Source organism: Streptomyces sp. NPDC026417 (assembly GCF_055567695.1).
In genome coordinates this window covers 46,688-103,397 of record NZ_JBVHPY010000007.1, presented here as the reverse complement: position 1 = coordinate 103,397, position 56,710 = coordinate 46,688, and the positions used below count along the sequence as shown (strand labels likewise).

Below are 56,710 nucleotides of genomic sequence, written 5' to 3'. Positions count from 1 at the left end.
GGACCAGGGGGCCGAGGGTGCGGGCGACGGTGACGCCGGTGCCGAAGAACCCCTGGTACTCGCCGGTGCGGTCGGCCGGGGCGAGGTCGAAGGCGAGCTGCCAGGAGCCCGCGGACTGCTGCATCTCGGCGGCCACCTGCAGGAGCGCGCCCGCCACCAGGATCCCGGCCGCGAGCCAGGACGCCGTCCCGGCGGAGAGGGCGAACACCGCACACGACGCCAGCATCACGAGGCCGGAGCGCCGTATCGCCCGGGTGGCCGACGCGACGCCCGCCACACCGCGGGCCATCCGCACCTGGAACACCATCACCGCGCCCGTGTTCAGCACGAACAGCGCGGACACCAGCCAGGCGGGAGCCCCGGTCCGCTCGGTGATCCACAGCGGGATGCCGAGGCTGAGCAGCGGCATCCGCAGCAGCAGCACGGTGTTGAGCAGCGTGACGACCGCGTACGGGCGGTCGCGCAGGACGCCGGTGCCGCGGACCCGGCCGGCAGCCGTGGGCGGTACGGACGGCAGCCGCAGCAGCACCGCCGCACAGAGCAGGAAGCTCACCGCGTCCAGCGCGAAGGCACCGAGGTAGGCGGTCCGGCTCCCGGCGTGCAGCGCGAGACCGCCGAGGCATGCACCCACCGCCAGCCCGGCGTTGAGCGTCGACTGCAGATGGGCGAGGAGCGCGGTCCGCTCCGCGGGGGACACCAGGCCGGCCAGCAGGGCCTGCCGGGCCGCGGCGAGCCCCGACTGCGCGGAGGTGTAGGCGCACGCCGTGAGCAGGAACGGGACGAAGCCCCGTACGGCCAGGAAGGCGGCCACGGCCCCCGCGGTCGCCAGCGCCAGCAGCACCGCCGTGCCCCGGGCTCCCCGCCGGTCGGCGAGCCGCCCGAGCGGGACGCCGGCGAGCGAGCCGACCGCCCACGCGACGGTGAGCCCGAGTCCCACCCGCCCGGCAGGCAGGCCGACGACCTGGGTGAAGTAGAGCGCCGAGGTCACGTAGAAGGCGCCGTCCCCGACGGAGTTGCTCAGCTGCGCGGCGGCCAGCACCCTCCGGGGGCCCGCGGGCGGAAGCAGGCGGCTGCCCGTGGCGCGGCCGGGGGCCGGGGGCGAGGGGCGGGCGGCGGAGTGGGTCATGGGCCCGACGCTAGGGGCGGTCCGGACCGCTCGACAGGCCCATTCTGCCGCCCTTTTCTTGGTCCAATCGGCCCTACCGGTCGGCCCCGACCTCGCGCGAGCCGTGCCGTTCGACGCCCGGACGCGGCGAACCCTCGGGGCCGCGCGGCGCGCCTCAGCCCCCCCGCCGCACCCCGCCCAGCACCCTCCCCAGCGCTTCCAGCGCCTCGGTGTACCCCTGTTCCCGGGGCGTTCCGTACCCGACGACCAGGCCCTGCGGCCGGTCCTCGCCCGCGGTGTGCCAGTGGTCCCCGAGTCGGCCGACCGCGAGCTCCTCCCGGGCCGCCCGCTCCAGCACCGCCGCCTCGTCCGGGACCTCCACCAGGGCATGCAGTCCGGCCGCGATCCCCCGGAGCCGCCAGTGCGTCCCGAGCAGGGCGACGAGCTGGTCCCTGCGCCGCCGGTAGCGCAGTCGGCAGGCCCGCACATGGCGGTCGTACGCGTGGCCGGTCAGCATCTCGGCGAGGGCCAACTGGCCGACGGACTCGGTGTGGTGGTCGCTGTGCAGTTTCTCGTCGGCGACCGCGTCGACCAGGTGGGGCGGCAGCACCATCCAGCCCAGCCGCAACGCGGGACCGAGTGTCTTGGACGCCGTGCCCAGGTACACCGCATGGCCGGGCGCCATGCCCTGGAGCGCCCCGACCGGCTGCCGGTCGTAGCGGAACTCCCCGTCGTAGTCGTCCTCGACGATCAGCCCGCCCCGGGTGCGGGCCCAGTCGGTGAGCGCCCGCCGCCGCTCGGGGTGCAGGGTCACACCGGTCGGGTACTGGTGGGCCGGCGTGACCACCACCGCGTCCTCGTCCCCCAAGTCGCCCGCCACGACGCCGCGTTCGTCGACCGAGAGCGGCACCACGCGGCCGCCGCCGCGCCGGACCACGTCCCGGTGGAACGGCAGCCCCGGGTCCTCCATCGCGATCACCGCACCGTCCAGCACCCGGGTGAGGAGCGCGAGCCCCTGCACGTATCCGGACGTGATCACGATCCGCTCGGGCGGCGCGATCACACCCCGGGCCCGTCCCAGGTACGCGGAGAGCGCCGTCCGCAGCTCGACGCGGCCGCGCGGGTCGCCGTAGTCGTACGCCGTCGAGGGTGCCGTCGCGATCGCCCGCCGCAGCGCCCGCAGCCAGGCCGCCGCCGGGAAGGTGCCGACATCCGGACTGCCCGGCCGCAGGTCGAAGCGGGGCGCCCGCACGGGCGGCGTCCCCGCGGGAGCCGGTGCGCCGTCGGTGGGCGGCGCCGCCACCTCGGTGCCCGACCCCTGCCGGGCCCGCAGATAGCCCTCGGCGATCAGCTGGTCGTAGGCGGCCTTCGCGGTGCCCCGGGACAGGCCGAGTTCCGCGGCGAGCCGCCGGGTGGCGGGCAGCCGCGTACCGGGGACCAGCCGTCCCTCGCGCACGGCGTCCCGCAGTGCCCGTTCGAGTCCGGCCCGGCGCCCCTGCGCGGAATCCGGCTCCAGATGCAGGTCCACGCCGACGCCGGACCAGAAGTCCCCCACGAAACCCCCCACGCAGCCAGACGAACGGCCGGGCACCCTCAGGTACCCGGCCGCCTTCTTGTTGCCGTGCCGTCGACGCCGCCGGCTCAGCCCTTCAGGGCCGCCATCCAGGCCTCGACCTCGTCGGAGCGGCGCGGCAGCGCCGCCGACAGGTTCCGGTTGCCGTCCTCGGTGACCAGGATGTCGTCCTCGATGCGCACGCCGATGCCCCGGTACTCCTCCGGCACGGTCAGGTCGTCCGCCTGGAAGTACAGGCCGGGCTCGACGGTCAGGCACATGCCCGGCTCCAGCGTGCCGTCCACATAGGTCTCGGTGCGGGCCGCCGCGCAGTCGTGCACGTCCATGCCGAGCATGTGGCCGGTGCCGTGCAGGGTCCAGCGGCGCTGCAGGCCCAGCTCCAGGACACGCTCGACCGGGCCCTCGACCAGGCCCCACTCGACGAGCTTCTCGGTCAGCACCCGCTGCGAGGCGTCGTGGAAGTCGCGGTACTTGGCGCCCGGCCGGACGGCCGCGATACCGGCCTCCTGCGCCTCGTACACGGCGTCGTAGATCTTCTTCTGGATCTCGCTGTAGCGGCCGTTGATCGGCAGCGTGCGCGTGATGTCGGCGGTGTACAGCGTGTGGGTCTCGACGCCCGCGTCCAGCAGCAGCAGGTCGCCGGAGCGCACCGGGCCGTCGTTGCGCACCCAGTGCAGCGTGCACGCGTGCGGTCCGGCGGCGCAGATGGAGCCGTAGCCGATGTCGTTGCCCTCGACCCGTGCGCGCAGGAAGAAGGTGCCCTCGATGTACCGCTCGCTGGTGGCCTCGGCCTTGTCGAGGACCTTCACGACGTCCTCGAAGCCGCGCACGGTCGAGTCGACGGCCTTCTGCAGCTCGCCGGCCTCGAACTCGTCCTTGACCAGTCGCGCCTCGGAGAGGAAGACCCGCAGCTCCTCGTCCCGCTCGGCGGTCACCTTGTCGGTCAGCGCGGCCTCGATGCCGGCGTCGTGACCGCGCAGGACGCGGACCGGGCCGGTGGCCTCGCGCAGCCGGTCGGCCAGCTCGCGGACGTCGGACGCCGGGATGCCGTACAGCTGCTCGGCCTCGCTCAGCGAGTGCCGCCGGCCGACCCACAGCTCACCCTGCCCGGACAGCCAGAACTCGCCGTTCTCCCGGTCGGAGCGGGGCAGCAGGTAGATCGTCGCCCGGTGCCCGTCCGTGGTCGGCTCCAGCACGAGGACGCCGTCCTCGGTGAGGTTGCCGGTGAGCCAGGCGTACTCGACGGAGGCGCGGAAGGCGTACTCCGTGTCGTTCGAGCGGGTCTTCAGGTTGCCCGCGGGGACGACCAGACGCTCGCCCGGGAAGCGCGCGGAGAGCGCGGCGCGGCGGGCGGCCGTGAAGGCGGCCTGCGCGATCGGCTCCAGGCCCCGCAGTTCCGTGTCGGCCCAGCCCGACTTCATGTTCTCGGCCAGCTCGTCGGACACGCCCGGGTACAGGCCGTTCTTCCGCTGCTTGATCGGCTCTTCTTCGCCCGCTTCGTCAGCGGCATCGTCAAGCACGGCTTCCGGGGTCTCCGGGATGAGCGCCTCCGACACGGTCTGCCTCCTAGTTACGACTCTGGACCACCCCCATCGTACGGTCGTGCGGAAGGGGGCACAGGGCCGTAGGACCTGTTACCGAAGGCGTTACCGAAGGCTCACGCGACGTGCTGCCCGGGCACCTCCCCGAAGCGGTGCCGCGCCCTCACTCGAAGCGGGCCGCCAGCAGGACGACGTCCTCCTCGCTGTCGGCCTCGTCGAGACCGTCCGGCAGCACCGTGCGCAGGACGTGGTCGGCGACCGCGCCCGGATCGCCGCGCAGCGCCCTCGGCACCCCGGCGGCGGCCGCGTGCAGCCGGGCGAAGGCGCGGTCCATGGGGTCACCGGTGCGGTGCAGCAGACCGTCCGTGTAGAGGAGCACCGTCTCGCCGGGCCGGGCGCACATTTCAACGCTCGGTGCCTCCCAGCAGGCGAGCATCCCCAGCGGCGCGGACAGGGACGTCTCCACGAACTCCGTCCGCCGCTCGCCGATGACCAGCGGGGGGCTGTGCCCCGCCCCGGCCAGCGTGATCTTGCGCAGCGCGGGTTCGCAGTACGCGAAGAGGGCGGTGGCGGAACGGGCGGGTTCGGTGAGCCGCAGCAGCAGTTCGAGGTCGGAGAGGACGGCGACGGGATCCTCGCCCTCCATCACGGCGTACGCCCGGAGCGAGGCTCTGAGCCGGCCCATCGCGGCGACGGCGCTGGGCCCCGAGCCGGTGACCGACCCGACGGCGAGTCCGAGCGCGGCGTCCGGCAGCGGCAGTGCGTCGTACCAGTCGCCGCCGCCGCGCGGCCCGGTGCGGTGACGGGCGGCGAGCTGGACGCCGGCGACCCGGGGCAGCCGGGGCGGGAGCAGTTCCTCGGAGATGGTCGCCATGCACGCGCGCGTGCGCTCCAGCTCGACCAGCCGGGCCAGGTGCTCGGTCGCGTAGCGGGCGTACAGGCCGACGAGGTGGCGCTGGCGCTCGGCCGGTTCCGCGGGCTCGTCGTACAGCCACACGGCCGCGCCCAGCCGGACGGCGGCCTCGGTGGACAGCGGCAGTGCGTAGCTCGCGGCGTAGCCGAGCCGGGCGGCCACCTCCCGGTGGCGGGGGTCCAGGCCGTCCTCGGAGAAGAGGTCCGGCTCGGCGATCTCGCCCTCGCCGCCGGGCAGCCCGTCCAGGATCTTCCCGAAGGACATGCTGCTGCGCGGCACGGTCTCGATGTGCCCGAGATCCGCGCGGGCCAGGCCCAGGCCGATCGTGGTGTCCGGGCCGAGTCCGTCGCGCGGCTCCAGGACGACCAGGCCGCGGCGGGCGCCGACGAGGGTGGCTCCGGCGCGCAGCAGCTCCTGGAGTGCGTCGTCGAGCGTCGCCGTCCGCGCCAGGCGCTCGGTCAGTTCGTGCAGGGTCGTGAGGTCGGATACCCAGCCCGCGAGGCGGTCCTGGAGGACGGCTCCGGGGCCGGTGGAGGAAGGGACCGAGGGGGCGTCCGTGGCTGCGGGCGCGGGCGCGACAGTGTGTGCGGGCGCGGGAACCGTGGAGTCGATTCCGGCCACTTTCGGAAGGTGAGGGGCGTTCATGGCATCCGGCTTTCCGACCGGTGCGTTTTGCTCAATAGCATCGCAAACCCCCATGTCATTCTGCGCCGCTAGCAGTGTCTCCACATGTACACGCACTCGTGAGGGGATGTCCAGCATTGTCCTGCTGGGATTCCTGGTGTCCGTGAGACACTTGCGGAAAAGCGAAGTTGGCCTAAAACTGCTTCGGGTAACGGGTTATTGAGGTCGACTGGCCCTGCTCGACGGAGCGTCACAGCGGTCGTGATGGGTACGTACTCGGTGAAGGTCAGGGGTGGATGCGATCCGCCCGGAACCTGACGGCGGACCCGGGCGTCTTAACCACCGACGACCGTGCCCCATCCTCCCGTGGCGGAGGCGGCTGGATATATGCGAGACGCAAAACGCCAGGCGCCGCCACCCCACGCCATGCCCATGCTTTTGCCAGACGCAGTATGGACGCGGATGCAGCCAACGATCGGCCCATAGGGGTTCCCCTTGCTTCGCGCAGGGGTGTGATGCGCCAGCAGGTACGCACAGTGAAGTGATCGACACATGGTGTGATGTGATCCACGGTGTTGCCAGGCGTGCAACGGAAAGGAACGAGCGCTCATGCGCGAGATCCTCGGAAGGCGACGCAGGCTCCTGTCCAGGCGGAACAACGGGAGCCCTGAGATGCTCAGCGCGGCCCTGACCTTCGCGACCGAATGGCAGTGGCCCGTACTCCCGGGTGTGGCGCCGGATCCGCGAGGGCGGGCCGGCTGCGGATGTCCCGACCCGGAGTGCACGGTGCCAGGTGCCCATCCCTTCGACCCCGGCCTCCTCGCCGCCACCACGGACGGGCGCATGGTGCGCTGGTGGTGGGGCAACCGGCCGTCGGCACCGATCGTGCTGGCCACCGGAGGCACGGCCCCCTGCGCGGTGAGCCTGCCCGCCCTGGCGGCCGCCCGCGCACTCGCCGCACTCGACCGCACGGGCATGCGCCTCGGCCCGGTCGTCGCGTCCCCCTCGCGCTGGGCGATCCTCGTGGCGCCGTACTCCCTGGAGCAGCTCGGCGAGCTGCTCTACGCCAAGGACCACGTCCCCGGCTCCCTCCGCTTCCACGGGGACGGCGGCTACATCGCCCTGCCCCCCTCCGTCACCGGCCAGGGCGAGGTGCGCTGGGAACGGGCCCCGCTGCCGGGCTCGGCCGCGCCCTGGGTACCGGATGTGGAGGCCGTCGTGGACGCGATGGTGGATGCCCTCACTCGTACGGGTGTGAGCGCGCCCGAGTTGTAGGGGTGTCGGGCGCGCGGCGGACCGGGCGTCCCCTCGCGGCCGTTATGTTCCCTCGTATGCTGCGTCACTCCGGCGGACGGACCCCGGACCCCCGAAGAGTCCGCCTGTTCGCACTCGTCGGCGCCGTGGCGGCCGTGATCGCCCTTCCGCTCGCCGTGGCCTCCGCGGGACCCGTCGGTGACGGCGGTCCCGCGGTCGCCCGCGCCTCCGTCCACGACGACGGCAGGGCCCCGTCCCCCGAGCCCGAGCCCGCGCGCTCGCCCCTCGTGCTGGGTCTCGGGCTCGCCACCGCGGCCCGCTGCGGACCGGAACTGTCCTCGCCCGACGGCATCGAGGCGCAGACCTGTGTGCTGACGCAGGGGCGGGAGACCTGGGCGCGCACCTACTACCGCAACGCGACCGGCGACGAGCTGAGTGCGGTGCTGACGCTCCTCGCGCCCGGCGGCAGGACCGTGCAGATGCACTGCGCGGTGGACGCCGGGGACGACCCGGAGGCGTGCGAGACGCCCAGGGAGCGCACGACGGGCGAGGCGGCGGCGTACACGGCGGTGGCGGAGTTCGCGAGGAGTGCCGGGCGCGGACCGCTGCTGTTGCGCTCCGGGAGCAACTCGGCCCAGCCGTAGGGCTGTTGGCGTCGAGGGCGGTGCGGGGCGCGGCGGGGACGCGACGGCGTGCGCGACCGCGCCCATGAAAAGACCCGGTTGCTGGCGACGGGGGATGCACCAGCAACCGGGCTACGGGAACGGTAACAAGAGATCGGCAGTTCGCAAATTCGAACTCGGCTATTCAGACACCGATTTCCCTGTCAGGACCGGGAGTTGTGACAGGAGTCACCCTTCGGCGAGCCCCTGACCAGCTGACCGGTCGGTCAGTGCCCGAAACCTGTGTGTCAGCTGAGCGTGACCTGTCGGTTGGTGAGACCGCCACGCGCCCGGCGCTCGTCCGCCGTGAGCGGCGCGTCCGCGGCCAGCGCGGAGGCGAGCCGCTCGGCGAACTCGGCCGCGGGCTTCTCGATGTCGTCGGCCGACACCCCGCTCGGCAGGTCCCAGACCGGCACCGTCAGGCCGTGCGCGCGGAAGGAACCGACCAGGCGCGTGCCCTCGCCGAGGCTCGACCCGCCCGCCGCGTGCAGTCGCGCCAGAGCGTCCAGAAGTTGCTCCTCGGGATGCGGCATGACCCAGCGCAGGTGGTTCTTGTCCGGGGTCTCGCACCAGTACGCCGCGTCGACGCCGGAGAGCTTGACCGTCGGGATGGCGGCGGCGTTGGCCCGCTCCAGGGAGGCGGTCACCTCCGGCGTCGCGTTCTCCGCGTCCGGGACCCAGAACTCGAAGCCTTCGTGCACAACTGGCTCGAACGCGCCTTCGGGGTCGAGTACGTCCTGCAGCCGCGGACCGTCGGCGGGGGCGCGGCGGCCCTCGACCGGCGTGCCGGGCGGGGCCGTCAGGGCGCGCTGGAGGGTGTCGGCGAGGTCGCGGCTGATGTCGCCGGACGCCGTGTCGTTCTGCAGGCCGAGGAGGACCGAGCCGTCGTCGCGGCGCAGGGCCGGCCAGGCCATCGGCAGCACGGTGGCCAGCGTCACCGACGGGACGTCCTCGGGGAGGCCCTCGCGGAGCGTCAGCCCGACGGTCGCCGCGGGCACCAGCTCGCGCAGTGCCACCCAGTCGCCCTCGCCGGGCAGGCCCTCGAAGGGGCGCTGCACCAGCTCGGTCACCGCGTGCGCGGCGGCCCGGCCGTGACAGGCCTTGTAGCGCCGGCCGCTGCCGCAGGGGCAGGGCTCGCGCGCGCCGACCACCGGGACGTGTTCCTCAGCGCCTGCGGCGCGGGCCCCGGTCTTCGTCTGCTGCTGCCGTGACTTCGTCTGGGGTCGCTTCTTGGCCATCTTGGGTGTCTCCCGGTTACGGCTCGTCTCGTACGGGCGCGAGCCTAGCCGCTCGTACGGCGGAGGACGGGACCCTGTGGACAACGCACCGGGTCCGCACGGAAGCCGCTGCTCCGCCCGTCCCGGACCCTGCCTCCGGTGCCGCCCGTGCCCGGCGGCGGCCGCGCCCCTGTGCCTCCCGCCGGCTGTCGGTCCGCCGCTCAGTCCAGCTCTTCGAAGGCGTCCGCGAAGTCCAGGCCGGGAAGGCAGGACACGCTCGGTGACGCGACGCGCGTAGCGAAATCGTCCCGTCGGTGCGCGGCGACGACGTCGTCCTGGACGACGACCCACACCGTGACCTCGCCCCGGATGTCGTCCCGTACGCCCCAGTCCTTGGCGAGCGCCGTGATGATGTTCAGCCCGCGGCCGCCGCGTGCGGTGACCGAGGGCGTGGCGGGAACCGGGCGGGTCGGACCACCGCCGTCCGTCACCTCGACCGTGAGCCGTCCCGCCGGGTCGACGCGCCAGGCGGCGCGCACGTCGCCGTCGCCCGTCGGCGCGTCGCCCAGGGGACGACCGTGCCGGCACGCGTTGCTCAGCAGTTCGGAAAGGATCAGTACGGCGTCGTCGATGACCGATTCGGCCACTCCACCGGAACGCAGCTGGTCCCGCATCCGGTGCCTCGCTTCCCCCACGCCCGCAGGGCCATGGGGTACGGCCATGCTCGACGACGCGGGCACCTCCTGTGCCACCACAAACGCCACCCCCGAGACCTCCCTTGCCCCACGCCACGGTGTGGATGCCCTCTTGGACTGGACCGGAAACCGGCCAACACACGTCTGCTGACGCACTCGTCACGATCGAACACGGAGCGAACGCGCCGGGGCACACCCTGTAGTCGCGTGGCCGGTTCTCGCTGGCCGGTCAGCTCGTTCCGGCCCGCGCCGTCAGCGGCCGAGCCGGTCCAGGACCGCGCGCGGCCGGTTCGTGATGATGGCGTCCACGCCCAGGTCGGCGCAGAGATCGACGTCCTCGGGCGAGTTCACGGTCCACACGTGCACCTGGTGGCCGGCCTTCTTGAGGCGCTCTACATAACCGGGGTTGCTGCGCACGATCCGCAGGGAGGGGCCCGCGATCCGGACACCCGCGGGCAGCCGTCCGTCGCGCAGCCGCGGCGAGACGAACTGCAGCAGATAGACCGTCGGCACATTCGGGGACGCGGCCCGGATCCGGTGCAGCGAGCGCGCGGAGAAGCTCATGACGCGCACCGGGGACTCGGCGGGGGACTCCGGGGCGTCCAGCCCGAACCGCTTCAGCAGGATCAGCAGCCGCTCCTCGACCTGGCCCGCCCAGCGGGTGGGGTGCTTCGTCTCGATGGCCAGTTCCACGCGGCGGCCCGCGTCGGCGACGAGTTCGAGCAGCCGCTCCAGAGTGAGGACGGAGGTGGCCTCCGGGTCCCCCGGACCGTGTTCCCAGTCCGGGGCCTCGTCGCCGTTCTTCCAGGAGCCGAAGTCCAGGGCGGCGAGGTCGGCGAGCTCCAGCGCGGAGACCGCGCCGCGTCCGTTGGACGTGCGGTTGACGCGACGGTCGTGGACGCAGACGAGGTGGCCGTCCGCGGTCAGCCGCACATCGCACTCGAGGGCGTCGGCGCCGTCCTCGATCGCTTTCCGGTACGCGGCCAGCGTGTGCTCCGGGGCCTCCTCGGAGGCGCCTCGGTGAGCGACGACCTGGATCGGGTGCTGTCGTGCGTGGGTCACCGCGTCATGGTGCCACCGCGGAGGGGTAGGCGTGGAGGCGAAGACGTCAGGAATACATTCGTTTTGTCAGAAGGGTCCGTTATAAAGGATGGTCTCGGACCCACAGCCACCGCTTATGGTGCTCTGACGGCCGGTGGGAAAAGCTGACGGCATACACATGCACATGCACAGCTGAATCGCGCCGGTTCGTCGACAAGCGTGAGCGAGCGTGACCGAGTGCGACCGAGAACAACAGCCGTGGACCGAGGAGAAGAGCTGTGAGCACCGAGAACGAGGGCACTGCGGTACCCCCGGCCCCGTCTGCACCTCCCGTGCCGGTGGACACTCCCGCTGCTTCCGCGCAGAGCGGTGCGCCCGGGGACGGCGCGCCGACCGCTCCGCTGCCGCCCGTGCCGCACGGGGAGCCCGCAGCGTCGGAGCGCGGCCCGGCGACCGCCGCGTCGAACGCGCCGTACACGTCCGCAGGGGCGGGCGCCGGTGCCGGTGCCTTCGCCGCGTCCGGCACCGGGCAGGGCGGACCGGGTGCCCAGGGGCAGGGCTTCGGCGAGCACGGGCAGGGTGCGCCCGGTTCCGCGGCCGAGGCCGGCTGGCCGCCGCCCGCGCCCGCGACCCCGGCGTACGCCGACGGCGGCGGCGCGGGACACGGCGGCTGGGGCTCCTCCTACCAGCAGCAGGCGCCCAAGCCGAAGAACGGCCGCGGTGGCCTGGTCGCCGCGATCCTCGTCGCCGCGCTGGTCGCGGGCGGGGTCGGCGGCGGTATCGGCTACTCTCTGGCCAAGGACGACGACGGCGCCACCGACTCGACCACGGTGTCCGCCTCCGACGGCGGCGGCGACTTCAAGCGCGACGCCGGCACGGTCGCGAGCGTGGCCACCTCGGCGCTGCCGAGCACCGTCACCATCGAGGCCGAGAGCAGCAGCGGCGAGGGCGGCACGGGCACCGGCTTCGTCTTCGACAAGCAGGGCCACATCCTGACCAACAACCACGTGGTCGCCGAGGCCGTGGACGGCGGCAAGCTGAGTGCCACCTTCCCGAACGGCAAGAAGTACAACGCCGAGGTGGTCGGGCACGCGCAGGGGTACGACGTCGCGGTCATCAAGCTCAAGAACGCGCCGTCGGACCTGAGGCCGCTGCCCCTCGGCAACTCCGACAAGGTCGCCGTCGGCGACTCGACGATCGCGATCGGCGCGCCCTTCGGCCTGTCGAACACGGTGACCACGGGCATCATCAGCGCCAAGAACCGCCCGGTGGCCTCCAGCGACGGCAGCTCCGGCAGCAAGGCGTCCTACATGAGCGCCCTGCAGACCGACGCGTCCATCAACCCGGGCAACTCCGGTGGCCCGCTGCTGGACGCCAAGGGCGCGGTCATCGGCATCAACTCGGCGATCCAGTCCACGAGCGGGGGCGGCCTCGGCGGCACCAGCCAGTCGGGCTCGATCGGTCTGGGCTTCGCCATCCCGGTCAACCAGGCCAAGTACGTCGCCCAGCAGCTGATCAAGACCGGCAAGCCGGTGTACGCCAAGATCGGCGCGTCGGTCTCCCTCGAGGAGGGCACGGGCGGTGCGAAGATCACCGAGAAGGGCGCGAGCAACTCCGAGGCGGTCGAGTCCGGCGGCCCCGCGGACAAGGCGGGTCTCCAGCCCGGCGATGTGATCACCAAGCTCGACGACATGGTGATCGACAGCGGTCCGACCCTCATCGGCGAGATCTGGACCCACAAGCCCGGCGACACCGTCGAACTCACGTACACGCGCGACGGCAAGACCCGCACGGCGGACGTCACCCTCGGCGAGCGCCGGGGCGACAGCTGACCGGAGCCGCGATCGACGCCGGGGAGGGCGCCGCAGAGCCACGGCGGCCCCGCCCGACCGGTTAGTCTTGTCCCCGCGCGGGCCGGTGATCGCCGCCCGCGCGGGGTGGGTTGCCCGAGCGGCCTAAGGGAACGGTCTTGAAAACCGTCGTGGCAGCGATGTCACCGTGGGTTCAAATCCCACACCCACCGCACGGAACGAGAGCCCCCGACCGGCATGACCGGTCGGGGGCTCTCGCGTTCCCGCCCGCACGGGGCGCTGCGACGGGGGGTCGTCCCCGTGCTCGGCAGGGCGGCGGGGAGCGTACGGCTGGCGGCGGCTGTGAGGGCGGCTCCGTCGGCGTGGTGGTATCGGCGCCTTTTGCCCTGAATCGGCTCTCCGGCTGTCGGGCTATTCCGGTTTGCGTTATTGCGGACACCTCATCGGTACTTTAACGTTGCGCCTGCTCGCCCACGTTTTTGATTACTTCTGATTCGGGGAAAGAGGGATTATTGATGCGTGGAATCCTCAAGGGGCTCGGTATCGCCGCTGCGGCCGTGGGTTCTCTGCTGTTCGCATCCGGTCCGGCATCCGCCGACGTGCTCTGGCAGCCGTGGGTCGCTCCGAGTGACTACACGTGCGCCCGGTCCAAGCCGCACGAGAAGTCGAATTACGTCTTTTTCCAGACCTGCATCATTCACGGGTCCGGCAAGAACATGCAGGCCGTGCTGATCGTTTCCAACACCTCGGACAAGACGATCAACATCTACGGTCAGGTCTTCGCAGGCTGGGACTCCAGCGGGGACTACAGCTACTGCAAGTTCGACTCGCTCGCCCCGGGATCGCGGAAGTCGTGCTTCGGCGCCTCCTCGAACGGGAGGATCGGAGCGAACACCGCGTACAGCATTTTCTACATGAACGGCCAGACGAGCGCCGACGGTACCCAGAGCAACACCGCCACGTATTACCTCTACTGATTACTTCGGATGAGTATTCGGTGATTTCGAGGTGATCGCGTCGTGTCCATTCCGGTTTCTCGGGTTGGGTGCGACGCGCTTTGGAACGAGGTGGTCGACGGGTGTTTCCTGTGCGCCGGTCATGGGAATTCCGGCGTTCGGCTTCCGGTGGGCCGATGGTGACGTTCCAGGACGTGATCAAACGCGGGCGGGCGCCGGGGCGGCCACGGCAGGGAACGCGTCCTCGTCGTCCGGCTCCGCGATTCCTGCCATCATGCAGTCGTTCACGTCCGGGGCGTCGAGGCCGCAGGCGGTCAGGGCCGTGAATCTGTGTGGCATACCCGTCTTCCAGTACGGAGGTCCGACATCCGAAGGCGTCACCGGCAGCCGGGAAGCGGGCGTCGGACGTGAGCGGGACCGGCATCGAGCCGACCCTGCCGGCCGTGCCTCGTCCGGGGCTCGTCTGGTACACGTCGTACGGCTCCAACATGCACCTCGACCGGCTCCGTTGCTACATCCGAGGCGGCCTGGTGCCGGGTACGGACACCGTGTATCCGGGATGCCGGGACCGGCGGATGCCCGTGCGGTCCGTCGCGGTCGAGTTCGCCGGAGCGGTGTACTTCGCCACGGAGTCCCCGGTCTGGGGCGGCGGGCGGGCCTTCTACGACCCGGACGCCGAGGGGCGGGTGCTCGCCAGGGCGCATCTGATCAGCGTGGAGCAGCTCTCCGACATCGCCGCCCAGGAGATGTACCGGACGCCGGGCGCGTCCATCGACCTGGCGGAGGTGCTGGCCGAGGGACGGGCGGTGCTCGGGGACGGGCGCTACGAGACGCTGGTGTCCGCCGGTCGCATCGACGGTCTTCCCGCCCTGACCCTCACCGCTCCGTGGCGCCTGGGCGAGGTGCCCCTGAATGCCCCGTCGGAGGCGTACGTGCGCTACCTGGCCGGGGGCCTGCTGGCGGCGCGCACGTGGGACGCGGACGCTGTCGCCGCGTACGTCTCCGGATGTCCGGGCGCCACGGACCAGTGGCCGGCGCGGAAGGTCAGGGAACTGCTGGACACGGGTCCGGGTCGGCCCTGACACGGGTGCGGCCCGCCCGTCGGCGGTGGGCGTGCCACGCGTCCAGCCCACCCGGGAGCGCCGCGCGCACGGCGCGGGTGGCGTCGTCGGCCGGCACCTCGGACCGGCCCTCGCGCAGCGCCTCCATCGTCTGCTCGGCCACATCGGACCCGAGGATCTTCGGGGAGTCGATGTCGGCGGCCAGGTCGGCGTCGACGTATCCGGGGTATCAGGGTGCCCTGCCTCAGGAGCACCCGACGCGGGCCGTACGAGCGGCGATCGCCGCCGTCGCCAGGGACTTCCGGCAACCGCGCCACCGCCTTCAGGCCGATGGCGCGGCCGCTCCTCCGGACGGCGGGAGCCGCTCCTACGGACCGCGTCGGCCGGTCATGCGGGCCGCCGAGGCGATCGTCGACCGGGCCTCGCGCGGGGTGAGGCCCGTGCGGACCGCGGCCTCGGTGAGGGCCTCGGCCAGATCCGGGCCGAACCCGTTCTCGTAGGCACGGCAGGCGGCCCAGAAGAGACGGGTGTTGCGCTGGCCCTCGTGGGCGGTCAGGACGAACTGGACGAGCCCGTGGCCGTGCCGGTCCGTCGCCCCCGGTGACGTCCGCCGGCCGCGGGGCGGGGGGATGAGCAGGCGCAGGAGGGCGGGCGGGCAGGGCGCGGGCGCCAGGTGGGCGGTGCCCGGGGCCGTGGCGTACACGCCGTGTTCGGTGCGGGAGCCGGGGCCGACGAGATAGCCGCCGGCTCCCCTGATGTCGATGCCGGGGGCGAGCCGGCCGGCCGAGTTGGGGACGACCACCTCGGGCGGGCCGCTCAGCCAGAGGTGGCGGCCTCCGCTGGGGGTCAGCACGACCACCGTCTCGGGGATCGTGAAGAGGTGGCGCAGGGCCAGTTCGCGCAGGGCCGTCGAGGAGTCGGTGCCGGACTTCGTGTCGAGGTCGACGCCGATGAGGTGGTGCGGACGCAGTCCGCAGGCGATGCCGTAGCCGCTGGCCCGGGGGGCGGCGGCGAAGAGTTCGCGGATGCGGCGGGGGTCGGTCGAGGCGTCGTACACGCCGTGTCCGAAGCGGCCGCACTCGCCGTGGCAGGCGGGAGCCGTGGGGTCCGGATCGTCGCGGTGGGGGGATCGGAGGGCCGGGAGCTTGGTCCGGGACAGCGGGATGACCGCGAGCCCGCGCTCGGCGGCGGAGAGGGCGTGTGCCAGGGCCAGTGCGGTGGCCTGCCGGTCGATGGTGGCCATGCCTCCATGTTCGTACGAGTGTTCGAAAAAAGAAAGGGGATTCCCGGCCGTGGCCCCGGTGGCCCCACCCCGCGAGGGTGGAGTCGGGGCGCTCCGAGGGGTCGGGCGGCGGAACGCTTCCGCGGGTGCGGCGCCCCGGGTCCCGACCGTTTCACCAAGGCTGAGCTGCGATTTCGTGCGCCGGGAGGCGTCGGGAAGGTCGCGAAAAAGGGTTTATCGACATGTCATCACGCTTGAGGGCGAATGGACCCTTCAGGGGTGGTTCGCCGGGATCCGCTGGGCAACTCTGGGTGAGCGACGTCGAGAACAGCACCGAGGCGGTCGGCCAACTGCCTCGGAATCAGCGCACTACCCGGTCTCGTGCCGGTGCGTACATCCGGTTCTGGAGGAATTCACATGGCAAGCATCCGTACCGCCCGCGTCGTCGCCGCCGTCGCGGCCCTGCCTCTGGCCGCCGCCCTCCTGTCGGGCGTGGCGACGGCCGACAACGGCGGATTCGCGGACAGCGGATCGAACGCGGCCGTCGCCACGGTCGGCGGCAGCGGGGTCGGGCGCGACAACTCCGGCAACTCGTCCACCTCGCAGCAGCAGGCGGTCGGCTCGGGCGCCTCCAATCAGAGCAACTCGGCGCAGGTGAACGGCTCCGCGTTCACGGCCGTCGACCAGTCCAACGAGACCGTCGCCGTCAACTTCACCCACCTCTGGTGAGCCGGGGGCCGGCGCGCTCGCGTCGGCCCTGAAGCCCCCGGGGGGAAGCTGGGGTGCTCAGGGGGCGGGCGGGGGGTGTGGGGAGGCAACACGTCTGCGCGGCGGCACTTCGGTGGCGCCGCGCAGACGTGTTGCCGGATCGCGAAGCGGCTCCAACTGTGCGGCCCCGTGCGCCGGCGTGGGTGGCCTCGGGCGCGGCGCGGGCGGCCGGGTGCGCGTGACCTTGACAGCCGACCGTATCTGACGGACAGTCAGAAACCCTTGTCCGCCAGGGATCCAGGAGGGACGCGGCCGTGCACCTCGCCCCCACCGAGCGCCAGCGGCGCCTGCGCGCCGACCTCCGCGCGTACTTCCGCGAGCTGATGCCCGAGGGGCCGCCGCCGGCCAACGAACCCGCCGCGCAACGGGAGTTGCTGCGCCGCATCGGGGCCGACGGCCTGCTCGGACTCGGCTGGCCCGTCGAGTACGGCGGCCGGGGACGGGGCCCGGACGAGCAGTTCGTCTTCTTCGACGAGGCCTACCGGGCCGGCGCGCCGGTGTCGATGGTGACGCTGAACACCGTGGGCCCGACACTCATGAGGCACGGCAGTGAGGAGCAGAAGGCCCGCTTCCTGCCCCGCATCCTGAGCGGCGACCTCGTCTTCGCCATCGGCTACAGCGAGCCGTCGGCCGGCACCGATCTGGCCGCTCTGCGGACGCGTGCCGTACGCACCGGCGCGGGAGGAGACGGGGCGGGCGGGGGCGAGGACTGGCTGATCGACGGGCAGAAGATCTTCACCTCGAACGCCCAGCACGCCGACTGGATCTGGCTCGCCTGCCGGACCGACCCTGACGCGCCCCGGCACCGCGGCATCTCGATCCTGCTCGTGCCCACGGACGCGGCCGGCTTCTCGTGGACACCGATCGAGACCGTCGGCGGTGTGGTCACGACGGCCACGTACTACGACGGGATCCGCGTCCCCGCCTCACACCTCGTCGGCGAGGAGAACGGCGGCTGGGGGCTCATCACCGAGCAGCTGAACCATGAGCGGGTCGCGCTCGCCGCCCTCGGCATGCAGGCCGAGGACTTCTGCGCCGCCGCGCTGCGAGCGGCCCGGACGGCCGACCCGGTGACCGGCCGACGGCGGATCGACGAGCCCTGGGTGCGCTCCCAACTGGCCGAGGCGCACGCCCGGCTGGCGGCGTCGCGCCTGCTCAACTGGCGTCTGGTGGCCGATGTGGGGGCCGGGCGCCTGGCTCCCGGCGACGCGAGCGGCGTGAAGGTCGCGGGGACCGAGTCCGCGGTGGAGGTGTACCGCCTGTGCCAGCACGCCGTGGGGGCGGACGCCCTGATCCGTGCCGGGTCGCCGGGGGCGTTCGGGGACGGCGGGCTGGAGCGGATGAACAGGGCCGCCCAGATCAACACCTTCGGAGGCGGGGTGAGCGAGGTGCAGCGGGAGATCGTGGCGACGATGCGGCTCGGGATGCGGAGGGGACGGCGGTGAGCGAGGAGTTCACGGCGCGCCTCAAGGCGTACGAGGGCCGGCCGGCCGCCGTCACCGGGGTGGGCCGGGATCCGGTGAACGGGCCGATGATCCGGCACTGGTGCGAGGCGATGGGCGACGCGAACCCGGCCTACACCGGGCCGGACGCCGTGGCGCCGCCGACCATGCTCCAGGCGTGGACCATGGGCGGCCTGTCCGGCCACCCGGGGCGCTCGGGCGCGTACGACGAGCTGCTGGGGCTGCTCGACGACGCGGGGTGCACCTCGGTGGTCGCCACCGACTGCGAGCAGGAGTACCTGCGTCCGCTGCGGCCCGGCGACGAGATCACCTTCGACGCCGTCATCGAGTCCGTCTCGGCGCGCAAGACCACCAAGCTGGGGGCCGGCCACTTCGTGACGACCCGGATGGACGTGAGGGCGGACGGCGAACTCGCGGGGACGCACCGGTTCCGCATCCTCAAGTACGCGCCCGCGCGCCGCGGTGCCGAGGAGCGCCGGCCACGACCGGTGGTGAACCGGGACAACGCCGGCTTCTGGGAGGGCGTCGCACACCGCCGGCTGCTGATCCAGCGGTGCGGCGGCTGCGGCACCCTGCGCTTCCCGTGGCTGCCCGGGTGCAACGCGTGCGGCTCCCCGGAGTGGGACACGGTGGAGGCGGGCGGCGAGGGGACCGTGTACTCGTACGTCGTCATGCACCACCCGCCCTTCCCCGCCTTCGACCCTCCGTACGCCGTCGGTCTGATCGAACTGGCCGAGGGGGTGAGGATGGTGAGCAACGTCGTGGGAGTGCCGTACGACAAGGTGCGGATCGGGATGCCCGTGCGGCTGCGGTTCGAGCGCTGCGACGAGGAACTGGTGCTGCCGGTCTTCGCCGCGGTCGACGGGGACGGCGGCTGACATGGACTTCACGCCCACCGAGGAACAGGCGGCGGCCCGCGGACTGGCGGGGCGGATCTTCGGCGACCTCGCGACGCACGAGCGGCTCACCGCGGCCGGGACCGGCAGTGATCCCGCCCTGTGGAAGGCGCTGTGCGCGGCCGGGCTGGTGACCGCCGTGCGGGACACGGGGCTGCTCGGTCTGGTGCTCCTGCTGGAGGAGCAGGGCCGGACGACGGCGCAGGCCCCGTTCGCCGCGAGCTGTGTGTACGGGCTGCTGGCGGTGTCCGCGCACGGCTCGGTGGAGCAGCGCGAGCGGCTGCTTCCGGCGATCGGGGACGGTTCGGCGGTGGTGTGCGGGGCGGTGGAGCGAGCGGGTCCGGTACGGGCGGAGACCTCGGCCGCAGGCGGTTCGCTCAGCGGTGTGGTCCCCGCGGTGCCGTGGCTGCGGGACGCCACCCACGTCCTGGTCGCGGACGACCGGCGCCGGCTGTGGCTGGTGCGGACCGCGGACGCCGGGTGCGAGCCGGTGGAGCTGACCGCGCCCTGGGCCGCGGGGCGGCTGGCTCTGGACGGCACCCCGGCCGAGCGCCTCGGCGGACCGGGTCCCCGTGCCACGGACCGCCGCCCGGTGGGCTCGCCCCGCGGCACCGACCAAGCGAGCGGCCGGCGGTCCGCCGTCGACCAGGTGTGCGACGAGCGGCCCGCCGACGACCAGGACCGCACCGACGTCGTGTACGCGGACGTGCTGGCCACCGCCCGTACGGCCTTCGCGGGACTGCAGGCGGGGGTCTGCGCCGGATCGCTGGCGAGGGCGGTGCGGCACACCAACACCCGGGAGCAGTTCGGCCGTCCCCTCGCCGCCAGGCAGGGCGTCCAGTTGCGCGCCGCCGACGCCCACCTCGACACCGAGGCGATCCGGGTGACGGCGTACGAGGCGGCGTGGCGGCGCGACGCGGGGCTGCCGTACGCCACGCACGCCCTGACCGCCGCCTGGTGGGCGTCCGAGGCGGGCCACCGGGTGGTGCACACGGGCCAGCACCTGCACGGCGGCACCGGAGCGGACCTGGAACATCCGGTCCACCGGCACTTCCTGTGGGGGCGCCAGCTGGAGTCGTACCTGGGATGCGGGAGCGAAGTGCTGCAGGACCTGGGGGAGCTGATCGCGCATGAGGAGGGGTGGGCATGAGGGCCGGTGAGCGGCTGCCGCCGCTGGAGATTACGATCACCCGCACGCTGATCGTCGCCGGGGCCATCGCCTCGCGTGACTACCAGGACGTGCACCACGACGCCGAACGGGCACGGGAGAAGGGCTCGCCCGACATCTTCATGAACATCCTGACCACGAACGGGCTGGTCGGCAGGTACATCACCGACCACTTCGGTCCGGGGGCCGTGCTGCGCAAGGTCGCCATCCGGCTCGGGGCGCCCAACCACCCCGGGGACACGATGGTGCTGACCGGCACGGTCGAGGACGTGGACGGCGACACGGCCACGGTGCGCGTCGTCGGCTCGAACGGCATCGGCAGACACGTGACCGGCACCGTGACGGTGACCCGAGCGCGCCGGGATCCCGCGGCGGGCGCCGACCGGACGGCGGGCGGCGCGCCGTGAGCGTACGGACGAAGGACCGCCTCGGCGGCCGGGCGGCGGTCGTCGGGATCGGGGCCACCGCGTTCTCGAAGGACTCGGGACGCAGCGAGCTGCGGTTGGCCGTGGAGGCGGTGCGGGCCGCGCTGGACGACGCGGGGCTGACGCCGGCCGACGTGGACGGACTGGTCACGTTCAGCATGGACACCAGCCCGGAGATCACGGTCGCCCAGGCGGCCGGGATGGGCGAGCTGTCCTTCTTCTCCCGCATCCACTACGGCGGCGGCGCGGCCTGCGCGACCGTCCAGCAGGCCGCGCTCGCCGTGGCGTCCGGAGTCGCAGACGTGGTCGTCTGCTACCGGGCGTTCAACGAAAGGTCGGGACGCCGGTTCGGTTCCGGGGTGCGGCACCGGGAACCCTCGGCGGAGGGCGCGGCGCTGGGCTGGTCGCTGCCGTTCGGGCTGCTCACGCCCGCGTCCTGGGTGGCGATGGCGGCCCAGCGGTACCTCCACGCCTTCGGGCTGTCCGCGGAGGCCTTCGGCCGGGTGGCCGTGCTCGACCGGCGGTACGCGGCGACGAACCCGGCGGCGTACTTCCACGGCCGGCCGATCACGCTCGCCGAGCACGCCGCCTCCCGCTGGATCGTGGAGCCGCTGCGTCTGCTGGACTGCTGCCAGGAGACGGACGGCGGCCAGGCGCTGGTGGTGACGTCCGTGGAGCGGGCGCGCGACCTGCCGCGTCCCCCGGCGGTGATCACCGCGGCGGCCCAGGGCGCGGGGCGGGCGCAGGAGCAGATGACCAGCTTCTACCGGGACGACCTGACGGGGCTGCCGGAGACGGGGGTGGTGGCGCGCCAGCTCTGGCGGACCTCGGGGCTGCGGCCGGCGGACATCGACGTCGGGATCCTGTACGACCACTTCACACCGTTCGTGCTGATGCAGCTGGAGGAGTTCGGGTTCTGCGCTCCGGGGGAGGCCGCGGATCTGGTGGCCGAGGAGCGGCTGCCCCTCAACACTCACGGCGGGCAGCTCGGTGAGGCGTACCTGCACGGCATGAACGGCATCGCGGAGGCGGTGCGCCAGCTGCGGGGCACGGCCGTGAACCAGGTGTCCGGCGCCGGCCGGGTCCTCGTCACGGCGGGCACCGGTGTCCCCACATCGGGCCTGATTCTGGGGTCGGACGGATGAACGAGGCGTGTGGTTGACGCCTGGGGACGGGGGCGGGTCTGTTCACTCGCCGTATGCATCGTCACAGACGTCTTGGGTGTCACAGCGGCCACCGGCGCGGCCCCACGGCCGCCGTCGCCCTGAGCCTGGTCCTGCTCCTGCTGTCCGGGACCCCGGCGGCGGGCGCGGAATCCGCCGGGCCCGAACCGTCCGGCCAGGGTCCCGAGCACTCCGGCGCGTGGGCCGGGCGGACCGGCGCCCGTCCGGAGTCACCCGGTCCCGGCAGCCGCTCCCGCGACCCCGGACCCGGGGAGGTTCAGGTCCCGGCCGACGGGCAGGACGGGGCGGCCGTCGCGGACGGCGCGGACCTCGGGGACGGGCAGGAGGCGGGCCCGGATCGGGACCCCGGGGCGTGGGAGGGCCGGGACTCGTGGCAGAGCCAGGACCCGTGGCAGAGCGGGGGCCCGCGGGAGGGCCAGGACGGTCCGGAGGGCGCGGACCCCGCCCCGGACCCCTGGCGGGAGCCGGAGGCGCGGCCCGTGCGGGACCAGCCGCGTGAGTCCGCGCCGCGACGCGGAGAGCAGGAGCGGCGGGAAGGGCGGCAGCGGCGGGAAGAGGAGCAACGCCGGGAAGCGGCGGCGCGGCGCGACGCGGCGCAGCGGAAGGCCGCGGCACCCCGGTTCAAGGGGTGGGCCTTCGACACCTGCCACACCCAGTCGACGGACACGATGCGCCGCTGGCTGGTCTCCCGCTACCGCGCGGTCGGTGTCTACTTCGGTGGCCGGGGCCGCGCCTGCCCGAACCAGCCGCTGCTGACGCACACCTGGATGAAGACGGTGAAGAAGCAGGGCTGGAAGGTGCTGCCGCTGTACGTGGGATCGCAGTCGCCGTGCGTGTTCGGCAGCTCCAAGCGGCACGTGGGCATCGGGAGCCACCCGTGGAAGCGGGGGACGACGGAGGCCGACGACGCGGTGCGCCGGGCGAAGGCGATCGGCATCCGGGCGGGCAGCCCGCTCTACCTGGACGTCGAGGCGTACGACCACCGGAACAAGAAGTGCGCCGCGACCACCCTGAGGTTCGTGCGCGGATGGAACCGGGAGCTCCGCAAGCGGGGCTATCTGCCCGGGTTCTACAGCAGCGCCGCCACCGGGGTGCAGCACATGGAGACCGCGCGGCGGGCCGGCGTGAAGGACCTGCCGTCGGTGCTGTGGTTCGCCCGCTGGCGGGTGAAGCCGCAACTGGCCAAGGAGCCGGTGCTGGCCCGGGGTGCCTGGCCGAAGGGACGGATCCACCAGTACGCGGGGAACGTGAAGGAGCGCCACGGGGGCCGCACGGTCCTCATCGACCGCAACACGATGGACGCGCCGGTCGCCCGCATCGGCTGAGGCGCGGGTGAGCGGTGGGGGGCGGTCGCGGTGGCACGTCAGGGGTGAACCCTCAGGGGCAGGGCTCCGCTCGTCCACCTTCAGGAGGTGGGGCGGGCCCCACTCCTACAACCTGAGGCGGACATGCCTTCGGGACCTGCGGCCGATCCGCCGAACGGGGGCCCGCTCCTAGCGTGGAGCCATGACCACACCCGTCTGCACCAGCGCTTCGAACGCCGCTACGTCAGCGAGGCAGACCCTTCCGTACCCGTCGTTCTCGTCGTACGTGAAGGCCCGTCAGCCCGTACTGCTGCGTACCGCACGGTCGCTGACCGCGAACCCGTGCGACGCCGAGGACCTGCTGCAGACCGCGCTGGCCAAGACGTACGTGGCCTGGGAGCGGATCGAGGACCACCGGGCGCTCGACGGCTACGTGCGCCGGGCGCTGCTGAACACGCGGACCTTGCAGTGGCGCAAGCGCAAGGTGGACGAGTTCGCCTGCGACGAGCTGCCGGAGCCGGAGGGGCTGCCCGCCGCGGACCCGGCCGAGCAGCAGGCGCTCCACGACGCGATGTGGCGGGCGATCCTGAAGCTGCCGGCCCGGCAGCGGGCCATGGTGGTCCTGCGGTATTACGAGGACCTGAGCGAGGCGCAGACCGCCGAGGTGCTCGGTGTCTCCGTCGGCACGGTCAAGTCGGCCGTGTCGCGTGCGCTGGGCAAGCTGCGCGAGGACCCCGAACTCGGCCCCGTCCGCTAGGGCCCCGGCGGGGTCCGCCTCCGCTCCGGAGGCGGGGCCATGGGCGCCGCCGCACTCCGGAAAAGCGCCGCTCGCCCGGCGACCAGTGCCGATCGCGAGAAAACGCAGCCTGATCGATCACCCGGAACTAGTGACATACCGCGCGGTATGTGCGCAGAATCAGCGCAACCTTTATTACCACCGCGTAGGCAATGACGCCCCGGGAGGACGCCGTGCTGAGCACGATGCAGGACGTACCGCTGCTGATCTCGAGGATCGTGACCCACGGGGCACGCGTCCACGGAACGTCGCAGGTCACCACCTGGACCGGCGAGGGCGCTCCGCAGCGCCGCTCCTACGCGGAGATCGGCGAGCGGACGGCACAGCTCGCCCACGCGCTCCGCGACGACCTGGGCGTCACGGGCGACGACCGCGTGGCGACGCTGATGTGGAACAACGCCGAACACGTCGAGGCGTACTTCGCGATCCCGTCCATGGGCGCCGTCCTCCACACGCTCAACCTCCGCCTCCCCGCGGAGCAGCTGGTCTTCATCGTCAACCACGCCGCCGACCGCGTGATCATCGTCAACGGCTCGCTGCTTCCGCTGCTCGCGCCGCTCCTCCCCCAGCTGCCCACCGTCGAGCACATCGTGGTCTCCGGACCCGGCGACCGCTCACTGCTGTCCGGAACGGCCGCGCAGGTGCACGAGTACGAGGAGCTGATCGCGGACAAGCCGACCGGCTTCGACTGGCCCGAGCTGGACGAGCGCTCGGCCGCGGCCATGTGCTACACCTCGGGGACGACCGGCGACCCCAAGGGTGTCGTCTACTCCCACCGTTCGATCTACCTGCACTCCATGCAGGTCTGCATGGCTCAGTCCATGGGCCTCACCGACGAGGACACCTCCCTGGTGGTGGTCCCGCAGTTCCACGTCAACGCCTGGGGCCTGCCGCACGCCACGTTCATGACGGGCGTCAACATGCTGATGCCGGACCGCTTCCTGCAGCCGGCACCGCTCGCCGAGATGATCGAGAGCGAGCGCCCGACGCACGCCGCGGCCGTCCCCACCATCTGGCAGGGACTCCTCGCCGAACTGCACGCCAAGCCCCGGGACGTCAGCTCCCTCACGCAGGTCACCATCGGCGGCTCCGCGTGTCCGCCCTCCCTCATGCAGGCGTTCGACGAGCTGGGTATGCGGGTCTGTCACGCCTGGGGCATGACGGAGACGTCCCCGCTCGGCACGGTGGCGCGCCCGCCGGCCCATGTCGTGGGCACGGAGGAGGAGTTCGCCTACCGCCTCACGCAGGGCCGTTTCCCGGCCGGCGTCGAGGCACGCCTGACCGGCCCCGGCGGCGAGCGGCTGCCCTGGGACGGCGAGTCCGCGGGCGAGCTGGAAGTGCGCGGGCCGTGGATCGCGGGTGCCTACTACGGCGGACAGGGTGCCGAGGTGCTGCGTCCCGCCGACAAGTTCAGCGAGGACGGCTGGCTCAAGACCGGGGACGTCGGGACGATCAGCGCCGACGGCTTCCTGACCCTCACGGACCGGGCCAAGGACGTCATCAAGTCGGGCGGGGAGTGGATCTCCTCGGTGGACCTGGAGAACGCCCTCATGGCCCACCCGGACGTCACGGAGGCCGCCGTGGTCGCCGTTCCGGACGACAAGTGGGGCGAACGCCCGCTCGCCACGGTCGTGCTGAAGGAGGGCGCCACCGCCGACTTCACCACCCTCCGCGCCTTCCTCGCCGACGAGGGCAAGATCGCCAAGTGGCAGCTGCCGGAGCGCTGGACGATCATCGAGTCGGTGCCCAAGACGAGCGTGGGCAAGTTCGACAAGAAGGTGCTGCGCCGGAAGTACGCGGCCGGCGACCTGGACGTCACCCAGCTCTGACGGCGGGCCGGACCGGCCGCACCGATCGCATGCGGGACCAACCGAGGGTTGGGGCACTGTTTCACGTGAAACAGTGCCCCAACCCTCGTGTGCGTGTGCTCAGTTCGTACCGATGCGGGCCAGCAGGTCGACGATCCGGTCCTGCACCTCGGCGCTGGTCGAGCGCTCCGCGAGGAACAGCACCGTCTCCCCCGCGGCGAGCCGCGGCAGTTCGGTCTGGTCCACGGCCGCGGTGTAGACGACGAGCGGCGTGCGGTTCAGCTGGCCGTTCGCCCGCAGCCAGTCGACGATCCCGGCGCGCCGGCGCCGTACCTGCATCAGGTCCATCACCACGAGGTTCGGCCGCATCTGCGCCGCCAGCGTGACCGCGTCCTCGTCGGACGCCGCCCGCGCGACCTGCATCCCCCGCCGCTCCAGCGTGGCCGTGAGCGCCAGCGCGATCTCCCCGTGCTCCTCGATGAGCAGCACGCGCGGCGGGTGCTGCTCCGAGTCGCGCGGAGCCAGTGCCTTGAGCAGTACGGCGGGATCGGCGCCGTACGCCGCCTCACGCGTCGCCTGACCCAGTCCCGCGGTCACCAGGACGGGCACCTCGGCGGCGACCGCCGCCTGACGCAGCGACTGGAGCGCGGTGCGGGTGATCGGGCCGGTCAGCGGGTCCACGAAGAGCGCGGCCGGGAAGGCGGCGATCTGCGCGTCGACCTCCTCGCGCGAGTGCACGATGACGGGACGGTAGCCGCGGTCGCTGAGCGCCTGCTGGGTCGTCACGTCGGGCGCGGGCCACACGAGCAGGCGCCGCGGGTTGTCCAGCGGCTCCGGGGGCAGCTCGTCGTCCATGGGCCGCGGCTGGGGCTGGTCGGCGACCTCGACGGCGCCGCCCGGACCGTCCAGCGGCTCGGGACCCTCGTCCGCGTTCCGGTCCGGAGCCCCTATGGCGTACGAGCGTCCGGCACCCTCCGTGCCCCCGGTGGGACGCGGCTGGCCGCCCTGCGGGTGGGGGCGGGCCCCGGTCTCCGGGCGCTCACCGGCCGGCTCGGGACGGGTGCCGAGCTTGCGGCGGCGGCCGGAGCCGTTGGTCTGGTGCGGGGGAGGCGTCGGCGTGCCCGAGCCGGGCTGAGCCTGGGCAGGCAGCTGCTGCGGAACGGACGCTTGGGACGCGGCGGCCGGGCGGCCGAAGGGAACGCCCTGGCCGAGTGTCCGCACACTGAACGCGCGTCCCTGGGTCGAGTTCGGGTCCACGGGCGCGGCGGCCTCGGCGGGCAGCGGCTGAGCGGCCCGGGGCTGGACGGGACGCTCGGGCGGGAGCGGGGTGCCGGAGGCGGGCGTCTGTCCCGCCGGCGCCTGGGCATCGGCGGGAACGGGATGACCGGCGCCGGAGGTGTCATCGGCGGCGGGCCAGGGCTGCGGCGCCTCGGAGGCGGTGCCCTGCGCGCGAACGCCGCCGGTGGTCGCGGTCGTTCCGCCCGGCCAGCCGGGCGGTGGCGTCTCGTGCTGCGCCGTCTCGACGGCCGGTTCCGCATCCGCCGGCCATGCCTGCTGCGGTACGCCGGGTCCGCCCTGCGCCGGGGACCCCTGGGCGGGCGTGGCGCCGGCGGGGACGCCGGCCGCGGGTGCGGCGGGAACCGGAGCGCCCGGAGCCGCCTGGCCCGGCGGCATCTGACCGGGCGTGCCGCCGTACGCAGGGACGGGCCCGCCGGACACGGCGGCACCGGGCAGGCCCTGCGCGGGAACCGGCTGCCCCGGGTCGACCGCACCGGGCGCGCCCTGTCCGGCGGCGCCCGGTCCCGGAACGGGCTGACCGGCCGCCGACCCCAGGGCCCTGCGGCCCGCGGGCGCCTGCCCGGCACCGGCCTGCTCCGGAACGGCCGGAGCGGGTACGGAACCGGGCCCGACCTGTGCGGCGGACCCGCCGGCCCGGACGGCCTGCCCGGGCGCCGACTGCGCGGGGACACCCGGGGCGGGAACACCCTGAGCCGGAGCCGGTACGCCCTGGCCGGGAACGCTCTGCGCGGGCACGCCCTGCGCCGGGGCGCCCGGGGCAGTCGCGGCGGGTGCGTCATCCGGAGCCCGGCGGGCGCGGCGGCGGCCCGTCGGAGGCGACACCGGATGCGGCTGCGGAGGGGTGTGGTCGTCGGCCGGGTCGTGCGCCATCACGTCGTGACGGCCGTCGTCCACGGCGACGCCGCCGGGAGCTGCGCCCTCGTACGCACCGGCCTCTCCCGCGGGGGCGGCCGCTTCGGCCGCTTCGTCCCCGGGAGCCCGGTCGGCGTCGGCGGGCGGCAGCGCGAACACCGTACGGGCGCCCGACTCCTGCGCCGCGGCCCGCTCGGCCGCTGCGGCCAGGGCGCGGCGACGGCGGCCGGTCGGCTGCGCGTCGGCGGCCTCGGCCGGGGTTCCGGCGTCCGGGGCGTTCTGGGCCGCGGGCAGCGCGGGCGGCAGCGCGTGCTGCTCGGTCTCGCGGCGCGCACGCCGTCCGGAGGGCGCGGGCACGCCCTGGGGCGGCACGGTGCCGCCGAGTCCCGTACCCACGGCGGCGGTGCCCGCGGAGTGTTCGCCGGCCATGACGACCGCACCTTCGGCGACGCCCCCGGCGTCATCCTCGGCGGGGCTCGGCCGCCCGCGCCGCCGTCCCGTGCCGCCGGGAGCGCCGGCCTTGGCGTCCTCGTCCTCGGATCCCTGCGCCGGGACCGGGACCTCGGCGGGCGCCGCGGCCTCGCCCGCACGGCGTCTGCGCCGCCCGGTGGGCGCGGCGGCACCCGGGGCCGGGTCCGCCGGGCCGGAGCCCGCCGTGGCGTCGGCCGCCGTGTCGGGGGACGCCAGTCCGCTCTCCAGGAAGGAGTCCACGGAGGACCGGCGGGCCCGCCGCCGTCCGCTCCCCTGCTGCGCGGTCCGGTCGGCCTGCTCCGGCAGGGCGATCTCGGTGCCGGGCACCGAGCCCGCCTCGACGGCGCCCGCCCCGCCGCCGATCGGCACTTCGAGGACGTACGCGCTGCCGCTCATCCCCGGCACCTCGTGCGTCTGCAGCACGCCGCCGTGCGCCCGCACGATGCCGCGGACGATCGGCTCGTGCACCGGGTCGCCCCCGGAGTACGGACCCCGCACCTCGATGCGGACGACCTCGCCGCGCTGAGCCGCCGCCACGACGACCGTGTTGTCCAGATAACCGCCCGCCGACACCGGCGCGTTGCCGGTCGCGTCGACCCCCGCCACATCGGCGACGAGGTGGGCGAGCGCGGTGGCGAGCCGCTCGGCGTCGACCTCGGCCTCGATGGGCGGTGCGTGCACGGCGAACTGCACCCGGCCGGGGCCGATCAGTTCCACCGCTCCGTCGACACCGGCCGCGACGACCGCGTCGAGCATGACGTTGGTCCGCGTGATGCTCTCGGCGCCCGCGTCCAGCCGCTGGTGCCGCAGCACGCTGTCGACGAGCGTGGTGATCCGCGAGTAGCCCGCGGCGAGGTGGTGGAGCACCTGGTTGGCCTCGGGCCACAGCTGCCCCGCGTCGTCGGCGGCGAGCTTCGACAGCTCGCCCCGCAGTTGGTCGAGCGGGCCGCGCAGGGAGGTGCCGAGCACGGCGAGCAGCTGTTCGTGGCGCGCGGCCAGTGCCTCGAAGCGGTCCTTCTCGCGCTCGGCGAGCGCCGCGTAGCGGTCGTCGCCCGCGGCCAGCTCCTCCGCGTGCTGCTCGCGCAGCGTCGCGAGTTCCTCCGTGTGCCGCTCGCGCAGCTGCTCCAGCTCGGCGGTGTGCTCGTCGGTGACCCGGCCGAGTTCCTCCGCGTGGCGGGCGGCCTCGGCCTCCTTCTCCTCGGCGAGCGCGTCGTACGGCCGCCGGTCGGTGAAGGTCATCACGGCGCCCACGAGCTGGTCGCCGTCGCGCACGGGAGCGGTCGTGAGGTCGACCGACACCTTGTCCCCGGACTTGGACCACACGACCTGCCCGCGCACGCGGTGCTTGCGCCCGGAGCGCAGGGTGTCGGCGAGCGGCGACTCGGCGAACGCGAACGGCTCGCCGTCGGCACGCGAGTGGAGGATGAGTGCGTGCAGGTCCTGGCCGCCGAGATCGCTGGCCCGGTAGCCGAGTATCTGGGCGGCGGCCGGATTGACGAGGACGACCCGGCCGTCGGTGTCCGTGCCCACCACGCCCTCGGACGCGGCGCGCAGGATCATCTCCGTCTGGCGCTGGGAGCGCGCGAGTTCGGCCTCGGTGTCGACCGTGCCCGAAAGGTCGCGTACGACCAGCATGAGCAGCTCGTCGCCGGTGTAGCCGTAGCCGTCGTAGGCCTGCTGGCCGTTCTCCAGGTTCGCGCTGGTGACCTCGACCGGGAACTCGCTCCCGTCGGTCCGCCGCGCGACCATCCGGGTCGGCTTGGTCCGTCCGCTCTGGTCCATGGACTCGGGCCGTCGCATCGAACCGGGGATCAGCCGGGAGTCGAACTGAGGGAGGAGATCGAGGAGGCCGCGGCCCACCAGAGCCGTCCCCGGGGCCTCGAAGGCCTCCAGGGCGATGGTGTTGGCGTTGACGACCGTCCCGTTGGCGTTGACCAGCACCAACGCATCGGGAAGCGCGTCCAGTATGGCTGCGAGGCGAGCAGCGCCTCGGGATGGCCTGCTGCTCACGAGACGCTTCCTCCCTGTTACCGCACCTTGCTGACCGCGAGGGCCATATTGCCAACCGTCCCGCAGCGTGTCACGCGAGGGAGTCTACGGGCAGAGGCTGCGCTCGCGATGCCGGATGAGAGGGAGGTCGCACGCAGAAGACACGTAGAAGCTGTGACTGCGCATTTCACCCCTCGGAGCCATGACTTGGACATGCCCCGCCCGTGCCCGGAGTGTGCACCCCGGGCGGCGCTGCCTAGCCGCGGACGTCGGGGAGCAGCGGCACGAGCGCGTTCCACCGCCCGATCTCGCAGCCGTCCCTCCGGTCGTACCTCGCGTCGACGGGGCGTCCGGCCCAGGTGCCCGTGACGTGCGCGGTGGCGGGACCGCCGTACTGCATGGTGCAGAGCGTGTTCTCGGGGACGGCGGCGAAGGGGTCCGTGCCCCAGCGGGCTCCCTGGTCCAGCTTGTCGCAGGCGCCGCGCACGTCGGGATGGGTGCCGCCGTCCGGGTGGCAGTCCAGTTCGTACGTGCCGTCGGCGGCGCCCGCGTGGTCGACGGTGACCACGAGGTGGTCGCCGGGGTCCGCGCCGCCCGCCGCGGGCGGCGGCACGAGGGGGGCGGACAGCGGATCCGGCAGGGGCACGGATCCGGCGTGCGCCGAGGGCGCGGCGGACAGGGCGGCGGCGGAGGCGGCCGCCGCGAGGGCGAGCCGGCGCAGGGTGACCCGGGACATGACAGGACTCATGACCGGACTAACGCCGCACGGCTCGCGTGGTTGCGCCACGGAGCCGGGCTTTGCCCTGTGGCCTGCCTGCCTAGTACCGTGGGGGGCGATTGGTGACACCCCGCTCGGCTGTGTCATCATCTGCACGCACCGTTCGCGCTCGCGCGGGTGGTTGTGCTGGAGGCGTCGCCTAGTCCGGTCTATGGCGCCGCACTGCTAATGCGGTTTGGGCCTTAAAGCCCATCGAGGGTTCAAATCCCTCCGCCTCCGCGCTCGGTATCGAAGCCCCGGTCGTCACGACCGGGGCTTCGGTCGTTCTCCGGTCTGTCGGAAGTGAGGCCGGCCGCGGCGGGCGCCCCTTGCGCTCCCGACCCCCGGGAACACCCCGATCCGGCCGTTTGTGCAGGTCAGGCCGGGTGCGACAAACGGATTTCGCCTCACGGCGCCAGTCATGTAATGTTGTTCCCGCAAAGCCGACCGGGCAGAAAAGCCCGGGAGGAAGAGCACCACAACAGAACACACAAGCACTCGTAGCTTAACGGATAGAGCATCTGACTACGGATCAGAAGGTTGCAGGTTCGAATCCTGCCGAGTGCACACAGGTTGAAGGCCCCCGGAGAGATCCGGGGGCCTTTTGCGTCGTCCGGTCCGGCGTCGTCATCGCCGGAGTCGTCGGCGGCGGGGCACACGCGGCTGTTCTCCGCGGAGCTCCAGGGCCGGTGGTGGACAGGGGCGGTGTCGGAGCCGGAGGCGGCCTCGGCCGAGGGGCGGCGGAGCTGGACGGGAAGCGGGCCGGGGCCGAGACCCATCCGTGGAGCGCCGGGCAGGCGCTCCGGGCGGCCGGGCGCTGTCAGTGGGGGTGTTTACGCTCGGGTGATGGGACGGGCGTGGAGTTGTTCGGGGCTGCGGTGGGGGACCGACGGGCCCGTGCTGGTGTGGGGCGGGGGGAGAAGCAGCCCGCTGGTCCGGGGCAGGCGGGTCGCCTTCGGGGTGGTGGAGGACGGGGTGCGGACCTGCGTGGGGGCGCGGGGGAACGCCTGTCCTTTGGCCGCCGTCGTGTCGGGTCGCAGCACCGGGGCGCGGTGCGAGGAGTGCGCGCGGCTGGAGCGGGCCCACTCCGTGGCCGCCGACACGCTCGCCGGCGACCCGCGGCCGTACCACGTGTATCTGGCCTGGTTCGGGCCCGGCCTGCTCAAGGTGGGGATCACCGGCGTCGAGCGGGGATCCGCGCGGTTGTTGGAGCAGGGGGCCGTCACCTTCACCTGGCTGGGACGCGGTCCGCTGATGGCGGCGCGGCGGTCCGAGGAGTTGCTGCGGGCCGCGCTCGGGGTGCCCGACCGGATTCCGTACGGGGAGAAGCGGGCGGTGCGCAGTGCCCTGCCCGGCACCGGCGCCAAGACCGCGGAGCGGGCGCGGCCCGGCGGCGCGGAGACGGCCGGGGCGGACACCGGGGCCGCGCTGCGGGCCGCCGAGATCGCCGAGTTGCATGCCAGGGCCGCACGGCTCGACGGGTGGCCCGAGTCCCTGGAGCGCCTGCCGTTCCGGCCCGTCGACCACACGGGGGTGTTCGGGCTGACAGGGCTGCCGCCCGCCGACGGGGTGGTGAGCGAGCTGGCCGCCGGGTGCGCCGTGAGCGGTGAGCTGCTCGCCGCGGCCGGTCCGGATCTGCATCTCGCCACCGATCGCGGGGTCGTCGTCCTCGACACACGTCTCATGCCCGGCTGGCAGCTGACCGCCGCCGACGCGGAGGGACTCCCGCCCTTTCCCGTACGGGAGCCGAGGCGGCAGGCGGACAGCGTTCAGGACGGGCTGTTCTGACCACGGGGTCTCCCCGGCCCGGTCTGGACGCAGGCCGGTGTCCGGGCCGAGAGTGGCGGTCATGAGCGATCACCGCACCGCGGAGGGGACCGACGGCATGACCACCGCAAGCGGCACGGCCACCGGAACCGGCACGGGGGACGGCGAAGCCCCCGGAACCGGCACGGGGGACCGCACCGTGGCCCCCGGCACCGCCGAAGTGCGCCAATTCTGGGGGCGGCTGGGGCTTCCCGGTCTCGTAGACGTGCATACGCACTTCATGCCCGAGCAGGTCCTGCGCAAGGTCTGGGGCTACTTCGACCGGCTCGGGCCCCTCACCGGCGGCGTCGAGTGGCCGATCACCTACCGCGCCGACGAGGAGGAACGGCTCGCGGTCATCAGGGGGTTCGGCGCCCGCGCCTTCACCGCGATGCTCTACCCGCACAAGCCCGGCATGGCCCGGTGGCTGAACGAGTGGGCCGTCGGCTTCGCGCACCGCACCCCCGACTGTCTGCACACGGCGACCCTGTTCCCCGAGCCGGACGCCGAGGCCTATGTGAAGGAGGCCCTCGACGCGGGCGCCCGGGTCTTCAAGGCGCATGTGCAGGTGGGGGCGTACGACCCGTCGGACCCTCTGCTGGATCCCGTGTGGGGACTGCTCGCCGAGGCGGGTGTGCCGGCGGTCGTGCACTGCGGGTCGGGTCCCGCGCCGGGCCGGCACACCGGGCCGGGACCGATCGGGTCCGTCCTCGCCCGCCATCCGCGGCTGCGGCTCGTCGTCGCCCACCTCGGCATGCCCGAGTACGACGACTTCCTCGGGCTCGCCGAGCGGTACCGGGAGGTGCGGCTGGACACGACCATGGCGTTCACCGACTTCAGCGAGCGGCTCGCGCCGTTTCCCCGGGACGCGCTGCCGCGGCTCGCCGATCTGGGGGACCGGGTCCTGCTCGGCACCGACTTCCCCAACATCCCGTATCCGTACGCCCATCAACTGCACGCCCTGGAAGGCCTCGGGCTCGGCGACGACTGGCTGCGGGCGGTCTGCCACGACAACGGCGCCCGGCTGTTCGGGCTCTCCGGCTGACCGACCCGCGGGCCGTTCGGGCCCGTCGGCCGACAGGAGCCCATGGGCGCCTCCCGGGTGTTCCCAGAGAGGCACCTGTGCGTTTCTCAGGGAAATCACAGGTTCCCGAAAGGATGCTCTCAGCGGCGCCCAGCAGTGTGTCCGCCATGACCACGACCTCGCCCCAGGGGCGCACCGAACTGCTGAGGCCGGACGGGAGCCCCGTGCGGGTGCTGGTGGTGGACGACGAGCTGTCGATCACCGAGCTGCTGTCCATGGCCCTCCGCTACGAGGGCTGGCAGATCCGCAGCGCGGGCGACGGACACGGAGCGGTGCAGGCCGCCCGCGAGTTCCGGCCCGACGCCGTGGTGCTCGACATGATGCTGCCCGACATGGACGGGCTGGCGGTCCTCGGCCGGCTGCGCCGGGACCTGCCCGACGTGCCGGTGCTCTTCCTGACGGCCAAGGACGCCGTGGAGGACCGCATCGCCGGACTCACCGCGGGCGGCGACGACTACGTCACCAAGCCGTTCAGCCTCGAAGAGGTCGTGGCACGGCTGCGCGGGTTGATCCGGCGCTCCGGTGCCGCCGACCGGCGCAGCGACTCCGTGCTCGTGGTCGGGGACCTGACCCTGGACGAGGACAGCCACGAGGTGTCCCGGGGCGGCGAGAACATCCACCTCACGGCCACCGAGTTCGAGCTGCTGCGCTTCCTGATGCGCAACCCGCGCCGGGTCCTCAGCAAGGCGCAGATCCTCGACCGCGTGTGGTCGTACGACTTCGGCGGCCAGGCCAATGTCGTCGAGCTCTACATCTCCTACCTGCGGCGCAAGATCGACGCGGGGCGCGAGCCGATGATCCACACCCGGCGCGGCGCCGGATACCTGATCAAGCCCGCGGTGTCGTGAGCGGACGACGGCGGCCGCGCAAGCCGAGGCGGGCACCTCGGCCGCGGACGCTGCGGACGCGGCTCGTCGTCTCGGCGGTCGCGCTCATCGCGGTGGTGTGCGCCGTCATCGGCACGGTGACGACGATCGCGCTGGACCAGCATCTGTCCGACCAGCTGAACAGCCAGGTCGAAGAGGTCGGCATGCGGGCGACAGGCGGGCCCAGGAAGCCCGCCGGGTCGCAGCCGGACGTCGCCGACCGGGGCCCGGACGGCCAACTCGCCCTTCCGGACGACCCCTTCGACTTCGTGACGCGGGGCGGCACGCAGGTGGACACGGTCGTCGCCGAGGTGGACGACGACGGCGGTGTCTTCAAGGCGGTGGTCACCAAGGAGAACCCGGCGTCCGCGAGCCAGGGCTTCCGGATGACCACCAAGTCGCTCGGCGCGCGGCAGAGGGCGGTGCTCGCCTCCGTCCCGAAGACCGGCCTGCACACCGTGGATCTCCCGGGGCTCGGCGAGTACCGCGTCACGTACATGGACGGCAACCGCGGCAGCTTCTACGTCGCCCTGCCCACCGAGTCCGTGACCAGCACCATCAACACCCTCGTCCTCGTCGAGGTCAGCGTCACCGGCGCCGGTCTCGTCGCCGCCGGCATCGCCGGGTCCGTGCTCGTCGGGGTGGCCCTGCGACCGCTGCGCCGCGTCGCCGCCACCGCCACCCGGGTCTCCGAACTCCCGCTGCACAGCGGCGAGGTGACCCTCTACGAACGGGTCCCCGAGTCCGAGGCCGACCCGCACACCGAGGTCGGCCAGGTCGGCGCCGCGCTCAACCGCATGCTCGACCACATCCACGGCGCCCTGCACGCGAGACAGCAGAGCGAGACGCGCGTACGCCAGTTCGTCGCGGACGCGAGCCACGAGCTGCGGACGCCGCTGGCCTCCATCCGCGGGTACGCCGAGCTGACCCGGCGCGGGCGGGAGGAGACCGGGCCCGACACCCGGCACGCCCTCGGCCGGATCGAGTCCGAGGCGGGCCGCATGACGCTGCTGGTCGAGGACCTGCTGCTGCTCGCCCGTCTGGACGCCGGGCGCCCCCTCCGGAACGAGCAGACCGACCTGGTGCCGCTCGTCGTGGACGCGGTGAGCGACGCCCGGGCGGCCGGACGCGACCACAACTGGCGGCTGGAACTGCCCGACGAACCGGCCCTGGTCGCGGCGGACGCCGCCCGGCTGCAGCAGGTCCTCGTCAACCTGTTCGCGAACGCGCGCACCCACACGCCGCCCGGCACGACGGTCACCGCGCGGGTGCACCGGCACGGCCCGTGGCTGTGCGTGGACGTCCAGGACGACGGGCCGGGCATCCCCGCGGACCTGCTCCCCCGGGTCTTCGAGCGGTTCGCGCGCGGCGACTCCTCCCGCTCCCGTGCCTCGGGGTCGACGGGTCTGGGGCTGGCCATCGTGCAGGCCGTCGTGTCCGCCCACGGCGGCGCCGTGACCGTCGACAGCGTCCCCGGCCGGACCGTGTTCACGGTGCACCTGCCCGCGCTCGCCGTCGGGACGGTGCCGCGGGCGTACTCACAGGCACAGCACAGCGCCACCACACGGGCGTAACAGGGCGGTTGACGAATGTCGTCGTCATGCGAACCGACTCTTCTCCCGGCAGCCTGCCGGCGCGGGAGCACCTCCCGGCCGGAAACGCCGGTACGCCTGTCCTGGACGTAGTGGTCCCCGTCTACAACGAGGAGAAGGACCTCCTGCCGTGCGTGCGGCGTCTGCACGAGCACCTCACGCGCACCTTCCCGTACACGTTCCGCATCACGATCGCGGACAACGCGTCCACCGACACCACACCGCTGGTGGCCGCCCGGCTGGAGTCGGAGATCGCGGAGGTCGGATCCTTCCGGCTGGAGCAGAAGGGCCGCGGCCGGGCGCTGCGCACCGTCTGGTCCGCCTCGGACGCGCCGGTCCTCGCCTACATGGACGTGGACCTGTCCACCGACCTCAACGCCCTGCTGCCGCTGGTGGCGCCGCTGATCTCCGGTCACTCGGACCTGGCGATCGGCTCCCGGCTCGCCCGCTCCTCGCGGGTGGTGCGCGGCGCCAAGCGGGAGTTCATCAGCCGCACCTACAACCTGATCCTGCGCGGCTCGCTGCAGGCCCGCTTCTCCGACGCCCAGTGCGGCTTCAAGGCGATCCGGCGGGACGTCGCCCAGGCACTGCTGCCGCTCGTGGAGGACACCGGCTGGTTCTTCGACACCGAGCTGCTGGTGCTCGCCGAGCGGGCCGGGCTGCGCATCCACGAGGTGCCGGTCGACTGGGTCGACGACCCCGACTCGACGGTGCACATCGTGAAGACGGCCACGGACGACCTGAAGGGCGTGTGGCGGGTGGGCCGGGCGCTCGCCACCGGCTCGCTGCCCCTGGACCGGCTGGCGCGGCCCTTCGGGGACGACCCGCGCGACCGCGAGCTGACCGGAGTGCCGCGCGGCCTGGCCCGCCAGCTGGTCGGCTTCTGCGTGGTGGGCGTTCTGTCCACCCTCTTCTACCTGCTGCTGTACTCCGGTTTCCGGGCCGTCTGCGGACCCCAGGCCGCCAACGCGCTCGCGCTGCTGGTCTCGGCGGTGGCGAACACGGCGGCCAATCGGCGGCTGACCTTCGGCGTCCGCGGCCGGGACCGCGCGATGCGGCATCAGGCGCAGGGGCTGGTGGTGTTCGGCATCGGGCTGATCCTCACCGGCGGGTCGCTCGCCGCCCTGAACGCGGCGACGTCCGAGCCCTCGCACTCCACGGAACTGGCGGTCCTCGTCGCCGCCAACCTCGCGGCCACGGTGCTGCGGTTCCTGCTCTTCCGGGCCTGGCTCTTCCCGGACCGCGACGAGCCCGCCTCCGTGGTGGTGGCCGCGCGCCACCCGGCCCCGCCCACCGGCTCCACGGCGGCGCACCCGTACGCCGAAGCGCCGCTGCCCGTGCGCCCGACGGCGCACCGGTCTCCGTACGACACCACAGAGGTCCGCGCCGGTGACGTCGCGGACCGCCACCGGGGGGACGCGACCGTGCAGCTGCAGACGGTGCGTCCGCACGATCACGATCCGAGGACCGCACGATGACGACTCAGCCCGACACGACCGCGCAGGGGCACCCCGGCACCTCCTGGGACCCGCCCGGCTCCGCCACGACGCACGAACCGGCCCTACGGGCCCCCGGGGCCGCCGGCCCGGGGGTCGGCGAGCCCCGGCAGCCGCTCGCGCGCCGGGTCTGGCGCGGCCGTCCCGAGGACCCGCGATGGGTGCGTCCCGCCCTTCTCGCGCTGCTCCTCGCCACCGGACTGCTCTACCTGTACAACCTGAGCGCGTCCGGCTACGCCAACTCGTTCTACTCCGCGGCGGTCCAGGCGGGCAGCCAGAGCTGGAAGGCGTTCTTCTTCGGTTCGCTGGACGCGGCGAACGCGATCACCGTCGACAAGCCTCCGGCCGCGCTGTGGCCGATGGCCCTGTCCGTGCGCGTCTTCGGTCTCGGCTCGTGGGCGATCCTCGTCCCCGAGGTGCTGATGGGCGTCGCCACGGTCGGCGTCCTCTACGCGGCCGTGCGGCGCCGCTTCTCCCCGGCCGCCGGCCTGATCGCCGGCGCGGTGCTGGCACTGACCCCCGTCGCCGCGCTGATGTTCCGGTTCAACAACCCGGACGCGCTGCTGGCGCTGCTCATGACCGTCACGGTGTACTGCGTGATCCGCGCCCTGGAGGACGGCCGCACCAAGTGGCTGGTCTGGGCGGGCGTCGCGGTCGGCTTCGCCTTCCTGACGAAGACCCTGCAGGCCTTCCTGATCCTGCCGCCGCTGGCGATCCTGTACGGGGTCTGCGGCCCGGTGAGGCCGAGGAAGCGGCTCGGGCAGCTCGCCCTCGCCACGGCGGCGCTGGTCGTCTCGGGCGGCTGGTGGGTCGCGATCGTCGAGCTGTGGCCGGCCTCCTCCCGCCCGTACATCGGCGGCTCGCAGAACAACTCGTTCCTGGAACTGACCTTCGGCTACAACGGCCTGGGCCGGATCAACGGCGAGGAGACCGGCAGCGTCGGCGGCGGTGGCGGTGGCGGTGGCGGTGGCGGCACCGGACAGTGGGGCGAGACCGGCTGGGACCGGATGTTCAACTCCGAGATCGGCAGCCAGATCTCGTGGCTGCTGCCGGCCGCGCTGATCCTGCTGGTCGCCGGTCTCTGGCTCACCCGGAAGGCCGCGCGGACCGATCCGGTCCGCGGTTCCTTCCTCGCCTGGGGCGGCGCGCTGCTGATGACCGTGCTCGTCTTCAGCTACATGGCCGGCATCTTCCACCAGTACTACACGGTGGCCCTCGCCCCCTACATCGCGGCCGTCGTCGGCATGGGCGCCACGGTGCTGTGGGAGGAGCGGGGACGGGTCCAGGCCTCGCTGACGCTCGCCGCCTCGGTCACCGCCGCGGCGGTCTGGGGCTATGTGCTCCTCAACCGCACCCCGGACTACCTGCCGTGGCTGAAGTGGCCGGTGCTCGTCGGCGGACTGCTCGGCGCGCTGGGACTGATCTTCGTGACGCGTCTCGGCCGCCGGGTGGCCCTCGCGGCGGCCGGGCTGAGCCTCGTGGCGGCGTTCGCGGGCCCGACCGCGTACACGCTGAGCACGGTGGACACCGGGCACACGGGCTCGATCGTCACGGCCGGCCCGTCCGGCGCGAGCATGATGGGCGGCCGGGGCGGCGGCCCCGGGGGCGGTGGCCGGCCGGGCGGTCCGCCGGGCGGGAACCAGCAGAACGGCACCGGACAGGGCGGCGGCACGGGGCAACCCCCGACCGGCGGCAACGGCGGCTTCCCCGGTGGCGGCCAGGCCCCGCAGGGCAACGGCCAGGCTCCACAGGGCAACGGCCAGGCTCCACAGGGCGGTACGGGCATGGGCGACGGCGGCGGGGGTGGCGGCATGGGCGGTCTGCTCAACGGTGCCTCCGTCGGCGCCGAGGCGAAGAAGCTGCTCACGGCCGACGCCGACGCGTACACCTGGGTGGCCGCGACCATCGGCTCCCAGAACGGCGCCAGCTACCAGCTCGCCACCGGTGAACCGGTGATGGCGATCGGCGGCTTCAACGGCAGCGACCCGTCCCCGACACTCGCCCAGTTCAAGAAGTACGTGCAGGACGGAAGGATCCACTACTTCATCTCGGGCGGCATGGGCGGCGGTGGCGGCAACTCCGGCTCCGCCTCCGGCATCACCTCGTGGGTCGAGGCCCACTACAAGAAGGTGACGGTCGGCTCGGCCACCTTCTACGACCTCACACAGCCGACGAGCGGCAGCTGACCGAACTCGTCCACCAGGCGGTGGCCCAGGGCGCGAGCGCTCCGGGCCACCGCCTCCGGCATGCTGCCGAAACCCGCCTTGTACGGCGTACGGGGACTGTTCTACGGTGTATGTCGATCACTCCCGTATGCCGTGGAAGGGCTCCGCATGACGGCACAGGCGACCGCCGGCACCGCCCCCTCCTCCCAGGGCCATCCGCAACGCTGGCTGATCCTGGGCGTCATCTGCCTCGCGCAGCTCACCGTGCTGCTCGACAACACCGTCCTGAACGTGGCGATCCCCTCCCTCACCCGGGAGCTGGGGGCCGGCACCTCCGACATCCAGTGGATGATCAACGCGTACTCGCTGGTGCAGTCGGGGCTGCTGCTCACGGCGGGCAGCGCGGCCGACCGCTACGGCCGCAAGAAGATGCTCGTCACGGGCCTGGTGCTGTTCGGCCTCGGCTCCCTGGCGGCCGGACTCGCCGACTCCACCGGCCGGTTGATCGCCGCCCGGGCCGGCATGGGCGTGGGCGGCGCGCTGCTGCTCACCACCACGCTCGCCGTCGCGATGCAGATCTTCACGCCCGAGGAGCACCCGAAGGCCATCGGCGTCTGGAGCGCGGTCAACGCCCTCGGCTTCGCGGTGGGCCCGCTGCTCGGCGGCTTCATGCTGGGCCATTTCCCGTGGGGCGCGATCTTCCTGCTCAACCTGCCCGTGGCGGCGCTGGCGCTCGCCGCCGTCGTCGCGCTCGTACCGGAGTCGAAGAACCCGCAGGGGGACCGCCCGGACCTGCTCGGCGCGCTGCTCTCCACCGTCGGCATGACCGCGCTCGTGTACGCGATCATCTCCGGCCCCGGGCACGGCTGGACCTCGGGCCGGGTCCTCGTCACGGCGGCCGTCGCGGTGCTGGTGCTGGCCCTCTTCGGCCACTGGGAGAGCCGGATCCCGCATCCGATGCTGGATCTGCGCTTCTTCCGCGACCGCCGCCTCACCGGTGCGGTCGCCGGTGCCGTCCTGATCACCTTCGGGATGGGCGGCGCGCTCTTCCTGCTCACCCAGCACCTGCAGTTCGTCCTCGGCTACGGCCCGCTGGAGGCGGGACTGCGCACGGCTCCGCTGGCGCTGGCGGTCGTGGCGCTCAACTTCTCCGGTCTGTCGGCGCGGTGGACCGCGCGGCTCGGGACACCGGTCTCGATCGCGCTGGGCATGGTGCTGATGTCCGGCGGGCTGGTGTCGATCGCGACGCTCGCGGGACACGGCTACGCCGGAACCCTGCTCGGACTGCTGCTGATCGGCGCGGGCTGCGCCGTCGCCAACCCCGCCATGGCGCACGCCATCATGAGCGCCATCCCGCCGGCCAGGGCGGGCGTGGGCGCGGGCATCAACGGCACCCTCGCCGAGTTCGGCAACGGCCTCGGCGTGGCGGTGCTCGGCGCGGTCCTCAACTCCCGTTTCGCGGCGCTGGTCCCGGTCGCCGCGGCCTCCCTCCCGGCGGCGCTCGCCTCGGCGGACTCGGAGCGGGAACGGGCCGGGATCACCGACGCGTTCTCCTCGGGGCTGGAGACCAGCCAGCTGGTGGGCGCGGTGGCCGTCCTCCTCGGCGGACTGCTCGCGGCGGCGTTGCTGCACCGGGCCGAGAGGGCAGACTCCGCGGTGGCGGTGTCCGCGTGACGCCTTCCGGCGGAAGGACGGGCGGACCGGGCATCGGGGCCGGGACCCCGGGAATCCGTCACAGCCTCAGGTTCCGCAGATCCGAGAAAGGTGGGCCATGGTGAGGGCAGCCGACCGGGCCGGGCGTCCGGCCCGGACCAGCGTCTGGTTGGAGGGCAAGGCCCCCAGGGGCCGTACGGGACGCGGCGGCGGCCAGCCGTCCGGGCTCGACCGCGACCGCATCACCGCGGCCACCGTGCGGCTGCTCGACGCGGAGGGGCTGGCCAGGTTCTCCATGCGCCGTCTCGCCGCGGAGCTGAACGTCACCGCGATGTCCGTGTACTGGTACGTCGACACCAAGGACGACCTGCTCGAACTCGCCCTGGACGCGGCCTTCGGCGAACTGCGGCCGCCCGATCCCGACTCGGGTGAGGACTGGCGCGACCAGCTGCGTGCCGTGGCCGCCGGGTACCGGGCCCTGCTCGTGCGCCATCCGTGGGTCTCCCCGCTCGTCGGCAGCTTCCTGAACATCGGCCCGCACTCCATGGCCTTCTCGCACTGCGTGCAGCGGATCGTCGGCAACACCGGGCTGCCCAGGCGCGGCCACACGGGTGCCCTTTCGGCCGTTTTCCAGTTCGTCTACGGCTTCGGCACGATCGAGGGCCACTTCGTGCAGCGCTGCGCCACGGCGGGCATGACCCAGGACGAGTACTTCCGCCACGCCATGGGCACGATCCGCGACCAGCCCGAGTTCGCGACGCAGTTCGCGGGCGCCGCGGACCTCATGGAGGCCCGCGGCGGCGACACGGTGGAGGAGATGCGCGAGCGCGACTTCGGCTTCGCCCTGGAGACGCTGATCGCGGGAATCGAGACGATGGTCGCCAGAGGCTGACCGGCGAAGTCCGCGCGTCCTGGCGGGCCCGCACCGCCCGCTCGGGCCCGGCCGGCACCGCCCGACCGTGTCCGGCCGACACCGCCCAACTGGGTCTGGCATGCACGCTCGACTGGGTCCGGCCGGCGCCGCCCAGCCGGGCTCGGCGGAGGCCGCGTGTCCGGGCCGGGTGAGCCGCGTGTCCGGGCGGGGTGGTGGCCGCAGGCCCGAGTCCGGCGAGCGCGGACCCGACCGGGACCGGCCGGTACCGCCCGACCGGGTCTCGCCTGCATCGCCCAACCGGGTCTGGCCAGCACCGCCCGTCCGGGTCCGGCCGGCACCGCCCGACTGAGTCTGGCCGGCCCCGCCCAGCCCGGGCTCGGCGGAGGCCGCGTGTCCGGGCCGGGGGAGGGCCGCGCCTCCGGGCGGGGTGGTGGCCGCAGGCTCGGGTCGGGCGACCACGGCCCCGACCGGGTCCCGCCTGCACCGCCCAACCGGGTCTGGCGTGCACGCTCGTGCGGGTCCGGACGGCACCGCGGCACCGCTCCCGCTGGTTCGGCGGCGGTGGCCGCCCGGGCGGGGCTGGAGGGGCCCTCTCGCATCCGGCGGAGAGAAGCCCGGGTCAGTCCTGCGAGGCGACCCGCGCCGGGAAACCCCCCGTCGCCACCGGCCCCCAGCGCTCGGGGGTGACCCGGATGATCGACTTGCCCTGCTTGCGCATGGCCTCCCGGTACTCGTCCCAGTCCGGGTGCTCGCCCGCGATGTTGCGGTAGTACTCGACGAGCGGCTCGACGGACTCCGGTGCGTCGAGGACCTCGGCGGTGCCGTCGATCTGGACCCAGGGCCCGTTCCACTCGTCGCTCAGCACGATGAGGCTGACCCGCTCGTCGCGCTTGGCGTTCCGTGTCTTGGCGCGCTCCGGGTAGGTGGAGACGACGATGCGGCCCGAGTCGTCGACCCCGCAGGTCAGGGGTGAGCCCTGGGGGCCGCCGTCGGCCCGCCGGGTCAGCAGGACGGCGCGGTGCCGCGGTCGTACGAAGTCCAGCAACTCGTCCAGGGATACCGAGGTGTTCGTCGCGATGTTGGCTGCCATCCGGACAGCCTAGGACTCGATCGCCTCCGTGAGGTCGTCGTACACGGCGACGTCCCGCCGCAGCCCGGTCAGCTCCAGCACGCGGCTCACCAGCCCCCCGGGGGCCGCCACCACCCGCAGCTCGGTCCGGGACGTGCGGTGCAGCCGCTCCCGCACCTCGTTGATGAGGCGCACGCCCTGCGAGTCCATGAAGCCGGTCCGGGTCAGGTCCAGGACGAGCAGGCGCAACCGGCCCTCGTGCGAGTCCACGATGCCCATGGTCGCGGCGCACACGGAGTCGGCGTTGGAGATGTCGATGTCCGCGGGCAGCGTGACGAGCGTGCGGTTCGGCAGGTCACGTGGGGTCGGGGAGAAGATCATGGCAACTCACCTGAAAGACATGTGTCCGGATCCGATGAGGCCGCTTCCTGACCTGTACCGCCATTCCACCACGCGCGCGCACGACTTCGGAAGCTCGGCCACCGAGCCGCAGCCTCACCCCATCGGAGCAGCTAAAGTGCTGTTCGTCCTGTGCTCGCAGTCGGGAATGTGCTGCGGAGCTCTCCTGCGCATGGCGCCGGGGCCTGTCGTCGTACGGCGACGGGAGCCTGGCCATGCATGCCGAAGAGGTTCGTGGTGGCTGCGTCCGACTTTTCTGAATTGCCCCATTTTCCGGTGGGTTTCGAGCTGGCCGAGGCTCTGACGGTGGCCGCTCAGCAGCTGCACGAGACATCCACGGCGAACGGCACCCTGCGCACCGCGGCCCGCCTCGCCGTCCATCTGCTGCCCGGCGCCGAGCACGCGGGTGTCTCCGTCATCGAGCGCACCGCGCACCGCCAGACCCTCGCCTGGACCGACGACGTGGTGCGCTCCGCCGACGCACTCGACGCGGGCCGGGAGCACGAGGCGTACTGGAACGGGCTGTGGAGCGCGCCGGTCGCCGGCATCGAGGACAGCGCCGCCGACGACGACGGCGAACTCGCCCTGTCCAGCCTGGGGCTGCGCTCGGTGCTCTCCCTGCGCCTGCGCGCCGACCGCCGCCGGGTCACCGTGCTCACCGCCTATGCGCGCAAGCCCCGCGCCTTCGACGACTCGGCCACCCGGATCGGCCGGCTCCTCACCGCACAGGTCAGCATCGCCCTGGAGTCGGCCACCGTACGCGAGCAGTTGACGGAGGCCATGCGCACCCGCGACCTGATCGGGCAGGCGACGGGCATCCTCATGGAACGCCTGGACATCGACGCGGCGGAGGCGTTCGACAGCCTGGTGCGGACCTCGCAGCGCGAGAACGTGAAGCTGCGCGACCTGGCCGGGCGGATCGTGGAGGCACGGGACCAGGCGTGAGCGGGTGCCGACGGGATACCCGTCCGGTATGAGACCCCCAGCCGATCCACTCCGGACACCTCGGGCCGTACCGGACGCCGGCACGCTGCACGAGGCGCTGGCGCAGGGCGGCGGCCTCGACACCCTGCTCAAGGACCTCACCGAGCGCGCGGTGCTCGCCGTGGAGGGCGCGGCGGCCTGCAGCATCACCGTGCGGAGGGACGGGCGGCTGCTCACCCTCGCGGGCACGAACGGCCTGCCGAGCGGCCTGGACCAGCGGCAGTACGAGAACGGCGACGGGCCCTGCGTCAGGGCGGCGGAGGCGGACACCGAACAGCACTCCCCGGATCTGACGGAGGAGAGCCGCTGGCCCGCGTACACCGCGTACGCGCTCTCGCAGGGCGTCCGTTCGGTGCTGGCGGTCCCCCTGTCGGTCGACGGGGAGACGGACGCGGCGCTGAACTTCTACGCGGTGACGGAGGACGCCTTCCGCGACCGGCGCGGGACCGCCCGGATGTTCGCGGCGCGCGCCTCGGAGGCCATCAACGCCGCCCTGCGCATCGAGCGCGAGCGGACCTCCGCGGTGGACGTGCGGACCGCGCTGCTCTCCCGCAGCGTGATCGACCAGGCGGTCGGCATCCTCATGGCGAAGGAGCGCTGCGACGCCCGGGTGGCGCTCGACATGCTCCGCCGCGCCTCGCAGGACTCGAACGTCAAGCTCAGGGACCTGTGCGGGGACCTGGTCGCCCGGGTGGCGCGTTCCGCCCCGGCCCGCGACGGCGGGGCGCCGGACGGCTCCCGGACCGGCGGCTGAGGAAGCCGACGGTCCGGGAGCGTCGTGTCGCCCCCCGGGGACCTGCGCTGTCGGCCGGGGCAGCAAACGGGGTCGCGGGAACGGCGGGTGAGGTGCAGTCAGGCGGACGGCAGCGAGTCGCCCTGGACCGCCTGGATGTCCAGCTCCACCCTGAGGGTGGTGCCGATGGCGGAGATGCCCGCCTGGAGCACCTGGTTGTAGTTCATCGCGAAGTCCTCGCGGCGCAGTTCGGCGGTGGCGCGGAACGCGGCGCGCGTGCCGCCCCAGGGGTCGGCGCCGGTGCCGAGGTAGGCGAGGTCCAGGTCGACGGGGCGTACGACGCCGTGCATGGTCAGCTCGCCGTGCACCGTCCAGCGGTCGGCCCCGGCAGGGCTCAGGCCCGTCGAGCGGAAGGTGAGGTGGGGGTACGCCGCCACGTCCAGGAAGTCCGGCGACTTGAGGTGCCCGTCGCGCATGGCATTGCCCGTGTCGATGGAGGCCGCGGAGATCACCGCCTCCACCCGGGACTTCGCGACCTCGTCCGGAGCGATCTCGATCAGGCCGGAGAACTCCGTGAACCGGCCGTGCACGCTGGAGATGCCCAGGTGCTGGGCGACAGCGCCCACCGAGGAGTGCGCCGGGTCGATGGTCCAGGGCCCCGGCGGGGGCAGCTCGGTGCCGCCCTGCCGGGCGAGGACCACGTTCCCGATCTCGGCCCGGCCGCTCGCCGTGACGATGGCGCTGGACGCCGCCGGGGCGTACCCGACCGCGGTGACGATCACGGTGTAGGCGCCGGGCGCCAGCACGGTCGTGTCGCGCACGGCTCCTTCGCCGTCGGCCTCGGCCCGCACCACCTGCGTGCCGGTCGTGTCGGTCACCGTGACGACCGCGTGCGACACGGCCCATCCGTCCCGCGTGCGAATCCTTGCGGTCAGTCCCATCCCGTTTTCTCCTTGCAAGCCAGGCTGTCCGGACCGGCGGAACCGGTCGGACCGGTCGAAAAAGAGACCGGCCCGTGGGGCACACCTCCGCTCGGAGTGCGCCCCACGGGCCGGAGCCGAACTACTCGCCCGGGTGGGAGAGTTCGATGTCGTGCCCCTCGGCACCGCGGCCGTTCACGGTCAGCGAGGTGGCGACCGGCGGGTAGCCCGTCGCGATGACGGTGTACTCGCCGCTGTCCAGGTCGGTGAAGGCGTACGCCCCGTCGGCGCCGGTCCGCGCCGTGCCGACCACGTTGCCGGCCCCGTCGACCAGCGTCACCCGGGCGTCGGCCAGCGGCCCGCCCGGTGCCCGGACGACCCCCTGGACCTGCGCGCCCGCGCTGAGCTCGACCTCGACCCGGGTGACACCGGTGCCGCCGACCTCCACGGGCAGGGCCGTCGGCCGGTGCCCGGCGGCGTTCACCGCGACGGTCACGGAACCGGGGACCAGCTCGGCGAAGGTGAACTCGCCCTGCTCGCCGGTGGTTCCGGTGGCCAGCACGTCGCCGCGTACGTCGGTCACGATGACCATGGCGTCCCTGACCGCGGTCCCGGACTCGGCGCCCCGCACCACACCGCTCAGCCCGCTCGTGCCGCTCAGCAGGATGTCGTAGGCGAGCGGCTCGCCGTTGACGACGATCGTCGAGGCCTGCGGCTGGAAGCCGTCGGCGGAGGCGATCAGGACGTACGAGCCCGTGCCCGGCGCGTCGACGGCATAGGCGCCGTCGGCCTGCGCGACCGACCGGCCCAGCTGCCGTCCCGCGAGCGAGATCAGCGTCACCGCGGCCCGCGGCACGGGAGCGCTCTCGGCGCCCCGGACGTGGCCGCGCACCGGGATGCCGCCGCCGGACACCGGTCCGGCCGCCGTCGCCGCGCCGGCCGCGGCCGACCGCCGGGTCGCGTCCGGACCCGTCTCGGCGGACGTGCCGACCAGGCTGGGCACCTTCTCCTCGCCGGAACCGGCGGTACCGCCCGACTCGAAGGCCTCGGCCGCCTCGGGGATCCCCGCGTCCGCGGCCGCCTCGGCGGTGGCCTGCGCCATGCCGCCGGAGGTCCGCAGCGGAACCTCCTTGATGAACAGCGTGATCAGGAAGGCGACCAGTGCCATGGCGGAGGCGATCAGGAAGACGTCGGCGATGCCGTGGCCGTACGCGCTCTCCATCACGGTGCGCAGCGGAGCGGGCAGGGCGTCCATGTCCGGGATGCTGCCGGAGCCCGAACCGCCGGCGGCGGCCGCGTACTTCGGGTCGAGGTCGGCCAGGCCGTCCTTGACGTAGTCGGTGATGCGGGTGGACATGACCGCGCCGAGCGCGGAGACGCCCATGGCACCGCCGAGGGACCGGAAGAAGGTCACGGTGGAGCTGGCGGAGCCGAGGTCGGACGGCGCCACCTGGTTCTGCGTGCAGAGCACCAGGTTCTGCATCATCATGCCGATGCCCAGACCCATCAGGGCCATGAAGATCGCGATGTGCCAGTACGTCGTGTCGTAGCGGATCGTGCCGAGCAGGCCGAGCCCCGCGGTGACCAGGACGCCGCCGCTGACGAGCCAGCCCTTCCACTTGCCGGTCTTGGTGATGATCTGGCCGGAGACGGTGGACGAGACGAACAGACCGCCGATCATCGGAATGGTCATCACGCCCGACATCGTCGGGGACTTGTCGCGGGCCAGCTGGAAGTACTGGCTGAAGAAGACCGTGCCGGTGAACATCGCGACACCCACGAAGAGCGAGGCGAGGGAGGCGAGGGTGATGGTGCGGTTGCGGAACAGCCGCAGCGGGATGATCGGCTCGGCGGCCTTCGACTCGACGAGCACGAAGAGCAGCCCGAGGACGATCGAACCGCCGACCATCGCGCCGGTCTGCCACGACATCCAGTCGTACTTGTCACCGGCGAAGGTGACCCACAGGAGCAGCAGGGAGACGGCGGCGGAGATGAAGAAGGCGCCGCTCCAGTCGACCTTGACGTCCCGCTTCACGACCGGGAGCTTCAGGGTCTTCTGCAGCACGATCAGCGCGATGATCGCGAAGGGCACACCGACGTAGAAGCACCAGCGCCAGCCGAGCCAGGAGGTGTCCGTGATGACACCGCCGAGCAGCGGCCCGCCGACGGTCGCGACGGCGAAGGTCGCACCGAGGTAGCCGGAGTAACGGCCCCGCTCGCGCGGGGAGATCATCGCGGCCATCACGATCTGCGCCAGGGCGGACAGGCCGCCGACGCCGATGCCCTGCACCACACGGCAGGCGATGAGCATGCCGGAGTTCTGCGAGAGGCCGGCCACGACCGAACCGGCCACATAGATGATCAGCGCTGTCTGGACGAGCGCCTTCTTGCTGAACAGGTCGGACAGCTTGCCCCACAGCGGGGTGGTCGCCGTCATGGCCAGCAGTGCGGCGGTGACGACCCAGGTGTAGGCCGACTGGCCGCCGCCCAGGTCCCCGATGATCTCGGGAAGGGCGTTGGAGACGATCGTCGACGACAGGATCGCGACGAACATGCCGAGCAGCAGCCCGGAGAGCGCCTCCATGATCTGCCGGTGCGTCATCGGAGCGCCGTCGGAGGACCCACCTCCGTGCTTGGCGTGAGCCCGCACACCGGCTGGTGTGGTCGTTGCCATGGGCTTCCTTCTCTTACGTTTATGCGGGTGTACGGGTGGTCGGTTCCGTCGCGTACGAGTGCGGGGGCGCCGGCGGCCGGTGCGGCGCGGCGGCACGGCAGTCGCCGAAGCTCTCCCGCAGCCGGGCCATGAGGGCGATGAGCAGGCCGACCTCGTCGTCGGACCAGTCGCTCAGCCGGTCGGCGAGGAGCTGGGACGAGCGCTGGGAGAGCTCGTCGAGCTGCTCCTGCCCCGCGGCGGTGAGGTGCAGGATGCGCGAGCGCTTGTCGGCCGGGTCGGGGGACCTCTCGATCCACCCCCGGTCCGCGACATGGGCGACGTGGCGGCTGGTCACCGACATGTCCACGGAGAGCAGCTCGGCGAGCCTGCTCATCCGCATGTCGCCGTGCCGGCCGAGCAGCGTCAGCACGGCGGCGGAACCCGCCGGGCAGTCGTGCGGCAGGATCCGCCCCATGTCCCTCTTCACGGCACCGATGGCGCTGAGCTGACGAGCCAGTTCCTCGTACTGCGCCCGCTCGGCCATCGCACCTCCCGTATTCGTTGCTTAGGGCAACCATAGAGACAGTTGGTTGCCACAGGCAAACGAAATCGGGACCAGTCGCCCTAAAAACTTGGCAAAGGCAAGCATTGGCGACTGTAAACCTGCAGGTCAGAGGGGGTTCGGAGGGGTGCTGCCCCGCTTCGGGCCCGCCCGGCCCCCGGCAGCGGTGCTCCCGGACGCCGCCCCGCCGCGAGCGCGGAAAGGGGTCACGACCCGGGAGGAAAGGCACCACCGGAACCCGGCCGGAACCGTGCCGGAGGACGCCGGGGGAACCCGGCACTTGGGCTGACCCCGCGCATTCGCTAGGGTCCAGGGCCATGGCAAACACCCAGGGCCCCGAGGGCAACTACGACCCCGCGGGTAGCACCCAGATGTTCCGGGCTTTCGTCGACGAGGGCCCCCAGGCCCGACCGCAGCAGGCGGCCCAGTCGGGCCCCCGCATCGGCCTGATCCTCGGCGTCGTCGCCGCCGTGGTGGTCGTCGCAGCCGTGGCCTGGCTGGCGCTCTCGTAACCGGCGGCCCGCCCCCGGGGGCGGGCTACCTCCAGCGGACGGACACGTCCCGCGTCTCGACGTGCATGCCCAGCGGTACGCGCCACGCGTCGACGCACACCGTCCAGGTCCCTTCCTTCGTGGCGCCGGCCGCGATCGGGGCCGGCACGTCCTCGGTCGACTCGATCGTCGCCCAGTCGATCCCGAGCCCCCCGACGATGTGCGTCCCGAAGGTCACCGTGCCCGAACGCACCGCCGTACCGCCGGTGTTGCGGAAGGGGACCGTCACCTTCTCGCACCACCTCCGGTCGGCCGCCGCCCGCCGTGGCTCGCCGGCGGTGAGCACGGCGGGTCCCGTTGAGGGACTCGCCGGGGCGCCGCTCGCCCCGCCCTCCCCGGAACCGCCGCCGGTGCCGCCGGGAGTGTCCTGAGGGTTCGCGGTGCCCGGCTCCGCCGTCGGCCCGCCGCCCCTACCGGGCCCGGCCGCAGCGGAGTCGGTTCCCGGGTCACCCGCCCGCGCAGCCTCCGAGCCGTCCGTCCGAGGGCCCCCGGAACCCTCCGCTCGCGCCCTGCCGGAGCCACGAGCCGCTTCGGGGCCCGCACCCCCGTCGGCTCCGGACGCACGACCTCCCCCGTCCAGCGGCGCCAGCGTCACGTCACCGGTGGGGGCCACCGCCCCGGACGCGCGCGGGCCCCCGCCGGCCGGACCGACCGCGACGTACCCCTCGCCGCCCCCGCTGCCGCACGCCGCCAGCGCGCTTCCCAGACAGACGACGGCCGCCGAGGCGCCCACCAGGGCACCTCGACGGCCGCGTATCGACTCTCGACGCATCGCGCCAGTGTGGCTGACGGATCGTCAATTCTGAAGAGTCAGTCGGAGATGAGCCCCTCGCGCAGCTGGGCGAGGGTCCGCGTGAGCAGCCGGGAGACGTGCATCTGCGAGATGCCGACCTCCTCGCCGATCTGCGACTGCGTCATGTTCGCGAAGAAGCGCAGCATGATGATGCGGCGCTCGCGGGGCGGCAGCTTGGCCAGCAGCGGCTTGAGGGACTCGCGGTACTCGACGCCCTCCAGGGAGGGGTCCTCGTAGCCGAGGCGGTCGGCGAGGGAGCCCTCGCCGCCGTCGTCCTCGGGGGCCGGGGAGTCCAGCGAGGAGGCCGTGTACGCGTTGCCGACGGCCAGGCCGTCGACCACGTCCTCCTCGGACACGCCGAGGACCACGGCCAGTTCGGCGACGGTCGGCGAGCGGTCCAGCTTCTGCGAGAGCTCGTCGCTGGCCTTGGTGAGGGCCAGCCGCAGCTCCTGCAGGCGGCGCGGGACCCGCACCGACCAGGAGGTGTCGCGGAAGAAGCGTTTGATCTCGCCGACGACCGTCGGCATCGCGAACGTCGGGAACTCGACGCCGCGTTCGCAGTCGAAGCGGTCGATCGCCTTGATCAGGCCGATGGTGCCGACCTGGACGATGTCCTCCATCGGCTCGTTGCGCGAACGGAAGCGCGCGGCCGCGTACCGGACGAGCGGGAGGTTCAGCTCGATGAGGGTGTCGCGTACGTAGGCGCGCTCGGGGCTGTTCTCGTCGAGTGCGGCCAGCCGCAGGAACAGGGAGCGGGACAGGGTGCGGGTGTCGATGGCTCCCGAGGCAGGAAGGGCCGGGACGGCGGCTTCCTGGTCCGGGAGGGCCGGGACGGCTTCCTGGTCCGGAAGGGCCGGGACGTCGTGAAGCACGTCGGGCGCCGAGTCGCTCTTGGTGAGCGTGAGCACCTTCGAGCTGCCCTGGTCTGCGGACATGCCACCCCCTTTGGGTCGCGGACGGTCGCGGCGGACGCTCCCGTCGGAGGAACGCAGCCTCCACCTGAATACCGGCGGCGGGGCCGCGGCAAACGCGCTTCCGGCAGAATGTCACATGTCGGCAACACGCTGTAGTGACATGTCGACATGGGAAGGGTGAATCGGCCCTGGAAAGAGGGGGTCTGACGGTTTATCAGTGCAGAACCGTCGGAAAAAAGCCCGCTGAGCGATTCGCTCCCAGCGGTTACGCCTCGATCCTGTTTGCGGATCGCAGACGCGCGAAACTGCGCGCGAGAAGCCTTGACACATGCATCTGGGAGACACCCAGTTCGGCGCTGATCTGTGACTGCGTCAGATTGCTGTAATAGCGCAGCAGCAGAATCCGCTGCTCCCGTTCGGGCAGCTGTACGAGAAGGTGACGCACGAGATCGCGGTGTTCGACTCCGTCCAGCGCCGGGTCCTCGTAGCCGAGCCGGTCCAGCAGCCCGGGCAGTCCGTCACCTTCCTGGGCGGCCTCCAGCGAGGTCGCGTGGTACGAGCGCCCGGCCTCGATGCAGGACAGGACCTCCTCCTCGGAGATCCGCAGCCGCTCGGCGATCTCGGCGGTGGTCGGCGACCGCCCGAAGGCGGTCGTCAGGTCCTCGGTGGCGCTGTTCACCTGCACCCAGAGCTCGTGCAGCCGGCGGGGGACGTGGACGGTGCGCACGTTGTCCCGGAAGTACCGCTTGATCTCCCCGACGACGGTCGGCATGGCGAAGGTCGGGAACTGCACGCCCCGGTCGGGGTCGAAGCGGTCGATGGCGTTGATCAGGCCGATGGTGCCGACCTGGACGACGTCCTCCATCGGCTCGTTGCGGGAGCGGAAGCGGGCGGCCGCGTACCGGACGAGCGGCAGGTTCGCCTCGATCAGCGCCCCGCGCACCCGTCCGTGCTCGGGGCTGCCCGGCTCCAAGTGCTTGAGCTGCCCGAAGAGCACCTGCGTCAGGGCCCGGGTGTCGGCTCCGCGGCGCTTCTCCGGCGCGGGAGCGGGCTGCTCCTCGGCGGCGGGCGGCTGGGCGGGAGCGGGGGACGGAGCGGCCGGGACGGAAGCGGGTGCGGGTGCGGGCGCGGAGGGCAGGGCGGGGGCGGACGGCCGGGCGGGAGCGGAGGCCGGGGCCTGGGGGAGGCCCTGGACCCGGGTCTGGTCGGGGGCTTCCTCCTGGGGTGGCGCAGTACTGGCCGACACGGTCAACGCCACCTCTTCATTCGTCAACGATCCGTCGACGTCTCCGTCAACTCATCCGTCAAAAGCGGTCATAGCATCACAAGACATGTGCACTGTGTGCAAGCACCGCATAACACCGTGTTGATGGTCAGTTGGGTACATAGGACGCAAAAGGCCCCTCGCCGGTCGTGGCGAGGGGCTCCGGGTGGGGGCGGCGCGCTCTCAGAACGGGTAGTCGGCGATCACCCACGTGGCGAACTCCCGCCACAGCGCCACGCCCGCCTGGTGCGCGGGGTGCTCCAGGTAGCGCTTGAGCGCATCGGTGTCCTCCACGGCCGAGTTGATCGCGAAGTCGTACGCGATGGGCCGGTCGGTGATGTTCCAGTCGCACTCCCAGAAGGCGAGCTCCGGGATCTGCCCGCCGAGCGCCCGGAAGGCGGCGACCCCGGCGACGACCCGGGGGTCGTCGCGCTGGACGCCCTCGTTGAGCTTGAAGAGGACCAGATGGCGGATCACGGGTGCTCCCGGGGGTGCGGCGGGCGGGCCGCCCGGCCGCGGACGCCGGGGCCGGCGCGGCTGAACCGCGCGGAGGAACTAGTCCTGGGCTCCGTTGGCGACCCACGTCATGAAGTCGCCGACGGCCTGGGCGGCATTCGATATGCCCTCGAACCCTATCTGGACGTAGTCCGCGGCCTTGGCCGGGTCGGTGATGATCACGTAGAGCGCGAAGACCACGAGCACGTAGACGGCGATCTTCTTCGAATTCACCGCCACCGCGGCCTCCCCTGTGCCTGCTGTGCCCCGGTGGGCCCCCTGTTGCCGGCGGTGAGTGTATCCCGACCAGGTGTTCGGACACCCGGAGAAGATCACGTGTCCACCAGCCCCTCACCTCGCCCCCGGGAACCGGGCAAAGCACGAAGGGCCCCGTCTCGCGACGGGGCCCTTCACAAGCGGTAGCGGAGGGATTTGAACCCTCGGTGACTTGCGCCACACTCGCTTTCGAGGCGAGCTCCTTCGGCCGCTCGGACACGCTACCGAGGGAGACCCTACCCCAAGGTGGGCCGTGGTCAGAAATCCGTTTCGGCGGCTTCCCCGTGATCAGCGGTCCCGGAAGAAAACCGTCAGCAGGCGCGCGCTCTCGGCGGCGAGGACACCCTCGATCACCTCGGGACGGTGGTTGAGCCGCCGGTCCCGTACGACGTCCCACACGGAGCCCGCGGCGCCCGCCTTCTCGTCGCGCGCGCCGTAGACGACCCGGTCCACCCGGGACTGCACGAGCGCGCCCGCGCACATCGTGCACGGCTCCAGGGTGACGACGAGCGTGCACCCGGTCAGCCGCCACTCTCCGGTCCGCGCCGCGGCCCTGCGGAGCGCGAGGACCTCGGCGTGCGCCGTCGGATCGCCGGTGAGCTCGCGCTCGTTGTGCCCGGACGCGAGCACCGTCGTGCCGTCCGCGGACAGCACGACGGCGCCGACGGGGACGTCCCCGCCCCCGACGGCCCGCCGGGCCTGCTCCAGGGCGAGCCGCATCGCGGACCGCCAGGGGTCGCGTACGGGGTCGGGCGGGGAGGTCTCCTCTGTACTGCTCACCGGGGGAACCTAACGGACGGTCTCCAGGACCTCCGCGGCCCCCAGCGCCTCGGCGATCGTGTTGAGCGCGTCGCCCGCGTGGAGGGTGAGCAGCTCCTTCTCGCTGACGCCCAGGTCGGAGAGGACCTCGCGGTCCCCCACCGGGCTGTGCGGCACGGCCTCGCCGGACGCGCCGGTCTCTTGTTCGTCGTCGTCGGAGTCTGCTCCCTCACCGTCTTCCGTGCCGTCGAGGTCGAGGGAGTCCAGGTCGGGGACGTCGTCGTCACCGGGATCCCTTCCGAGAAGTTCGTCGGTGAGCAGGATCTCGCCGTACGAACTGCGGGATGCTGCGGCGGCGTCCGAGACGTAGATACGAGGGTCCTCCTCGCCGTCCACGCGGACGACCCCGAACCATCCGTCCTCCTGCTCGATGAGGAGGAGGACCGTGTCGTCGTCGACCGAGGCCTCGCGGGCCAGGTCGGTGAAATCCGACAGGGTCTCCACATCGTCGAGCTCTGTGTCGCTCGCTTCCCACCCGTCTTCGGTGCGCGCGAGCAGTGCGGCGAAGTACACCGTGACTCTCCCACTGGTCATAGGCGTGCCGGTTGGGGGTCCCCCCGGCGGAGGCTGTGGGCGGGAACGCTGATGTGAGCCCCACCCACTCGGAATCGTGGCAGAAAGAGAGCGTCCAGGGGACGTCTTCGCCCTGCTGTGTCCGCCTCTTTTGATCGCTACCAGCGGGATCGTACGCGGCGGGAGGTCCCGCGGAGGCGCGCCACCGCCGGTTGCGGCGGGCGGGCGGCCGGACCCGGACGGCGGCGCGACGGGCGCGGGAGGGGCCCGGCTACCAGCGGAACGTGCGCATGCGCATGGCGTGGCGCAGCCGGGCCGCCTTGGCGCGGCGCGGCTGGACCCGGTCGCGCAGCTCGCGCGCCTCGGTCAGTTCCCGCAGGAACTGGGCGCGGCGTCTGCGGCGCTCGGCCTCCGTCTCCCGCTGCTCCAGGGAGTCGTCGTTCCGCTCCGGCATAGGCACACCACCCCAGGTACGTCCCTCCCACTTTCCCTCCGATGGCCCGTTTGATGCCAGCCGTGGGATGAAGCCGGGCCGGTCACGGCGTCGGACGGGGCGGTGGTGGGCGGGGAAAGCCCGGCTACTGTGGTGGACATGCGTCTCCACGTCGTCGACCACCCCCTGGTCGCCCATAAGCTCACCACGCTGCGCGACCGCCGCACCGACTCCCCGACCTTCCGGCGGCTCGCCGACGAGCTGGTCACCCTGCTCGCCTACGAGGCCACCCGGGACGTGCGCACGGAGCAGGTCGACATCGTGACTCCCGTCGCCTCCACCACCGGCGTCAAGCTCTCCCACCCGCGCCCGCTGGTCGTGCCGATCCTGCGGGCCGGCCTCGGCATGCTCGACGGCATGGTGCGGCTGCTGCCGACCGCCGAGGTGGGTTTCCTCGGCATGGTGCGCGACGAGGAGACGCTCCAGGCGTCCACGTACGCGACCCGGATGCCGGACGACCTCTCCGGGCGGCAGGTGTACGTCCTGGACCCGATGCTGGCGACCGGCGGCACGCTCGTCGCGGCCATCCAGGAGCTCATCAAGCGGGGCGCCGACGACGTCACGGCCGTGGTCCTGCTCGCCGCCCCCGAGGGCGTCGAGGTCATGGAGCGCGACCTGGCCGGCACGCCCGTCACCGTCGTCACGGCCTCGGTCGACGAGCGGCTCAACGAGCACGGCTACATCGTCCCAGGACTCGGGGACGCGGGCGACCGGATGTACGGCGCCGCGGAGTAGCGGTCCAGGATTCCCCGGGCGCAGCCCGGGACCGGGGGGCGGGGGGGGGGGGGGGGTGGGGGGGGGCTTCTTCCGTGTTGAGGGGGGTGGGTCGGGTCTCGCCCGGACGGCCAGTCCCTTGCTCGCCTTCTCCCTCTCGTGTCGCG

Annotated in this window: 50 protein-coding genes and 4 tRNA genes (1 of these 54 only partly in view); 29 read left to right on the top strand and 25 right to left on the bottom strand. The window is 73.0% G+C overall.

Going from position 1 to position 56,710, the window contains the following annotated elements:
• The 4 genes from ACZ4NT_RS13450 to ACZ4NT_RS13435 all read right to left on the bottom strand — a co-directional run.
• Positions 1-1,126 carry the 5' portion of an MFS transporter gene (locus ACZ4NT_RS13450; protein WP_467725278.1) on the bottom strand. Its footprint begins 212 nt before the window's first position, so only the first 1,126 of its 1,338 coding nucleotides appear in the window; it begins with the start codon at positions 1,124-1,126; its stop codon lies off the left edge, out of view.
• A gap of 154 nt (positions 1,127-1,280) precedes the next feature.
• The gene (gene pdxR / locus ACZ4NT_RS13445) at positions 1,281-2,660 is read right to left on the bottom strand and encodes a MocR-like pyridoxine biosynthesis transcription factor PdxR (protein WP_467725495.1); all 1,380 of its coding nucleotides are present in this window, start codon (positions 2,658-2,660) and stop codon (positions 1,281-1,283) included.
• A gap of 86 nt (positions 2,661-2,746) precedes the next feature.
• Entirely contained in the window at positions 2,747-4,234 is a 1,488-nt protein-coding gene (locus tag ACZ4NT_RS13440) for an aminopeptidase P family protein (protein WP_467725277.1), read from the bottom strand.
• 148 nt (positions 4,235-4,382) lie between these two features.
• Positions 4,383-5,894 carry a PP2C family protein-serine/threonine phosphatase gene (locus ACZ4NT_RS13435; RefSeq protein ID WP_121404925.1) on the bottom strand — a complete coding sequence of 504 codons (1,512 nt, stop codon included), beginning with the start codon at positions 5,892-5,894 and terminating at the stop codon, positions 4,383-4,385.
• A gap of 471 nt (positions 5,895-6,365) precedes the next feature.
• Between ACZ4NT_RS13435 and ACZ4NT_RS13430 the strand changes: the two genes are divergently transcribed.
• Both ACZ4NT_RS13430 and ACZ4NT_RS13425 read left to right on the top strand, forming a co-directional pair.
• Entirely contained in the window at positions 6,366-7,031 is a 666-nt protein-coding gene (locus tag ACZ4NT_RS13430; RefSeq protein ID WP_121404924.1) for a bifunctional DNA primase/polymerase, read from the top strand.
• A 56-nt stretch (positions 7,032-7,087) separates the two neighbouring features.
• Positions 7,088-7,654, top strand: coding sequence for a hypothetical protein (locus ACZ4NT_RS13425; protein ID WP_121404923.1), 567 nt, complete (start codon positions 7,088-7,090; stop codon positions 7,652-7,654).
• 266 nt (positions 7,655-7,920) lie between these two features.
• On the opposite strand, the gene ACZ4NT_RS13420 is transcribed toward ACZ4NT_RS13425, so the two are convergent.
• From ACZ4NT_RS13420 to ACZ4NT_RS13410, 3 genes are all read right to left on the bottom strand, one after another.
• Positions 7,921-8,910: a DUF5926 family protein gene (locus ACZ4NT_RS13420; protein ID WP_467725274.1), complete on the bottom strand. Its 990-nt coding sequence runs from the start codon at positions 8,908-8,910 to the stop codon at positions 7,921-7,923.
• A 200-nt stretch (positions 8,911-9,110) separates the two neighbouring features.
• Positions 9,111-9,653, bottom strand: coding sequence for an ATP-binding protein (locus ACZ4NT_RS13415; RefSeq protein ID WP_467725272.1), 543 nt, complete (start codon positions 9,651-9,653; stop codon positions 9,111-9,113).
• 183 nt (positions 9,654-9,836) lie between these two features.
• A complete protein-coding gene (locus ACZ4NT_RS13410) occupies positions 9,837-10,646 on the bottom strand; it encodes a glycerophosphodiester phosphodiesterase (protein ID WP_121404920.1) in 810 nt (269 codons plus the stop codon).
• Between the two features lie 257 nt (positions 10,647-10,903).
• On the opposite strand from ACZ4NT_RS13410, the gene ACZ4NT_RS13405 reads away from it, so the two are divergent.
• The 3 genes from ACZ4NT_RS13405 to ACZ4NT_RS13395 all read left to right on the top strand — a co-directional run bounded on the left by ACZ4NT_RS13405 (position 10,904) and on the right by ACZ4NT_RS13395 (position 13,413).
• Positions 10,904-12,457 carry a S1C family serine protease gene (locus ACZ4NT_RS13405; RefSeq protein WP_467725270.1) on the top strand — a complete coding sequence of 518 codons (1,554 nt, stop codon included), beginning with the start codon at positions 10,904-10,906 and terminating at the stop codon, positions 12,455-12,457.
• Positions 12,458-12,561: 104 nt separating this feature from the next.
• A tRNA-Ser gene (locus ACZ4NT_RS13400) sits at positions 12,562-12,648 on the top strand.
• 303 nt (positions 12,649-12,951) lie between these two features.
• Positions 12,952-13,413 (top strand): hypothetical protein, encoded by a 462-nt coding sequence (locus tag ACZ4NT_RS13395; RefSeq protein ID WP_121404918.1) that lies wholly within the window; start codon positions 12,952-12,954, stop codon positions 13,411-13,413.
• A gap of 177 nt (positions 13,414-13,590) precedes the next feature.
• Here the strand turns inward: ACZ4NT_RS13395 and ACZ4NT_RS13390 are convergent, their stop codons facing one another.
• On the bottom strand, positions 13,591-13,731 hold the full coding sequence (locus ACZ4NT_RS13390) for a hypothetical protein (protein ID WP_467725268.1): 141 nt from the start codon (positions 13,729-13,731) through the stop codon (positions 13,591-13,593).
• A 68-nt stretch (positions 13,732-13,799) separates the two neighbouring features.
• On the opposite strand from ACZ4NT_RS13390, the gene ACZ4NT_RS13385 reads away from it, so the two are divergent.
• Positions 13,800-14,474, top strand: coding sequence for a histone deacetylase (locus tag ACZ4NT_RS13385; RefSeq protein ID WP_467725266.1), 675 nt, complete (start codon positions 13,800-13,802; stop codon positions 14,472-14,474).
• A 346-nt stretch (positions 14,475-14,820) separates the two neighbouring features.
• Here the strand turns inward: ACZ4NT_RS13385 and ACZ4NT_RS13380 are convergent, their stop codons facing one another.
• Complete coding sequence (locus ACZ4NT_RS13380) at positions 14,821-15,696, bottom strand: bifunctional DNA primase/polymerase (RefSeq protein WP_121404916.1); 876 nt, start codon at positions 15,694-15,696, stop codon at positions 14,821-14,823.
• A gap of 396 nt (positions 15,697-16,092) precedes the next feature.
• On the opposite strand from ACZ4NT_RS13380, the gene ACZ4NT_RS13375 reads away from it, so the two are divergent.
• From ACZ4NT_RS13375 to ACZ4NT_RS13335, 9 genes are all read left to right on the top strand, one after another.
• The gene (locus tag ACZ4NT_RS13375) at positions 16,093-16,404 is read left to right on the top strand and encodes a hypothetical protein (protein WP_121404915.1); all 312 of its coding nucleotides are present in this window, start codon (positions 16,093-16,095) and stop codon (positions 16,402-16,404) included.
• A 293-nt stretch (positions 16,405-16,697) separates the two neighbouring features.
• The gene (locus ACZ4NT_RS13370) at positions 16,698-17,888 is read left to right on the top strand and encodes an acyl-CoA dehydrogenase family protein (RefSeq protein WP_121404914.1); all 1,191 of its coding nucleotides are present in this window, start codon (positions 16,698-16,700) and stop codon (positions 17,886-17,888) included.
• Entirely contained in the window at positions 17,885-18,784 is a 900-nt protein-coding gene (locus ACZ4NT_RS13365) for a bifunctional MaoC family dehydratase N-terminal/OB-fold nucleic acid binding domain-containing protein (RefSeq protein WP_121404913.1), read from the top strand. Before ACZ4NT_RS13370 ends, ACZ4NT_RS13365 begins: the two co-directional genes overlap by 4 nt.
• A gap of 1 nt (position 18,785) precedes the next feature.
• Positions 18,786-19,952: an acyl-CoA dehydrogenase family protein gene (locus ACZ4NT_RS13360; protein WP_121404912.1), complete on the top strand. Its 1,167-nt coding sequence runs from the start codon at positions 18,786-18,788 to the stop codon at positions 19,950-19,952.
• A complete protein-coding gene (locus ACZ4NT_RS13355) occupies positions 19,949-20,377 on the top strand; it encodes a MaoC/PaaZ C-terminal domain-containing protein (RefSeq protein ID WP_121404911.1) in 429 nt (142 codons plus the stop codon). The genes ACZ4NT_RS13360 and ACZ4NT_RS13355 overlap by 4 nt, the downstream gene beginning before the upstream one ends.
• Positions 20,374-21,540: a lipid-transfer protein gene (locus ACZ4NT_RS13350; RefSeq protein ID WP_467725261.1), complete on the top strand. Its 1,167-nt coding sequence runs from the start codon at positions 20,374-20,376 to the stop codon at positions 21,538-21,540. The genes ACZ4NT_RS13355 and ACZ4NT_RS13350 overlap by 4 nt, the downstream gene beginning before the upstream one ends.
• 53 nt (positions 21,541-21,593) lie before the next feature.
• On the top strand, positions 21,594-22,904 hold the full coding sequence (locus ACZ4NT_RS13345) for a DUF1906 domain-containing protein (RefSeq protein ID WP_467725259.1): 1,311 nt from the start codon (positions 21,594-21,596) through the stop codon (positions 22,902-22,904).
• A 181-nt stretch (positions 22,905-23,085) separates the two neighbouring features.
• Entirely contained in the window at positions 23,086-23,640 is a 555-nt protein-coding gene (locus tag ACZ4NT_RS13340) for a SigE family RNA polymerase sigma factor (RefSeq protein ID WP_467725257.1), read from the top strand.
• A 191-nt stretch (positions 23,641-23,831) separates the two neighbouring features.
• Entirely contained in the window at positions 23,832-25,508 is a 1,677-nt protein-coding gene (locus ACZ4NT_RS13335; protein WP_467725255.1) for a long-chain fatty acid--CoA ligase, read from the top strand.
• A gap of 99 nt (positions 25,509-25,607) precedes the next feature.
• On the opposite strand, the gene ACZ4NT_RS13330 is transcribed toward ACZ4NT_RS13335, so the two are convergent.
• Both ACZ4NT_RS13330 and ACZ4NT_RS13325 read right to left on the bottom strand, forming a co-directional pair.
• Positions 25,608-30,119 carry a PAS domain-containing protein gene (locus ACZ4NT_RS13330; RefSeq protein ID WP_467725253.1) on the bottom strand — a complete coding sequence of 1,504 codons (4,512 nt, stop codon included), beginning with the start codon at positions 30,117-30,119 and terminating at the stop codon, positions 25,608-25,610.
• Positions 30,120-30,354: 235 nt separating this feature from the next.
• Entirely contained in the window at positions 30,355-30,846 is a 492-nt protein-coding gene (locus ACZ4NT_RS13325) for an SSI family serine proteinase inhibitor (protein ID WP_467725251.1), read from the bottom strand.
• 158 nt (positions 30,847-31,004) lie between these two features.
• Between ACZ4NT_RS13325 and ACZ4NT_RS13320 the strand changes: the two genes are divergently transcribed.
• From ACZ4NT_RS13320 to ACZ4NT_RS13275, 10 genes are all read left to right on the top strand, one after another.
• Positions 31,005-31,095, top strand: a tRNA-Ser gene (locus ACZ4NT_RS13320).
• Positions 31,096-31,349: 254 nt separating this feature from the next.
• Positions 31,350-31,422, top strand: a tRNA-Arg gene (locus ACZ4NT_RS13315).
• A 279-nt stretch (positions 31,423-31,701) separates the two neighbouring features.
• Positions 31,702-32,643 (top strand): DUF2797 domain-containing protein, encoded by a 942-nt coding sequence (locus ACZ4NT_RS13310; RefSeq protein ID WP_467725249.1) that lies wholly within the window; start codon positions 31,702-31,704, stop codon positions 32,641-32,643.
• 97 nt (positions 32,644-32,740) lie between these two features.
• On the top strand, positions 32,741-33,706 hold the full coding sequence (locus ACZ4NT_RS13305; protein WP_467725493.1) for an amidohydrolase family protein: 966 nt from the start codon (positions 32,741-32,743) through the stop codon (positions 33,704-33,706).
• Positions 33,707-33,852: 146 nt separating this feature from the next.
• Entirely contained in the window at positions 33,853-34,593 is a 741-nt protein-coding gene (locus ACZ4NT_RS13300; protein WP_183116956.1) for a response regulator transcription factor, read from the top strand.
• On the top strand, positions 34,590-36,185 hold the full coding sequence (locus tag ACZ4NT_RS13295; protein ID WP_467725247.1) for a sensor histidine kinase: 1,596 nt from the start codon (positions 34,590-34,592) through the stop codon (positions 36,183-36,185). The genes ACZ4NT_RS13300 and ACZ4NT_RS13295 overlap by 4 nt, the downstream gene beginning before the upstream one ends.
• 26 nt (positions 36,186-36,211) lie before the next feature.
• Positions 36,212-37,681 (top strand): bifunctional glycosyltransferase family 2/GtrA family protein, encoded by a 1,470-nt coding sequence (locus ACZ4NT_RS13290; RefSeq protein WP_467725245.1) that lies wholly within the window; start codon positions 36,212-36,214, stop codon positions 37,679-37,681.
• Positions 37,678-39,885: a glycosyltransferase family 39 protein gene (locus ACZ4NT_RS13285; RefSeq protein ID WP_467725243.1), complete on the top strand. Its 2,208-nt coding sequence runs from the start codon at positions 37,678-37,680 to the stop codon at positions 39,883-39,885. The genes ACZ4NT_RS13290 and ACZ4NT_RS13285 overlap by 4 nt, the downstream gene beginning before the upstream one ends.
• 147 nt (positions 39,886-40,032) lie before the next feature.
• Complete coding sequence (locus ACZ4NT_RS13280; protein WP_467725241.1) at positions 40,033-41,538, top strand: MFS transporter; 1,506 nt, start codon at positions 40,033-40,035, stop codon at positions 41,536-41,538.
• A gap of 97 nt (positions 41,539-41,635) precedes the next feature.
• Complete coding sequence (locus tag ACZ4NT_RS13275) at positions 41,636-42,409, top strand: TetR/AcrR family transcriptional regulator C-terminal domain-containing protein (RefSeq protein ID WP_121404900.1); 774 nt, start codon at positions 41,636-41,638, stop codon at positions 42,407-42,409.
• Between the two features lie 601 nt (positions 42,410-43,010).
• On the opposite strand, the gene ACZ4NT_RS13270 is transcribed toward ACZ4NT_RS13275, so the two are convergent.
• Together ACZ4NT_RS13270 and ACZ4NT_RS13265 are read right to left on the bottom strand one after the other, a co-directional pair.
• Positions 43,011-43,481: a PPOX class F420-dependent oxidoreductase gene (locus tag ACZ4NT_RS13270; protein WP_121404899.1), complete on the bottom strand. Its 471-nt coding sequence runs from the start codon at positions 43,479-43,481 to the stop codon at positions 43,011-43,013.
• Between the two features lie 9 nt (positions 43,482-43,490).
• On the bottom strand, positions 43,491-43,841 hold the full coding sequence (locus ACZ4NT_RS13265) for an STAS domain-containing protein (protein ID WP_121404898.1): 351 nt from the start codon (positions 43,839-43,841) through the stop codon (positions 43,491-43,493).
• Between the two features lie 237 nt (positions 43,842-44,078).
• On the opposite strand from ACZ4NT_RS13265, the gene ACZ4NT_RS13260 reads away from it, so the two are divergent.
• Entirely contained in the window at positions 44,079-44,804 is a 726-nt protein-coding gene (locus ACZ4NT_RS13260; protein ID WP_121404897.1) for a GAF and ANTAR domain-containing protein, read from the top strand.
• Positions 44,805-44,832: 28 nt separating this feature from the next.
• Complete coding sequence (locus ACZ4NT_RS13255; RefSeq protein WP_121404896.1) at positions 44,833-45,597, top strand: GAF and ANTAR domain-containing protein; 765 nt, start codon at positions 44,833-44,835, stop codon at positions 45,595-45,597.
• A gap of 98 nt (positions 45,598-45,695) precedes the next feature.
• Here the strand turns inward: ACZ4NT_RS13255 and ACZ4NT_RS13250 are convergent, their stop codons facing one another.
• From ACZ4NT_RS13250 to ACZ4NT_RS13240, 3 genes are all read right to left on the bottom strand, one after another.
• Entirely contained in the window at positions 45,696-46,517 is an 822-nt protein-coding gene (locus tag ACZ4NT_RS13250) for a YceI family protein (protein ID WP_121404895.1), read from the bottom strand.
• Positions 46,518-46,638: 121 nt separating this feature from the next.
• Positions 46,639-49,098: an MFS transporter gene (locus ACZ4NT_RS13245; protein WP_467725492.1), complete on the bottom strand. Its 2,460-nt coding sequence runs from the start codon at positions 49,096-49,098 to the stop codon at positions 46,639-46,641.
• Positions 49,099-49,189: 91 nt separating this feature from the next.
• Positions 49,190-49,693 (bottom strand): MarR family transcriptional regulator, encoded by a 504-nt coding sequence (locus ACZ4NT_RS13240; protein ID WP_121404893.1) that lies wholly within the window; start codon positions 49,691-49,693, stop codon positions 49,190-49,192.
• Between the two features lie 335 nt (positions 49,694-50,028).
• Between ACZ4NT_RS13240 and ACZ4NT_RS13235 the strand changes: the two genes are divergently transcribed.
• Complete coding sequence (locus tag ACZ4NT_RS13235) at positions 50,029-50,223, top strand: hypothetical protein (protein ID WP_121404892.1); 195 nt, start codon at positions 50,029-50,031, stop codon at positions 50,221-50,223.
• Positions 50,224-50,248: 25 nt separating this feature from the next.
• On the opposite strand, the gene ACZ4NT_RS13230 is transcribed toward ACZ4NT_RS13235, so the two are convergent.
• From ACZ4NT_RS13230 to ACZ4NT_RS13190, 9 genes are all read right to left on the bottom strand, one after another.
• Positions 50,249-50,491 (bottom strand): hypothetical protein, encoded by a 243-nt coding sequence (locus ACZ4NT_RS13230; RefSeq protein WP_467725236.1) that lies wholly within the window; start codon positions 50,489-50,491, stop codon positions 50,249-50,251.
• Between the two features lie 581 nt (positions 50,492-51,072).
• Entirely contained in the window at positions 51,073-51,990 is a 918-nt protein-coding gene (locus ACZ4NT_RS13225) for an RNA polymerase sigma factor SigF (RefSeq protein ID WP_121404890.1), read from the bottom strand.
• Between the two features lie 244 nt (positions 51,991-52,234).
• Entirely contained in the window at positions 52,235-53,215 is a 981-nt protein-coding gene (locus ACZ4NT_RS13220; protein ID WP_467725234.1) for an RNA polymerase sigma factor SigF, read from the bottom strand.
• A gap of 201 nt (positions 53,216-53,416) precedes the next feature.
• Positions 53,417-53,710: a Dabb family protein gene (locus tag ACZ4NT_RS13215; RefSeq protein WP_121404888.1), complete on the bottom strand. Its 294-nt coding sequence runs from the start codon at positions 53,708-53,710 to the stop codon at positions 53,417-53,419.
• A 78-nt stretch (positions 53,711-53,788) separates the two neighbouring features.
• A complete protein-coding gene (locus ACZ4NT_RS13210) occupies positions 53,789-53,968 on the bottom strand; it encodes a hypothetical protein (protein WP_121404887.1) in 180 nt (59 codons plus the stop codon).
• Between the two features lie 177 nt (positions 53,969-54,145).
• Positions 54,146-54,230 (bottom strand) — tRNA-Ser (locus ACZ4NT_RS13205).
• Between the two features lie 62 nt (positions 54,231-54,292).
• Positions 54,293-54,724: a tRNA adenosine(34) deaminase TadA gene (tadA, locus tag ACZ4NT_RS13200; RefSeq protein WP_121406312.1), complete on the bottom strand. Its 432-nt coding sequence runs from the start codon at positions 54,722-54,724 to the stop codon at positions 54,293-54,295.
• Between the two features lie 69 nt (positions 54,725-54,793).
• A complete protein-coding gene (locus ACZ4NT_RS13195) occupies positions 54,794-55,336 on the bottom strand; it encodes a tRNA adenosine deaminase-associated protein (RefSeq protein ID WP_121404886.1) in 543 nt (180 codons plus the stop codon).
• Between the two features lie 271 nt (positions 55,337-55,607).
• Positions 55,608-55,790: a hypothetical protein gene (locus tag ACZ4NT_RS13190; protein WP_121404885.1), complete on the bottom strand. Its 183-nt coding sequence runs from the start codon at positions 55,788-55,790 to the stop codon at positions 55,608-55,610.
• A gap of 138 nt (positions 55,791-55,928) precedes the next feature.
• Here ACZ4NT_RS13190 and upp point away from each other — a divergent pair, with 138 nt between their 5' ends.
• On the top strand, positions 55,929-56,564 hold the full coding sequence (upp, locus tag ACZ4NT_RS13185) for a uracil phosphoribosyltransferase (protein WP_121406311.1): 636 nt from the start codon (positions 55,929-55,931) through the stop codon (positions 56,562-56,564).
• Positions 56,565-56,710 lie beyond the last annotated feature (146 nt).

Bases quoted from the DNA above. Each gene is read 5' to 3' on its own strand.
- ACZ4NT_RS13275 (WP_121404900.1), top strand. From the start codon at position 41,636: ATGGTGAGGGCAGCCGACCGGGCCGGGCGTCCGGCCCGGACCAGCGTC.
- ACZ4NT_RS13420 (WP_467725274.1), bottom strand. From the start codon at position 8,910: ATGGCCAAGAAGCGACCCCAGACGAAGTCACGGCAGCAGCAGACGAAG.
- ACZ4NT_RS13325 (WP_467725251.1), bottom strand. From the start codon at position 30,846: ATGAGTCCTGTCATGTCCCGGGTCACCCTGCGCCGGCTCGCCCTCGCG.
- ACZ4NT_RS13260 (WP_121404897.1), top strand. From the start codon at position 44,079: ATGCCGAAGAGGTTCGTGGTGGCTGCGTCCGACTTTTCTGAATTGCCC.
- ACZ4NT_RS13345 (WP_467725259.1), top strand. From the start codon at position 21,594: ATGCATCGTCACAGACGTCTTGGGTGTCACAGCGGCCACCGGCGCGGC.
- ACZ4NT_RS13380 (WP_121404916.1), bottom strand. From the start codon at position 15,696: ATGGCCACCATCGACCGGCAGGCCACCGCACTGGCCCTGGCACACGCC.
- ACZ4NT_RS13395 (WP_121404918.1), top strand. From the start codon at position 12,952: ATGCGTGGAATCCTCAAGGGGCTCGGTATCGCCGCTGCGGCCGTGGGT.
- ACZ4NT_RS13305 (WP_467725493.1), top strand. From the start codon at position 32,741: ATGACCACCGCAAGCGGCACGGCCACCGGAACCGGCACGGGGGACGGC.
- ACZ4NT_RS13240 (WP_121404893.1), bottom strand. From the start codon at position 49,693: ATGGCCGAGCGGGCGCAGTACGAGGAACTGGCTCGTCAGCTCAGCGCC.
- ACZ4NT_RS13430 (WP_121404924.1), top strand. From the start codon at position 6,366: ATGCGCGAGATCCTCGGAAGGCGACGCAGGCTCCTGTCCAGGCGGAAC.
- ACZ4NT_RS13435 (WP_121404925.1), bottom strand. From the start codon at position 5,894: ATGCTGGACATCCCCTCACGAGTGCGTGTACATGTGGAGACACTGCTA.
- ACZ4NT_RS13310 (WP_467725249.1), top strand. From the start codon at position 31,702: ATGGGACGGGCGTGGAGTTGTTCGGGGCTGCGGTGGGGGACCGACGGG.
- ACZ4NT_RS13225 (WP_121404890.1), bottom strand. From the start codon at position 51,990: ATGTCCGCAGACCAGGGCAGCTCGAAGGTGCTCACGCTCACCAAGAGC.
- ACZ4NT_RS13285 (WP_467725243.1), top strand. From the start codon at position 37,678: ATGACGACTCAGCCCGACACGACCGCGCAGGGGCACCCCGGCACCTCC.
- ACZ4NT_RS13265 (WP_121404898.1), bottom strand. From the start codon at position 43,841: ATGATCTTCTCCCCGACCCCACGTGACCTGCCGAACCGCACGCTCGTC.
- ACZ4NT_RS13235 (WP_121404892.1), top strand. From the start codon at position 50,029: ATGGCAAACACCCAGGGCCCCGAGGGCAACTACGACCCCGCGGGTAGC.
- ACZ4NT_RS13270 (WP_121404899.1), bottom strand. From the start codon at position 43,481: ATGGCAGCCAACATCGCGACGAACACCTCGGTATCCCTGGACGAGTTG.
- upp (WP_121406311.1), top strand. From the start codon at position 55,929: ATGCGTCTCCACGTCGTCGACCACCCCCTGGTCGCCCATAAGCTCACC.
- ACZ4NT_RS13245 (WP_467725492.1), bottom strand. From the start codon at position 49,098: ATGACGCACCGGCAGATCATGGAGGCGCTCTCCGGGCTGCTGCTCGGC.
- ACZ4NT_RS13335 (WP_467725255.1), top strand. From the start codon at position 23,832: ATGACGCCCCGGGAGGACGCCGTGCTGAGCACGATGCAGGACGTACCG.
- ACZ4NT_RS13250 (WP_121404895.1), bottom strand. From the start codon at position 46,517: ATGGGACTGACCGCAAGGATTCGCACGCGGGACGGATGGGCCGTGTCG.
- ACZ4NT_RS13390 (WP_467725268.1), bottom strand. From the start codon at position 13,731: ATGCCACACAGATTCACGGCCCTGACCGCCTGCGGCCTCGACGCCCCG.
- ACZ4NT_RS13190 (WP_121404885.1), bottom strand. From the start codon at position 55,790: ATGCCGGAGCGGAACGACGACTCCCTGGAGCAGCGGGAGACGGAGGCC.
- ACZ4NT_RS13360 (WP_121404912.1), top strand. From the start codon at position 18,786: ATGGACTTCACGCCCACCGAGGAACAGGCGGCGGCCCGCGGACTGGCG.
- tadA (WP_121406312.1), bottom strand. From the start codon at position 54,724: ATGCGGCTCGCCCTGGAGCAGGCCCGGCGGGCCGTCGGGGGCGGGGAC.
- ACZ4NT_RS13300 (WP_183116956.1), top strand. From the start codon at position 33,853: ATGACCACGACCTCGCCCCAGGGGCGCACCGAACTGCTGAGGCCGGAC.
- ACZ4NT_RS13290 (WP_467725245.1), top strand. From the start codon at position 36,212: ATGCGAACCGACTCTTCTCCCGGCAGCCTGCCGGCGCGGGAGCACCTC.
- ACZ4NT_RS13255 (WP_121404896.1), top strand. From the start codon at position 44,833: ATGAGACCCCCAGCCGATCCACTCCGGACACCTCGGGCCGTACCGGAC.
- ACZ4NT_RS13375 (WP_121404915.1), top strand. From the start codon at position 16,093: ATGGCAAGCATCCGTACCGCCCGCGTCGTCGCCGCCGTCGCGGCCCTG.
- ACZ4NT_RS13280 (WP_467725241.1), top strand. From the start codon at position 40,033: ATGACGGCACAGGCGACCGCCGGCACCGCCCCCTCCTCCCAGGGCCAT.
- ACZ4NT_RS13340 (WP_467725257.1), top strand. From the start codon at position 23,086: ATGACCACACCCGTCTGCACCAGCGCTTCGAACGCCGCTACGTCAGCG.
- ACZ4NT_RS13355 (WP_121404911.1), top strand. From the start codon at position 19,949: ATGAGGGCCGGTGAGCGGCTGCCGCCGCTGGAGATTACGATCACCCGC.
- ACZ4NT_RS13425 (WP_121404923.1), top strand. From the start codon at position 7,088: ATGCTGCGTCACTCCGGCGGACGGACCCCGGACCCCCGAAGAGTCCGC.